Raw genomic sequence first — 57,671 nt, 5'->3', positions numbered from 1 at the left:
GATCGACAGGTAGGTCTGCTTCTCGGCGTTCCACAGCCAGGCGGTGCGGGTGGTCTCGTCCCAGTGCCGGTCGTAGCTGCCGGTGCGCTCGTCGGCCGGGTCGGTGGCCGGGGTCAGGCCGACCGCCCTGGCGTAGCGGGGTGTGACGTCGCGTTCGAGGTTCTTGGCGTGCCACATCGGGTTCACCCCGGCGCCGACCTCGTCGCCGTCGGCGTCGAGGTCGTGCCAGATGTTGTCGATGCCGACCGCGCCGTCGCCGCAGGGCCGGACCAGGCCGGTGCCGGGCTGGCAGTCCTCGCCCTCGGCGGATCCCCACATGCCGTTGTCGCCGCCGGTCACGTTGCGCCAGCCCCGGGTGTAGTACGGGATGCCGATGTTGATCCGTCCGGCCTGCATCGCGCCGCGCAGGTAGTGGAACGCCCAGTCGGTGTTGAAGTAGCCGATGTCCTGGTACTCCGGGGTGTCGTACAGCTCGGACAGTTCCGGGTCCTGGCCGTCGTCGTAGAGGGCGGCGTTCGGGCCCACCACGTCGTTCCAGGACCCGTGGTAGTCGTACGCCATCAGATTGGTGTAGTCCTGGTAGCGCAGCGCCTTGTGGTTCTCCATCCCGCGTACCAGGTAGCCGGAGGCGGACGAGGCGGAGGTGAGCAGGTAGTAGTGGTTGTCGGCCGCCGCCGCCCGGTCGAGCTTCTCCCGCAGCGTCTTCATCAGCGCGGCGTACGCGGTCGGGAGTCCCTTGCGCCGGGGCCGGGCCGTGTCCCAGTCGTCGGGGTTGCCGGTGTCGTCCAGCACGGTCGGGTACTCGAAGTCGATGTCGACGCCGTCGAAGTCGTAGTCGCGGAGGAACTCGACCACCGAATCGGCAAAGGTGTCGATCCCGGCCTGGTTGGTGCTGCCATCGGCGTTGGTGGTCATCGGGTAGAACCCGCGGCTCTCCGCCCAGCCGCCGACCGAGATCAGCGTCTTCACCCGGGGATGCAGCTTCTTGTACTTGGTCAGCAGGTTGAAATGCCCCCGGTACGACACACTCTCGTCGACCTCGGTGCCAGGGCCGGTCCAGGTCATCCCGGTGGCCGGGTTGTCCGGACCGTTCGGGCCGACCGTGATCCTGTTCTCCTCGATCCAGGCGAAGGCGTAGTTGAGGTGCGTCACCTTCGACCACGGGATGTTCTTGACCAGGTAGTACGGCTTCCCGTCGGCGCCGGTACGGCTTCCGTTGAAGTAGCCGATCACCCGCCGGTGCCGGTCCGCGCCGAGCCACTCCCGACCGTCACCCTGATACACGTCGCAGTACGGGGTGTTGCTGCCGGCGGTCGGCACCAGTCCGTCCGGGCGACACTGCGCGTGGTCGGCGGGGACCGCCGGCCGGCTGCCACCGTCATCCCCGCCCGGGTGCACCTCCATCGGATCGCCGGCACCGCCGTTGGCGTACATGGACTTGCCGGTCGGGTTCCTGTCGACGATCTCGTCGATCAGGCCGCCGCCGGGGAAGTCCATCATCACGATCCCGGTCCGGTCCATGCTGGACCGACCGCCGAAGTTGTCGCCACGATCGGGATAGAACTCCGGGCAGCGGTCGTCGGTGTCGCGCAGGCACTGGATGAGGAACTCGTTGACCCCGGTCGCCGTCGGGGTGCCGCCGGCCACGGTGTAGGGCCGGGCCGCGCCGCCCGTGCCGCTGGTGAAGTTCATGTAGATGGAGTCGGGCTCGTGGTCGTGGTGGGCCTGCTCGCCCCGGTTGGCGTCCCACACCCCGTTGGTCTTGCGCAGGTGGGCCCGGACCTTCTCCCACTTCTCGTTGATGGCGCTGATGTCCGGCACGTCGTAGTCGTTCTGGGTGTAGTTGTCCGGGGACCCGCCCACCGGGTAGAGCTGGCCGATCCCGTATCCGCTGTAGATCCCGCCGCGCGGGCCGACGAAGCCGAGCAGGACGATCTTCCCGCGTACGGCGCCGAGGGTCGGGGTCGTCGCCTGGGTGATCCCGTCGACGGAGTCCGCCCAGAACAGGTCCGCCCAGGCCCTGCCCTGGCTCGTCTCCTCCCCTTCGCCGGTGTAGTAGCGCCCGGTGAGGTACGAGTCGAAGACCTTCCGCCGCCATTCGGTGCTGTCGTACCCGTCCGCGTCGTAGCAGGTGGCGGCACCGGAACCCTCGCACTCCGCCTTAAGGTTCAGCAGAACGGTCTCGTCCGGGTTCGCGTCGAGAAATGCCTCTATCTTCGTCAGTACGTCCGCGAAGTTGGCGTGCTGGTAGTAGACGCCGTGATGGATGGTGAAGCTCAGACCGGCGTCACCCTTGTCCACCCGGACCCGGATGTCGATCGCCCGGATACCGGCCTCCAGTTGCACGGTCAGGGTTTCCGCGCTGTACCCGTGGCGCTCCTGCGTCTGGGTGATCTCGGTCGAGATGAACTCGCAGTCGTCGCCGTTTCCACTCGCCGAGTGGCCGCACAGGGCGAGGGTGTCGTGGGTGCCGGGGACGGACAGATCGGCCAGGGTGGCATCGTCGGGTACCCGGGACATCCAGTTCCGGTTGGCCTCCGAGGCGGACTCGATGTCGTTGTAGTAGTCGCTGGCGTGGGCCGGAGCGGCCGGTGTCAGCACGACCGCCGCGGTCGCGACGAGGGTCAGGACGAGGAACGGGACGGACAGTCTCCGCCGCCGGGCCCGCCGCGACGGGCCGGTTCGGGAGGATATCTGCATGGTGGACCTCCGGCGTGTCGAGCGCGCCCAGCGTTGTACCGGGCGGTCGTGCCAGAAGTGTTGGTGGTGCGGAGGCGCCGAGACATCTGTCAGATGACGATGGTGTACGAAATGATGTCGCGCGATCGAGCGCAGCACACCGGGTAGTGCCGGGACCTACGGCTTGCGTCCGACGGCGCAGTACTGGTCGATGACGTGTGGCGGAGTGGTGGGATCGGGCCTCCACTCGTTGACCGACACCACGCCGGGCTCGACCAGTTCGAGGCCATCGAAGAGGCGGGCGATCCGTTCGGGGCTGCGCAGGTGGTATCGCGGGTTCGCCGAGACGTTCCAGATCCGCACGGCCTCGGTGTTCGCCTCGCTGGTGTCGCTGCCGTCGTACATCGCGAGGTAGCTGCCGGACGGCAGGGCATCCATGATCCCGTCGATTATCGACTTGGCCTCGTCGTCACTCTCGACGTGCCCGAGGATCCCCATCAGGAACAGCGCCACCGGCTTGGTCAGGTCGAGGGTCCTGGCCGCCTCGCGCAGGATCGTCTCGCTGTCCCGCAGGTCGGCGTCGACGTAGTCGGTGGCACCCTCCGGGCTGCTGGCGAGCAGGGCTCGGGCGTGCACCAGCACGAGGGCGTCGTTGTCGACGTAGACGACCCGGGCGTCCGGCGCGATCGACTGGGCGACCTGGTGCGTGTTGTCCGCGGTGGGCAGGCCGGTCCCGATGTCGAGGAACTGGCGCACACCGGCCTCGCCGACGAGGAACCGCACCGCGCGGGCCAGATATGCCCGGGAGAGACGCGCGCTCTCGGCGAGTTGCGGAAGGGACTGGATGATCTGGTCACCGACCGCGCGGTCGGCGGCGAAGTTGTCCTTGCCGCCCAACAGGTAGTTCCAGATCCGGGCTGTCTGCGGGACGTTCGTGTCCAGCGTGGGGAGTGGCTGCTGCTCGCCGGTCCTGGCCGAAGTCTCTGTCACATCCGCATCTTTCCACTGAGAGCGACGCTGGGTCGGCATCAGGATAGCCGGGCCGACCAATGTCGCAGAACCGTCGCCCGCCCGCTCCTGCCGCTACCCGCCGCTGCCGCTCGGACCGACCGTGGCGATGTCGTACCCGTCGGGGTAGGTTTTCGCCCGCAGCCCGCCGTCGAGGTACTGCCGCCGGCGCGGTGCCGCCCCGTGCCGCAGGTACGCGGCCCGTCCCGCGAGTCCACCGGCGAGCAGGGCCCGGGCCCACCACGGCGGCGCCGCGACCGAGACCGCCTCCCGCAGCGGTGGGTCGAGCAGCGCGTCGGCGACCCGTTCACCGACCGGCACCAGCGGCTTCGGCAGATCGGCGAGGAGTCTCCTGGTCGCGGTGATGAGCTGCCGGGCGGCCGGGGTGGCGGCGAACCGTTCCGCCTCGAAGGCGTCGTACCAGTTGGCGTAGCTGTCCAGGTCGGCCGGGATGCCGGTGATGCGCATCCGCCGGCCGAGTTCGGCGTAGAAGTGGTAGATCGCGGCACGCTCGTGGCAACACAGCGGCCGCCAGCCGTACCGGTCGATCCACCGGGTGCCGACGAAGACGAAGGTGCCGAGAACATAGAGGTAGTCGTCGTTGTCGATGGCGTACCGGCGGTGCAGCTGGTTGAGCCGGCGGGTGGCCGCCCGGCCGAGCGGATGGTCGAGGCCGTGCTCGATCAGGGTGTACATCAGGATGCCGGTGTCGTCGGCCCGTCGCTCGGTCCGGGTGGTCGTCTCGCCGGTCGCGGCCAGCAGTTCGGCGATCGACGGCACGGCGAAGGTACGCCAGAAGGCCAGCAGCAGCCCCATCCGTACGTCGAACGGGAACTCCCAGAGCGCGGTCGTCCGGTAGATCCGGTGGCAGTCCCGCACGGGATCGAGTGCGCGGATCTCGCGTAGCCGGTCGAACCGGCCGGGCCGGTGCAGCATCTCGGCGGTCAGCTCCGCGCCGGTGCACCGGTGGGGACGGCGTCGGTCGTCGCCGGTGGCAGCCGACGCAGCGCCGACGAGACCTGGCCGAGGAATTCCAGGTCGGCGGCGAGGTCACCGTCGTCGTCCGGCTGTCCCGCCGACGAGGAGCGGCTGTCCCACCCCGCCGGAGCGGTCCCCGGTGCCGCCGGCCGCTCCGGGCCGGGGGTCCGCTGGTCGGGGCTGGCCGCGCGCAGCCGGGCGAGCGCGTCCCGGATCCGGATCGCCTCGCGGGTCGCGGCGGCGGTCCTGCCACCGCGACGGTCGCGGTCGTGCCCGTCGGGGCCGTGCCCGGCGTTGCTGCCACCGTGGTCGTCGGCGTCGGCGTCGGCGTCGGCGTCGGCGTCGGCATCGGCGTCGGGCCCGGCGGGGCGTCGACCGTCGGGCGGGGCGGTCTGGTCGGCCGGTGCCAGGTACGGCGCGAGCGCCAGCCGGGCGTCGCGGATCTCGATGACCCGCCGGTAGAGCGCGAAGTCGAGGTCGCGCAGCATCCGCAGGTCGGCGCGGCGGGACGCGGGCGGGTCCAGGGCGATCTCCGGCATCACCTGGTACATGGCGTGCCAGAGCGGGTAGAGCCGCAGGTAGGTGCGGGCCCGGCCCAGCCGGTCCGCGGCGGCGGAGAGGTGCGGACCCCAGGACGGGATCGTGAAGCCGATCGTGATCACGAGTGCCCCGAGGCAGGCGCAGAGCGTGCCGACGTCGCTCAGGCTCGTCAGTGTCGTGCCGAGCCAGGCAGCGACGACGTACCCGCCCTTGCCCAGGCAGTAGCCGAGCGCGATGATCGATCCGGCCGCGACCAGCCGAAGGCCCCGGCGCAGCCACGGGCGGCCGTCGGTCCGGGCCACCCGGTTGGCGAACTGGAGGCTGCGCCAGGCGGCGACGCCGAGTCCGAAGGCGAAGGCGGAGACGTAGACCAGCAGGAAGGTACCGCCGACCGGGCGGGGACCGTAGACGTCGTCGAAGTCGCTCGGCGCTTCGACGGTGGCGCCGCTGAACGCGAAGAGCACCGCCATGGTGACCAGCACCAGCCCGTAGAAGACCGCCAGCACCCGGGCCCGGGGTAGCGCCTCGGCCGCCGGCATGTGCCACAGCATGAGCATGACCAGCGCGGTGATGCTGTAGCCGACGATGCAACCGTAGACCAGCAGCGAGGCGAGGTTCGGCACCCCGAAGAAGCGGTTCACCGCCGAGTAGACGGCCGGGACGGCCATGGTGAAACCGGCCGCCGGCAGGGCGATGCAGAGGGTCAGCACCCAGAGGTTGAGGTTGCGCGGGTTGCGGGCGAGGGCCACCAGCTTGTAGCCCACCGCGATCCACGCGACTCCCGCGCAGAAGAGGAAGATGCCGCTCTTACCGTCCATCCGGCGACAGCCTAGTGCTCCAGCGACTGGCCGAGCCGCTCGACCACCGGGTCGCTCGGGGTACGCGGGGCCGGTGGCCGCCACAGCCCGGCCCGCTGCCCGAGCAGCGAGGCGAGGGTCTCGGCCTCCTGCTCCTCCTGGCTGCTGTAGTTGGTCCGGGCGAACATCGCCCGGACCACCGTCGGGTCGAGGTGCCGGAACAGCTGCCGGCTGCCCTGCGCCTCGTCGACCAGGTGCAGCCGGTGCTCCAGCAGCAGGTGCGCCAGCTCGTGCAGGGCGATGTGCACCCGCTGCACCCCGGTCGCGGCGGAGGTCACCACCAGGTAGTCGGCGACGTCGGTCGAGACGCAGAGCCCGCACGGTGCCCCGGGGGGCAGATCGAACGCGATCAGGTGGACCGGACGTCCCCGGTCGGCGCCGAAGTCGCTGATGAACGTGTCGAGGTTGAACGGGTCCGGTACCCGGATGCCGCGCGCGAGTTGCTCACAGCGCCGACGTACCTGCCGTAGCGTCATGGGCCAACCGTCCCTCTGCGCGGCGTGCTGTCGCCAGACCGCGACTCGCATTCACGCGCCATCATCCGCGTCCGGCTTGCCCTGTTCAAGGACTCGGATCACCCCCAGCAGCTCGGTGAGGGCATCGATGGCGGACTGTGCCTCCGGGATGACGGAGTTGCGCAGCGCGACCGTACGGGCGCGTACCTGCTGCAACGCGGCGGCGAGGTCGAGCTCCCGGTCGATGTCGGCCGCCAGCCGGTCGCTGGTGAAGTACTCCACCGGTACGCCGAAGAACTTCGCCAGCGCCCGGAGGTGGCTCAGGTTGGGGTCGCGCTTCTTTCCGGTGCGCAGCTGTCCGATGTAGGCGTGCGAGATCGACTCGCCCTGTGCGGTGATCGCCTCCGCCACCTCGCGCAGGCTGTACGCGCTGCCGTCGGGCTTCCGGATCCGGTCGAAGAGCCGATCCAGCCGGTCGGCCAGTGACCCCGGGCTGCGGAACCCGCCCGCCTCCTCCACCATCTGGCCTCCTCCGGGGCTGGTTCCACTGGTTTACAGCATGCCATACTGATGTGCACGCGTGTTGACGGGATCACTGGTGGTGTGCGTATCATCGCTGCGAACGTGCGGGCGGGGCATGCCGGAGGGGGACCATGCCGGCACGCGCGGGCACGGGGCGGTGTCGTCGTCCAACGGGGGAGGCGGGAGCGGTGTCCCTACACCGGCACCCGTCGTACTGACGGCATCTGCGGGACCACCCGTCCGGGGGCGGGGGCTCCGTGAGCCCGACGTTGGCGTCGGGCGCCGGGCGGGCCAGGGGCCCCGCCGGGCGCCCGACGCCAGATCCATCCCGGACGCGCCCTACGGCCGGCATTCGGCGTAGGGCGCGCGCACCGGAGGTCGGGGTACGGGCTCAGCTGGCGCTACAGGTCGGCGACATGCCGGTTCCGCTGCCGGTGCCCTGGAAGCCGAACTCGGTCGACTGTCCGGCGGCGATCCGGCCGTTGTAGCTCACGTTGCTGAAGGTGATCGCCCCGCTATTGCCGCTGCGCTGGCTGTTCCAGGAGTTCGTGACCGTGGCGCCGGACGGCAGGTTCACCCCTACCGACCAGCCGTTGGTGCCCGACGAGCCGGCGGTGACCCGTACGGTGGCCACGAAGCCGCCGTTCCAGGAGTTCAGCGACACGGTGGCGGTGCAGCCGCCCGGTCCCTGCGTCGGCGGGTTGGTCGGCGGGTTGGTCGGCGGGTTCGTGGGCGGGTTCGTGGGCGGGTTGGTCGGCGGGTTGGTCGGGTTGGTGCCGTCGGGCGCGACGGCCCGGCCGGTGGTCGGAGAGATCATCCCGGGGCAGAGGTTGCGGTTGGCAAGGTTCGCGACGATCTGCGGTACGGCGTTGATGGTGGTCTGGTAGCCGTCGTGCATCAGGATGACGCCACCGTCGGTGAGGCTGTTGGCGGCTTGGACGATCTGAGCCGTGCTGGCGCCGTTCCAGTCCTGGGAGTCCACACTCCAGAGCACCTCGGTCAGACCGAACTGGGCCTGCACCGAGCGCAGCGTGGCGTTGGTCTCGCCGTACGGCGGCCGGAACAGTCTCGGCGCGGTCCCGGTGGCCTGCTGGATCGCCTGCTGGGTCTGGCTGATCTCCGAGGTCATCTGCGCGGTGCTGAGCTGGGTCATGTGCGGGTGGGTCCAGCTGTGGTTGCCGATCCACATCCCGGCCTGTTGCTGGGCGCGGACCAGCGTCGGGTTCTGCTGGGCCCGCTGGCCGATGTTGAAGAAGGTGGCCCGGGCGCCGGCCGACCGCAACGCGTTGAGCAGCGCGTTGGTGGTGCCGGTGTTCGGGCCGTCGTCGTAGGTCAGGGCCACGTAACCGTTGCAGGCCGCGGCGGCGACCGGTGGGGCCGCGACGGTGACGGCGACGGCTCCGGCCGTGACGGCCAGGGCGGTGGCGGCGAGTGCGGCGAACAGACCGCTGCGCCGCGAGGGCGGACGGGGCATGAGGGCTCCTCGGTGAGTGACGGTGCCTGCCGGTGGTGGTGCCGATGACGGTGGACGTTGAAACATTTCGGTGTGTCGATTGAAATATATTCAACGTCAATGGTCGATGTCTAGCGGCATCGCACCGCGGGCACGGGCTGACGGCCGCGAAGCCACGTCAGCGGATGGTCCCGGGGTTACCGCTGGGAAGGCAGGTCAGCGGACGGCTCTGGCTGACGGCCGGGAAGGCAGGTCAGCGGACGGCCCGGGCCGCCAGCCGGGGCAGCGCGACCGGCGCGCCGTCGCGGAGGATCGCCTCGGCCTCCACCCCGGTGACCGGGCCGGCGAAGAGGTAGCCCTGACCGTGCTGGCAGCCGTACCGGCGCAACTGGTCGCGCTGTGCGGTGGTCTCGATCCCCTCCGCCACCAGTTCCAGACCGAGGTTGAGGCCCATCGACACGATCGACCGGACCAGCTCACGACTCTTGCCGTCGCTCGCCAGTGGTGCCACGAAGGACCGATCGATCTTGAAGGCGTCGATCGTCAGGTGGTGCAGCGCCTGCAACGACGAGTAGCCGGTGCCGAAGTCGTCGATGTGCAGCTGAACGCCCAGCTCGTGCAGGGCCGCCAGCTTCGTCCGCGCCGCCGGGACGTCGTGCACGATCACGCCCTCGGTGATCTCGATGATCAGGGCCGCCGGATCCAGCCCCGCCGCCCGCAGACTCTCCTCGATGTCCTCCAGCAGCCGGGTGTGCCAGAACTGCCGGTTGGAGACGTTGACGCTCATCCGCAGGCCGTCCGGGGCGGACCCGCTCGCCCGCCAGGTGGCGAGCTGCCGGCACGCCTCGGTCAGCGCCCAGCGACCGATCGGCGGCATCAACCCGCTCTCCTCGGCGATCGGCAGGAACTCGCCCGGCAGCACCAGCCCGCGTACCGGGTGCCGCCAGCGCACCAGTGCCTCGAAGGCGCGGGTACGACCGTCGTGCAGCCGCACGATCGGCTGGTAGCGGAGTTCGAAACCGCCGGTCTCCAGCGCCCGGCGCAGCTCCGCCTCGGTGCGCAGCCGCCCGACGACCCGCTCGTGCATGGCGATGTCGAAGACCGCGTGCGAGCCCTTGCGCTGCCACTTCGCCGAGTACATCGCGGTGTCGGCGTCCCGGATCACGTCCTCGGCGTGCTGGTAACCGGTGCTGCTGCGGGAGATGCCGATGCTGGCCGAGACGACGAACTCCTCCTCGCCGAGCCGGAACGGCACGCCCAGCGCGCCCCGGATCCGCTCCGCCACCGCGACCGGATCCTCGCCACCGGAACGGTGCCCCAGCAGTACGGCGAACTCGTCCCCGCCGAACCGGGCGGCGACGTCGGCCTCCCGGGCGCTGGCCCGGATCCGCTCGGCGACCTGGACCAGCAGCCGGTCGCCGGCCAGGTGCCCCAGGCTGTCGTTGACCAGCTTGAAGCCGTCGAGGTCGAGCAGCAGCACCGAGTAGTGCCGCTCCGGGTGCCGCGCCTGGGCGGCGACGGCCGCCTCCAGCCGGTCCAGGAAGAGGGTCCGGTTGGCCAGCCCGGTGAGCGGATCGTAGAGTGCCGCGTGCCGTAACAGGTCCTCCTGCTCACGCAGGGACTTCAGCACCGCGTCGTGGTCGAGGGCGATGGTGAGCAGGGCCGCCCACTGGTTCATCATCTCCCGGCCGCTGGCCACATCGGCCTCGATCGGACCGACGACGGCGAGCATCCCCCAGTCGCTGGCACCGATGCACAGCGGCGCCACGTAGACCATCTGATCGGCGTCCAGGTCCGCGAGGTCGACGAGTTCGGCCGGCGGGAACGACCGGGGCGACACCGGCCCGACCGGCATCGGCACCGGCCCGCGGTCCCGTTCGAACATGGTGACCAGGTCCAGCGTCGGTTCGGCGCCGGTCGGGCCGCCGGACGACCAGAGGCCGAGGCAGCCGCCGCGGGCGTTGGTGTCCTGGATCCAGGCGAGTCCACGGGGATCCTTCTCGTGGCTGCGCAGCAGGTTCTTGCTGACCGTGTAGAGCATCTTGAGGGTGGTCTGGAACTCGTTCTCCTCGATCTTGTGGGCCCGCGACCGGCTCTGCGCCAGCGCGACCACGATCTCCTCGGTGCCGGTCCGGATCCGTTCGGCGGCGGCCCGGTCGTGCTGCCCGGTACGCCGGGCCAGGCCCAGCCCGTACCCCCGGACGCAGTCCAACATCCGGACCATGCCCTCCGGATGCCGCTGGCTCAGCGTGTGCAGGCCGATCAGGGCCTGGCGCAGGTCGAGGAGATCCGGTCCCGGGGCACCGTCGGCGGCCGCGGCGAGGGCGTCGGCGACCAGGACGCCGGCCCGGGCGATGCTGGCCCGGCGGCGCGGATCCACCTGACCGGGCAGCGCCGCGACGAGCCGGGCGACCAGGTCGTCGGCGGTCGACGTGTCGGCGTCCGGTCCGGCCGTGAGCGCACCGGGTGCCAGCGGGTCGGCGCAGCCGCACGACTCGCGTGCCTGGAACGACGTGGGCACCGAGTAGGTGCGAGCCTCGATCTCCGCCCCGTTCGCGGCGCTCAGCGCGAGTTCGGCGGCGATCCGACCCAGGTCCTCGAAGCTCTGCCGGACCGTGGAGAGGCTCGGGGTGAAGTAGACGACCCCCTCCATGTCGTCGAAGCCGACCACCGCCTGCTGGCGCGGCACATCCACACCGGCGGCCAGGAACGTGCGGAGCAGTCCGATCGCGTTGAGGTCGTTTCCGGCCACCACCGCCGTGCACGGCAGCCCGGCGGCCAGCATTGCCCGGCCGGCCCGCTCGCCACCGCTCTCCCGGTTGTCACCGGTGTCGAAATGCAGCTCGGCGCGGGGTGTCAGCCCGCACTCCAGCAGCGCGTCGCGGTACGCCTCGTAACGCTCGCGCAGATCCCGCAGCTCCAGGTATCCGGCGAAGGCGATCTCCCGGTGGCCGTGCTCGACCAGGTGCAGTACCGCCTCGCGTACCCCGCCGCGGTTGTCCGGGAGTACCACCGGGCAGGAGAAACCGGCCATCTCGTCGCTGATCATGATCACCGGCTTGCCGGTCCGTTGGATCGTGGTCAGGTATCCCCGCGACGCCGAGTTCAGGATCACCACGAACGCGGAGACGTGGTCCCAGGCCACCGGGTGCGGAAAGTCCGGAGGTTCGGGCGGGTCGAAGTCGAACGTGCCGGCACCGAGCGTCTGAATGGCGATCATCCGGCCGCCGGCGGCCGCGGTCGTACGCGCAATTCCGCCGAGAATGCTGCCGAAATAGTCGCAACCGACCGACATGGTGAGTACGCCGATGGTGGGGCCATCGACCACGGCCATCACCTCCTGCACCAGCCGTCGCCGCGGGTCGCGATGGCCAGGGCCGAGTCCGGTGGAAAGGTGGCTTTCCGGTGGTTGTTTCGAGTCGACTTCCGGAACTTTTCAGATAACCGTCGAGAGCCTACCGGATCATGTTCGGGCACGTCGATACGCGCGAATTTATCGTCCCGAGATCACGGAACTGCCTCGCCCGGCCGGGCAACCCGAACGATCAGGAGTTGACGCAGCCCGGCAGCCGGGGAATGACGTTGGTCGGGACCAGATCGGTACAGATCGCATCGGTGCCGGCGGTGAGCGCCGTCCACGTCGCACTGTCCCGCTCGTACTCGAAGGCGACGAAGGCCGGATCGACCAGCTCCGGCGGCACGATCGTCGTCGCGGTCGCGTACCCCCGGTAGCAGGCCAGGTCGCGGAGGCCGCTGATCTTCGAGTCGAGGGCGGAGTAGATCTCCCGGTTGGCCTTGAGCGCGGCGAACAGGGTCGCCGCGTCGACCGGGCAGCCGTCCGTCGAGGCCGGGGTCGGGCTCGGCGTCGCCGCGGCGGTCGTCGCCGTGCCGGCCGGTGACGCGCCCGCCGTGCCGGCCGGTTCCTCGCCGGCACAACCCGCGACCGACACCACCAGCCCGAGGAGGCCGGCGAGCCCGAGACGGCGACGTGCGGCGACGGTACGGCGGGAAGCCTTGCCCGGTGCGTGGATCACGACGGCACTCATGCGAAGGCACGCTACCGAACCGTTCGCCAGGCGTGGGGACCACCGGTCCAGACGGGACGGACCGCCGAGCCCTGGTTGCCCGATGTCGCCGCGTCACCGCTACCGAAACCGCCACGCGGCGGCCGTCAATGCCCTGGTCAGCTTCGGTTGGCACAACACGGGCGTGCTGTCCACGTACTGGTCGATCCCGCCCACCAGTGGCAGCCCGGCGATCTCCGGGTCGGTGATCCGGCCGAGCAGGGCGGCCGCGAACCGGTCGGCCCCGATGACCGGGTACGGCCGATCGTGGAACCACCGCCGGGTCGGGTCCACCGTCCCCGCCAGGCCGAGCCGGTTCTGCCAGACCCCGGCCGCCTCGTAGGCGGTGCAGAGAGCCGCCTGCCGCGCCGTGGCGTCCCCGGTCAGCGCCCCGTCCAGCGCGGCGGCGACCGCCGACGCCTCGGGCAGGGCGGCGAAGGCGCTGCCCAGCCACTTGCCGTACGGCGGGTACCGGCGGGCCATCAGCAGGCAGAGCCGCATCACGTCCCGGGTCAGCCGGGCCGCCAGCACCCGGCTGCCCGCCTCGGCGCCGACCTCAACCGTCCGCCCGACGAAGGGCTCCTCCTGGCCGATCCGGGCCCACTGGCAGGCCAGCAGGTAGCGCCAGACGTCGTCCGGATACCAGTGCAGGCGGTCCCGCACTGCGGTCAGCTCGCCGAGAACGTCGGAGAAGACCGCCCCACCGGTCACCTCGGCGAGCAGTTGGGTGGGAGTGGCCAGCCAGTCGAAGGTCGTCACCCCGGGCCGGGGATCGAAGCCCAGCTGCGTCTCACACCAGGCGCCCACCTCGGTGACCTGCACGAGGTGCGCCACCGGCCCGTCGGTCCCGGCCGGTACCCGGGCCCGGCCGGGCACCGGGGGAAATGCGTCGGCCAGCCGTGGATCTGCTTCGGCAGCCGCTCCGACAGCAGCGCCGTGACCCGCTCGCCGTACCGGGCGAGGTCGGAGGGGGAGAGGAAGAGGGTGAGCCGGGGACCCCAGTCGTGGTCGACCGAGCGCTCGGTGTCGAAGCCGAGTACCTCCGACCCGGGGCCGACCCGGGCCGCCGCGTACCGCAGCCCCGGGAACGCCTCGGCGAGCAGCGGCCGCACCGCGTCGGTGTAGAAGAGCCGGCACAGTTGCAGCCCCGGCACGAACGGACCCCACATCCGGCTGACCGTAGGCCGGCGGTTCGAGACCGGCCAGCGAATTGTCGGCGTAAGGGGTTGCATCCGGTACCGGGGTACCGGCTTACCGTTGAGGTGTGGCAGACATGCGAGGTACTACGGAGATGCGAGGTTTCCCGCCCGGAGAGGTGCCCTCGGCGTGCACGCTGCCGACGGCGGAGCAGCCGGTCCGACTCGCCGAGTTCGCCCGGATCCTCGGCACGGCGGTCCGCTCGGCGCGCCGGGTCGAGCCGACGCGGCTGCGGCTGGAGTTGACCCCGACCCCGCGGACGGCGGCCCGGGTGGCCGACCTGATGATGCGGGAATCCGACTGCTGCTCCTTCTTCACCTTCCGCCTCGGTGTGACCGGCGGCCGGTTGAGCTGGGACGTCGGGGTACCGCCCGGGCAGGTCGAGGTGCTCGACGCGCTGGCTGCCCGGGTGCCGCCGGACGGTGGTCGAGGTGCCTGACCGGCTCCGCCCCGGCGGGCTACCCGGCGTCTAGTCGGCCCGACCGTGGGGTCCAGACCAACCTGACATCGGCACCTCCACCCGACCCGGCACCTCCTCGGCGGCGCACCCGCCGGGCGGGCGGGCCGGTCGGTGGCGTGGGGCTGCCGCCCAGGTCACGCCGGTCGAGCGATCTCGGTCACAGACACCGGCGGTCCTCCGCTGTGAAGCTTGGCCGCGACCCTGTGGGCCGGCCGTTCCGTGCCGCCCGACCGGTCGAGGGCCGTCCGGCCGTCGAGGGTCGCGCCGGGCGGGGTCGGGTGGACGGGGTGTCTCGTTGCTGAAGGTACTGCCTGGCTGGGCGGCGATCGGGCTGACCGTGCTCGCCGGGGTGGGGGCGGCGGCGCAGAGCCTGGCCAACGCCGAAATGGGCGAGCGGACCGGTCATCCGATCATCGGTGCGTTGGTCAACAACACCGGGGGAATGACGCTGGTCCTGCTCGGCCTGCTCGCACTGCCGTCGATGCGGTCCGGGCTCGGGGTGCTGCGCCGGACCAGGCTGCCCTGGTGGACGTACCTGGGCGGGCTGTGCGGGACGTTCTTCATCGTCGCGGCCACGTACATCGTGCCGGTGCTCGGGGTGGCGGTTTACACAATCGCCCAGGTGGCCGGCAACAGCGGCGGCGGGCTGGTCGTCGACCGGACCCGGCTGGCCCCGGCCGGCCCGATGGGACTGACCCGGTCCCGGGTGGCGGGTGCGCTGCTCGGGATCGCGGCGGTGGCGCTGGCCCAGGTCGGCCGGCCGGTCGGCGACGTGGCGGTGGGACTGGTGCTGCTCGGTGGCGTCTGCGGGGTGCTGGTGGCCGTCCAGGGCGCGCTGAACGGCCGGATCTCCACGGTCGCCAACCCGGCCGCCGCCACTGCGGTCAACTTCACGTTGAGCAGCACGGTGATGCTGCCGGTGGCGGCGGTGACCGGCGCCCTGGCCCAGCTCGGCACCACCGGCTGGCCCCGCGAGTGGTACCTGTACGTCGGCGGTCCGCTCGGCGTGACGATCACCGTCGCGCTGCTGGTCGGCATCCGGTCGGTGGGACTGCTCCGCACCGGTTTGTCCCTGGTCGCCGGGCAGTTGGGCGGGGCGCTCCTGCTCGACCTGCGGCCGGGCGGCCCCGGCGCGAGCCTGGCGGTGCTGGTCGGCGCCGTGCTGGTCCTGCTCGCGGTGGTCGTCTCCGGCCGGGCGGCCCGGGGTGCCCCGGCGGTGCCTCGACCCGCTCCCGCGCCGGCGGCGGCCGGCGACGTGGCGGCGGCCGGCCGGCGTCGGCGGGCTGGTGGTGGCTGACCTGGGCTGGGATGGCAGACTGGACGGCGTGACCGAGTCCGCCGCCGCCCGTGATCCCGGCACCGTGCGCGTGCGCCCGCGACGCATCCGGGTGGTCTGCTGGATCCTGGCTCCCGCGCTGGTGGCGGTCTTCGCCCTGCTGAGCGTCGGGCTGCACGGTGCGACCGGTTCCGGGGCGGGCACCTTCCAGCGTGGCGACCAACTCGCCATGGTCGGGCTGGGGGTGCTGGGCGGGTTCGTGGTGCTGCTCTTCACCCGGCCCCGGGTGGAGGCGGACGCCGACGGGGTCCGGGTGCGCAACGTCTTCGGCGGCTACGCCCTGCCCTGGGACGTGATCCGGGCGGTGCGCTTCGACCGGGGCTCGGCCTGGGCGGCGCTGGAGCTGCACGACGACGAGCGGATGCCGGTGCTGGCCATCCAGGCGGTGGACCGGGAGCTGGCGGTCGACGGCGTACGCGCCCTGCGCGCCCTGCACACCGCACACCAGCAGTCGCGGCCGGAACCCGGGGCCCCGCGGACCGAGGCCGCTCGGACGGCGGACTGATCGCCGGCCGGCGACGCACGGTTTCCGGCGTGCCCGTTTTGGCATCCTGCGGGCTGACCTGCTAGTCTTTACCAGTCGACCACTGTCTGGGTTTACCCACAGGCAGTCAAGAAGCGGAGCGCCTGCTCCCACCCGTGTCGCCTCACCTGGTGTCCGGGTCCGGTCACCGGAATCGGCTCGCCGACTCCGGGTGCGATCGTCGATCGCCATCGACCGGTCGAGCAGGCCCCGGCATGTGCCGGGGCCTTCTGCTTTGGGTCGAAGACATCAGGACCGGCCACCGCTGACGCGCGGCCGGTGAGGATCACCACGAGGAGGCCCCATCAGCGTCGAGCCACGCGTGAACGAGCAGATCCGGGCACGTGAGGTCCGACTGGTCGGCCCTGAGGGCGAGCAGGTGGGCATCGTCCCACTGGAGCGCGCCCTGCAGCTGGCCGCGGACGTCGACCTGGACCTGGTCGAGGTTGCGCCCATGGCGCGCCCGCCGGTGTGCAAGCTCATGGACTTCGGCAAGTACAAGTACGAGTCCGCACTCAAGGCGCGCGAAGCCAGGCGTAACCAGCAACAGACCGTCATCAAGGAGATGAAGCTCCGGCCGAAGATCGATCCGCACGACTACGAGACCAAGAAGGGTCACGTGGTGCGGTTCCTCAAGGCGGGCGACAAGGTCAAGGTGACGATCATGTTCCGCGGTCGCGAGCAGAGTCGACCGGAGCTGGGCTACCGGCTCCTGCGCCGACTCGAATCCGAGATCTCGGAACTGGGGTACGTCGAGGCCGCTCCGAAGCAGGACGGCCGTAACATGATCATGGTCCTGGCTCCGCACCGGGCCACCAAGGCGGCCGCCACGGCTGCCCGGGCTGGCTCGCCGCGAGAGCGGGAGGCCGGTGCCGCCGAGGCATCGCCGGCTGCCGGGGCCACACCCGGCCCGGCCGGACCCGCCGGAACCACCGGCGAGTAACAGGGGAGAGACGCACCAAGATGCCGAAGATGAAGAGCCACACCGGGATGGGCAAGCGGGTCAAGGTGACCGGCAGGGGCAAGATCGTTGCCCAGCAGGCCGGCCTCCGGCACAACCTGGAGAAGAAGCCCTCCACCCGGACCCGCCGGCTCACCGGCACCGTCGAGGTGGCCAAGGCCGACGTCAAGCGAATCAAGAAGTTGCTGGCCCGCTGACGCGCGCCTCTTGACCTGAAGGAGTAGTTGAGATGGCACGCGTCAAGCGGTCAGTGAACGCCCAGAAGAAGCGCCGTACGCTGCTGGAGAGCGCCAGCGGCTACCGCGGCCAGCGGTCCCGGCTCTACCGCAAGGCCAAGGAGCAGGTGCTGCACTCGATGCAGTACGCCTACCGGGACCGGCGGGACCGCAAGGGCGACTTCCGGCAGCTCTGGATCACCCGGATCAACGCGGCAGCCCGCGCCAACGGGATGACCTACAACCGGCTCATCCAGGGGCTGAAGCTGGCCGGCGTCGAGGTGGACCGCAAGATCCTGGCCGACCTCGCGGTCAACGACCCGACGGCCTTCGCGGCCATCGTCGAGGTCGCTCGCGCCGCCGTGGCGGCCGAGGGCACCGGCGGCGCGTCGGCCCAGGCCGCCTGACCACCGCGACACCCCGATCGAGGCGTCCCACATGTCGGTAGATCCGCACGTGGGGCGCCTTGACCATGTCCGGTACTCGGATCGACCACTCTTCACCTCGCGTACCCCGAGGATCGTCGCGGCCCGGCGGCTGCACCGGCGCCGGGAGCGCGACACCACCGGCCGGTTCCTGGCCGAGGGCCCGCAGGCGGTCCGGGAGGCGCTGGCCGTCCCCGGTGTGCCGGTCGAGCTCTTCGGCACCCCGGCCGGGCTCGACCGGTACGCCGACCTCGCCGACACCGCCGCCCGGGCCGGAGTACCGGTCTCCGCGGTGACCGACGACGCGCTGGCGGCGCTGACCGAGACGGTCGCCCCGCAGGGAATCGTCGCGGTCTGCTCCCGGCTCGACGTGTCGATCGGCACCGCGCTGGATCGGGGCCCCCGGCTGGTCGCCGTGCTGGCCGAGATCCGCGATCCGGGCAACGCCGGCACCGTGCTGCGGACCGCCGACGCCGCCGGGGCCGGCGCGGTGGTCTTCACCGGGGACGCGGTCGACCCGTACAACGGCAAGTGCGTGCGGTCGTCGGCCGGCAGCCTCTTCCACCTCGACCTGGTCCGGGCCGCCGACCCGGCCGACGTGGTGGTCGCGCTGCGGACGGCCGGGCTCACCGTGCTGGCCGCCTCCGGCTACGGCGAGACCGACCTGGACGAGCTGGCCGACTCCGGTGGCTTGGCCCGGCCCACCGCCTGGCTCTTCGGCTCCGAAGCGCACGGCCTGCCGGCGGAGCTGGCCGGGACCGCCGACGCCCGGGTACGCGTGCCGCTGCACGGCCGCGCCGAGAGCCTCAACCTGGCTGCCGCTGCCGCCGTCTGCCTGTACGCTTCGGCCAGAGCCCTGCGGTCCGGTGTCGCCCGCACGCCGCCGGAGAGCGCATAATGGTCGGGCGCCGGAGGGCGCAGGATGGGCGCCGGGCCAGCAGAACTGACCAGGGAGTTGTCGACCTGATGACCGAGTCCGCGAAGGGGCGCGTCCGCGAGGCGCGACGCCGCTCGTTTAGCCAGCCCGCCGGTGTCGGCGGGCGGCAGGGCTGACCTCTCCTCTCCTCCCTGCGTCCCCCTCCCACCGGCGGGCTGCGGCCCAGCCGCCCGTCCGTAGACTCTGTGAGCCGCCCGCAAGGGGCGCCCACCGAACCTTCCCACCTGAACAGCGCGCGCCGGTCGCCCCGACTCGCTCGGGCCCCGAACGGCGCGCGAGGGGAGGCCGACCGAGGTTCACCGACCTGTCCACGGCGTCGCCGGTGCTCCGGCGCACCACGACCGGGTCGCCCGGTACCCGTACCGCTGCGGAGCGGGCCGGCCGGGCCACCGGCGAGGTGCCGCCGGCAGCACGCGCGGCGCCGGGGACATTCGACGCGGAGGCAGCGGGGTCACCGCCCGCGACGCAGAGGGAGTAGCCGCACGCCATGACGTATCGCAACGACCCGTACGACCCGAAACAGGTCGCCCTGCTCGACCCGGAGGCGCTGGCGGCGGCGGTGGCCGACGCGGCGGTGGCGTTCGAGGCCGCCACCGACCCCGACGGGCTGGCCGAACTGCGCCGGGTGCACCTCGGCGACCGGGCACCGGTCTCGCTGGCCCGCCGGGAGATCGGCGCGCTGCCGCCGGCCGCCAAGTCCGACGCAGGCAAGCGGGTCAACGAGGCCCGCCGGTCGATCGAGTCCGCGTACGCGCAGCGGCTGGCGGTCGTCCAGGCGGCGCGGGCCGAGCGGATCCTCGCCGAGGAGCGGGTGGACGTCACCCTCCGCTACGACCGGCGGCCGCGCGGCGCCCGGCACCCGATCAGCACCCTCGCGGAGCGGATCGGCGACCTCTTCGTCGGGATGGGCTACGAGATCGCCGAGGGGCCCGAGGTCGAGTTGGAGTGGACCAACTTCGACGCCCTGAACATCCCGCCGGACCACCCGGCCCGGGGCACCATGGACACCTTCTACCTGGACGTACCGGGTCTGGTGCTCCGGACGCACACCTCACCGGTGCAGGCTCGGACGATGTTGGCCCGCAAGCCGCCGATCTACGTGGTCTGCCCCGGCCGGGTCTACCGGACCGACGAGCTGGACGCCACGCACAGTCCGGTCTTCCACCAGGTCGAGGGGCTGGTGGTGGACGAGGGGATCACCATGGCGCACCTGCGGGGCACCCTGGACCACCTGGCCAGGGCGATGTTCGGGGCCGAGGCGCGGACCCGGTGGCGCCCGCACTACTTCCCGTTCACCGAGCCGAGCGGCGAGTTCGACGTCTGGTTCGCCCAGCACCGGGACGGCCCGCGCTGGGTGGAGTGGGGCGGCTGCGGCATGGTCAACCCCCGGGTGCTGCGGGCCTGCGGCATCGACCCGGACGTCTACTCCGGATTCGCCTTCGGGATGGGCATCGAGCGGACCCTGATGTTCCGGCACGGCATCGGCGACATGCGGGACATGGCCGAGGGCGACGTGCGGTTCACCCGCGCGTTCGGGGTCGAGGTGTGAACGGGATGACGAACGAGGCTACGGAAGCGATGCACGTCGGAACGGATGCGGTGGTCTGAGTCATGCGAATTCCTGTTTCCTGGCTGCGCGAGCATGTCGAGCTGCCCGCCGAGCTGAGCACCGAGGAACTGGACCAGGCGCTGGTCAACCTCGGCATCGAGGTCGAGTCCATCGTGGACCTGCGCGGCACCGTCGCCGGATCGCTGGTGGTCGGCGAGGTGCTGGAGATCGAGGAGCTGACCGGGTTCAAGAAGCCGATCCGGTTCGTCCGGGTCGACGTCGGCGCCGCGAACGGCACCGGCGAGCCGCAGGAGATCGTCTGCGGGGCGACCAACTTCGCCGTCGGCGACCGGGTGGTGGTGATCCTCCCCGGCGGCGTACTGCCCGGCGGGTTCGCGATCGGCGCCCGCAAGACGTACGGGCGCAACTCCAACGGGATGATCTGCTCGGCTCGCGAACTGGGGATCGGCGACGACCACGCGGGCATCCTGGTGCTGCCCGAGGACGTGCCGGCCAAGCCCGGCGACGACGCGCGGCCGGTGGTCGGGCTCGACGACGTGGTGGTCGAGGTCGAGATCACCCCGGACCGGGGGTACGCGATGTCCGTACGCGGCCTGGCCCGGGAGCTGTCGCACGCCTTCGAGGTGCCGTTCCGGGACCCGGGGCGCTCGCCCGCCCCCGGTGCGACACCGGAACCGGCGTACCCCGTCCGGGTGATCGACACCGTCGGCTGCGACCGGTTCGCCGCGCGGGTGGTCCGGGGCATCGACCCGGCCGCCGAGTCACCGAAGTGGATGCGGCAGCGGCTCACCCACGCCGGCATCCGGACCATCTCCCTGCCGGTAGACATCACCAACTACCTCATGCTGGAGCTGGGCCAGCCGATGCACGCCTTCGACCTGGACGCGCTCCGGGGCGAGTTGGTGATCCGCCGGGCGGTGCCGGGGGAGCGGCTGACCACGCTGGACGGGGTCGACCGGGCCCTCGACCCGGAGGACCTGGTGATCTGCGACGCCGGCCTGCCCGGATCGATGGCCGGTGACGGCGGGGTGCCGATCTCGCTCGCCGCCGTGATGGGTGGCGAGACCAGCGAGGTCGCCGACAGCACCGTCAACGTGCTCTTCGAGGCGGCGCACTGGGACCCGGTGGTGGTCGGCCGGACCGCCCGCCGGCACCGGCTGTTCAGCGAGGCCGCCAAGCGCTGGGAGCGCGGCGTCGACCCGGCGCTGCCGCTGGTCGCGCTGGAGCGGGCGGTGGAGCTGCTCACCACGTACGGTGGCGGCACCGCGGGCGCCGAGGTGCTCGACGTCGACCACGTCAGCCCGCCGCGCCGGATCGTGATCGACGCGGACCTGCCGGCCCGGCGGGCCGGGGTGCCGTACGGGGCGGCCCGGACCGTGGCGCTGCTGGAGCGGGTCGGCTGCGTGGTGGCGGTCGGCGACGCGCGGAGCGTGGCCGGCAACGGGCGGGCCGCCGTCGCCGGCAACGGGCACGGCGGCCGGCACGCGAGCGGGCCGGACACCCTGGTGGTGACCCCGCCGACCTGGCGGCCGGACCTCACCGACCCGGCGGACCTGGTCGAGGAGGTGATCCGGCTGGACGGCTTCGACAAGGTGCCGTCGGTACTGCCGGTCGCCCCGCCCGGCCGGGGGTTGACCCCGGAGCAGCGGCGCCGCCGCTCGGTGAGCCGTACGCTCGCCGAGAGCGGCTTCGTCGAGGTGCTCACCCCGCCGTTCGTCGCCGCGGAGCTGTTCGACCTGCTCGGCCTGCCCGCCGACGACCCGCGCCGCACCGCCGCACGGCTGGCCAACCCGCTGGCGGACACCGAGCCGCTGATGCGGACCATGCTGCTCGGCACCCTGCTCGGCGCGGTGCGCCGCAACCTCGGCCGCGGCCACCGCGACGTGGCGCTCTACGAGATCGGCATGGTCTTCCTGCCCCGTCCCGGGGCCGGCACGCCGCCCGCGATGGGTGTCGACCACCGGCCGGGCGACGAGGAGTTCCGGGCCGCCGACGCCGCCCTGCCGGACCAGCCGTGGCGGGTCGCCGCGGTGCTGACCGGCGAGGTGGAGCCGGCCGGCTGGTGGGGTCCGGGACGCCCGGCCGGCTGGGCCGACGCCGTGGAGGCGGGCCGGACGGTACTGGCCGCCGCCGGGATTCCCGGCGAGCGGGTGGTGGTCCGGCAGGCGGAGTACGCGCCCTGGCACCCGGGGCGGTGCGCCGAGTTCCGGGTCGACGACGTGCCGGTGGGGCACGCCGGGGAACTGCATCCGGCGGTACTGGCCGAGCTGGATCTGCCGCCCCGGACCAGTGCCCTGGAGATCGACCTGGATGCCCTGCCGTCCGCCCCGGTGGTGCCGGCACCCCGGATCTCCGGCTATCCGCCCGCGCTGATCGACGTGGCGCTGGTGCTGGACGCCGCCGTCCCGGCCGAGGAGGTGGGCCGGGCGCTGGCCGAGGGCGCCGGTGAGCTGCTGGAGTCTATCCGGCTCTTCGACGTGTACGCCTCCGAGCAGTTGGGGCCGGGGCGCCGGTCGCTGGCGTACAAGCTGGTGTTCCGGGCGCCGGACCGGACGTTGACCGGCGAGGAGGCGGTGGCCGCCCGGGACGCGGCGGTGGCCGAGGCGGCCCGGCGGTTCGGTGCGGTGCTCCGGGGTGCGTGAGCCGCTGCTGGTGGCCGCCGCGCGTGGCGCGGCGGCCACCAGCGTGAGATAACTCTCTGTCACAACTTTCGGGCTCTCTGCCATGGTCGGTTTGGTCACCTTCCGCGCCCGAAATCACCTGACTTCGCCGGTGAAGGTCACGTGTTGATATCCAGATGTGATCTTGGACTGGCCGTGCAAAGTGGCTCTCGGGTATGGTCGCCGACAGCCCGATACAGGCCGCGCGCCGCCGATCATCGGCAGTTCCCGGCGGATGCCACTGACGCAAGTCGAGGCGGGTACGTCGACGGGAGACCGCCGACACTCGCACTCGCCGGAATGGAGATCGTGTCCGCGTTAGCAGTGAAATCCCTGTACAAGATTTTCGGTAGCGGGGCCGAAACGGCGGTACGACGCCTCGCTGACGGTGCTGAGCGCGACCAGGTAATGGCGGATCTACCCGTCACCGCCGCGGTGATCGACGCGACCTTCGAGGTGCAACGCGGCGAGATATTCGTGGTGATGGGCCTCTCCGGTTCGGGGAAATCCACCCTCATTCGAATGCTCAATGGTCTGGTGAAGCCGACCCATGGCAGCGTGCAGGTCGAGGGCGTCGAGCTGACCAACATGAAGCCCGCCGCACTACGCAAGTTGCGCCGCGAAAAGATCAGCATGGTATTCCAGCACTTCGCGCTTCTTCCGCATCGAACGGTGCTGGAAAATGCCGGTTACGCGCTGGAGGCGGCCGGCCGGTCGCGTACCGAGCGTCATGAGCGCGCACTCGACGCGCTCCGGATGGTCGGGTTGGAGGGCTGGCAGGACAAGCTCCCACAGGAACTGTCCGGTGGCATGCGTCAGCGGGTCGGCCTCGCTCGCGCTCTCGCCGCGGGTACCGAGGTCATGCTGATGGACGAGGCGTTCTCCGCGCTCGACCCGCTCATCCGTCGTGAGGTCCAGGACCAGCTCCTGGAACTACAGGCCGAGCTCGGCAAGACCATCATCTTCATCACCCACGACCTCAACGAGGCGATGCGGCTCGGCGACCGGATCGCCGTCATGCGTGACGGCCGGATCGTCCAGATCGGTACCGCCGAGCAGATCCTCACCGATCCGTCCAACGACTACGTCGCACAGTTCGTGGCCGACGTGGACCGGACCCGCATCCTCACCGCGTCGTCGGTGATGGAGAAGCCGCTGAGCGTGGTGGACGTGCACGCCGGCCCCCGGGTGGCGGCGCGGACGCTGCGGGAGACCCAGACCTCGGTCGTCTACGTCACCGGACGGGGCCGGCGGTTCCTCGGCACGGTCACCGAGGACCAGGTGGACCGGGCGGTCCGGGAGGACCGGCAGGACCTCGGCGGGATCGTCTCGACGGCGAACGTCCGGTCCGTGGCGGACGACACCCCGATAGCGGATCTCTTCACCACCTGCGCGGAGAGCTCGCATCCGGTGGCCGTGGTGGACGCCGACGGCCGGCTGGCCGGTGTGATCCCCCGGATCACCCTGCTCAGCGCGCTGGGCAGCATCGGCGCCAACCCCGCCGACGCCGATCCCGACGACTCCGCGCCCAGCGCAGAGAGCAACCCGGACGCGGCCGCGGTGGTCGACGGACCGGACGCCAGCGACATCCGGGACGACGCGACACGGGTCGCAACCTTGGCCGAGCCGGCACAGCCGAAGGGGGAACCGGTATGACGAGCGCCGACAACCCCCTGAACGACGTAGTGCCGTACGTCCCGATCGGTGACTGGACCGAGCGCGGCGTCGACTGGGCCACCGAGCACTTGGGGACGATCTTCGAGGGCATCGCCACCTTCGTCGACTCGCTGGTCAGCCCGCTGGTCGACCTGCTCAACGCCCCGCCGGCGATCGTCGTGGTGGTGCTCTTCGCGGCCCTCGGCTGGTGGCTGCGCGGCTGGAAGTTCGGCCTCGGTACGGCGATCGGGCTCGGTCTGGTGGCCGGGATGCCGTACTGGGACGAGACCATGCACACCCTGGCCCAGGTCCTGGTGTCCAGTGTCCTGGCGCTGCTGTTCGCGGTGCCGATCGGCATCTTCATCTCGGAGAACCGGCGCGCATCGGCGGTGGCCCGGCCGGTGCTGGACCTGATGCAGACCATGCCGGCGTTCGTCTACCTGATTCCGGCGATCTTCTTCTTCGGCATCGGCACCGTGCCCGGCGTACTGGCCACCGTGGTGTTCAGCATGCCGCCGGGGGTCCGCCTCACCGAGCTGGGCCTACGCCAGGTGGACCGGGAAGTGATCGAGGCCGGAGAGGCGTTCGGGGCGTCGCCCTGGATGGTCCTGCTGCGTACCAAGCTGCCCCTGGCGTTGCCGACCATCATGACCGGGGTCAACCAGGTCATCATGCTGGCCCTGTCGATGGTGGTCATCGCCGGCATGGTCGGTGCCGGGGGACTGGGCGACGTGATCATGCTGTCGCTCTCCAGGGTGCAGGTGGGCCAGGGATTCGAAGGGGGCATCGCCGTCGTGATCCTGGCCGTGGTGCTCGACCGGCTCACCGACTCGATCGGCGCGCGTACCGCCACCGCGAAGGCGCAACGCGCCGCACAACGGGCCTGATCAGAGCAGACCTCGGGCCAACACCATCCCGACCCGCAGGGAGGTCTGGTGCCGGCGCCCTGCCTCGCTGACCGCGAGCTCCGTCGGTGTCTTGGTAACAAAGGAAGGAAACACCATGTGGAGCAAGACCTTGCGGCGCGGCATCGCGCTGGCGGCCACCGCCGCCCTGGCGCTGGGTGCCGCCGCCTGTGGCAGTGATGCCGACGACTCCGGCTCGACCGGAGACTCCAAGAAGATCACCATCGGCTACATGGCCTGGGACGAGGCAATCGCCGCCTCGTACCTGTGGCAGAAGGTCCTGGAGGACAAGGGGTTCGAGGTCGAGCTCAAGAATCTCGAGGCCGGTCTCGTCTACGGTGGCCTGGCCACCGGCGACATCGACCTTTTCCTGGACGGCTGGCTGCCGCAGACCCACGCCTCGTACTGGGAGCAGTACGGCGACAAGCTGGAGAAGATCGGGGTCTGGTACGACAACGCCAGCCTGAGCATCGCCGTACCGAAGTACGTCGACGGGGTCGACTCGCTGGAGGACCTCGCGGCCAAGGCGGACACCTTCGGCGGTGAGATGATCGGCATCGAGCCGGGCGCCGGATTGACCGCCGCCACCCAGGACAAGGTCATTCCCGGGTACGGGCTGACCGACGTGATGAAGCTCAAGACCTCGTCCACCCCGGCGATGCTGGCCGCCCTCGACCGTGCCATCGCCGGCAAGAAGCCGATCGTGGTGACGCTCTGGCACCCGCACTGGGCGTACGCGAAGTACGAGCTGAAGGACCTGGCGGACCCGAAGGGCACGCTGGGGCAGGCCGAGGAGGTCACCACGCTGGCCCGGGCGGGCTTCGGTGAGGACTTCCCGGAGGTCACCGCGATGCTGCAGAAGTTCAAGATGGACAACCAGCAGCTTGGCTCGCTGGAGGACCTGATGTTCAACGTCCACAAGAACGACGAGGCGAAGGCCGTCGACGAGTGGCTGAAGGCGAACCCGGACTACCTCGGCACGCTCAGCTGACGACAACACCGCCGACCCCCGCCGGGCCCGGCCCCGCTCCGCTGTGGGCGCGGGCCGGGCCCGCGGTGGTCGCGGGACCCCGCAACGAAAGATAATTCGGTCCGCTGCATAGACTTGCAGTGGCCGGCGGTGTTTGCTAGCGTGCTCACTGCATAGAAATGCGGAGGTGGGCATGGGAATTCGAGTCGCGGTCGCTGGCGCGAGTGGTTACGCGGGCGGCGAACTGCTCCGGTTGATCTCCGGACACCCCGAACTCGACCTCGTCGCCGCCACCGCACACAGCCAGGCCGGTCAGCCGGTTGCCTCCGTACATCCGCAGCTCACCGGCCTGGACCTGGTGTTCGGCCGGACCGATCCGGCGGTGCTCGCCGACGCGGACCTGGTCTTCCTGGCCCTGCCGCACGGCGAGTCGGCGGCGCTGGCCGCGGCCCTGCCGGACGGGGTGCGCCTGGTGGACCTGGGCGCGGACCACCGGCTCACCGACGCGGCGGCCTGGACCCGCTACTACGGCGGCACCCATGCCGGTGCCTGGACCTACGGACTGCCCGAGCTGCCCGGCCAGCGGGCGGCGATCGCCGCTGCGACCCGGGTCGCCGCCACCGGCTGCTACGCGGTGGCAACCACTCTCGCGCTGGCTCCACTGCTCGCCGCCGGGGTGGCCGCCCCGCACGACGTGGTGGCGGTCGCCGCCTCCGGCACCTCCGGAGCCGGCCGGTCGGCCAAGCCGCACCTGCTCGGCAGCGAGGTGATGGGCGACCTCTCGCCCTACAAGGTCGGCGCGCACCAGCACGTTCCCGAGATCAAACAGGCCACTGGGGCGAGCGGACTCTCCTTCACCCCGGTACTGGCCCCGATGCCGCGCGGCATTCTGGCCACCGTGACCGCGCTGCCCGTGGGCGAGACCCCGGCCGACCCCCGCGCGGTGCTGGCGCAGGCGTACGCGGACGCGCCGTTCGTGCACCTCCTGCCCGAGGGCCGGTGGCCGCACACCGCCGCCACACTGGGCGGCAACTCCTGTCATCTGCAGGGGACCGTCGACGTCGACTCCGGTCGACTGATCGTGGTCAGCGCCGTCGACAACCTCGGCAAGGGCGCCGCCGGCCAGGCGGTGCAGTGCGCCAACCTGATGCTCGGGCTGCCGGAGACCATCGGACTGACCGCGCACGGAGTAGCACCGTGACCCGGATGGCACCTGGGAGGCATCGACCTGGCAGTCGTCCGGAGCGGCGGCGACCGGGCTGCCGGCACGCGACGAGGGAGGTTTGATATGAGCGTCACCGCGCCCCGGGGGTTCCGGGCGGCCGGCGTCGCCGCCGGGCTCAAGTCCGGTGGTGCCCCGGACGTCGCGCTGGTGGTCAACGACGGACCGGATACCGCGGCGGCCGGGGTCTTCACCGCCAACCGGGTCAAGGCGGCACCGGTGCTCTGGAGCCAGCAGGTGCTCCGGGGCGGCCTGCTCCGGGCCGTGGTGCTCAACTCCGGCGGTGCCAACGCCTGCACCGGGGCGCCCGGCTTCCAGGACACCCACGCCACCGCCGAACACGCCGCCGCCGCGCTCTCCAGCGCCGGCGACGGCGGACCGGCGGTCGGCGCCGGCGAGGTGGCCATCTGCTCCACCGGGCTGATCGGCGAGCGACTGCCGATGCAGCGGCTGCTGCCGGGCGTGGACGCGGCGGTGGCCGGACTGAGCACCGACGGCGGACCGGCGGCGGCCGAGGCGATCATGACCACCGACACCCGGTCCAAGACGACCGTGGTCACCGGCAGCGGCTGGACCGTCGGCGGGATGGCCAAGGGCGCCGGCATGCTCGCCCCCGCGCTGGCCACCATGCTCTGTGTGGTCACCACCGACGCCATCGCCGGGCCGGCGGTGCTGGACGAGGCGCTCCGGGAAGCCTGCCGGGTCAGCTTCGAGCGGGTCGACTCGGACGGCTGCCTCTCCACCAACGACACGGTGCTGCTGCTGGCCAGCGGCGCCTCCGGGATCGCACCGACCCAGGCCGAGTTGACCGCCGCGGTCACCGAGGCCTGCCGGGGCCTGGCCCGGCAACTGGTGGCCGATGCCGAGGGCGCCAGCAAGGAGGTCGCGATCGAGGTGGTCGGGGCGGCCGACGAGGACGACGCGGTCGAGGTCGGCCGTGCGGTGGCCCGGAACAACCTGGTCAAGACGGCACTCTTCGGCAACGACCCGAACTGGGGCCGGATCATCGCCGCCGTCGGCACCACCGGCGCCGCCTTCGAACCGGACGCCATCGACGTGGCGGTCAACGGGATCTGGGTCTGCCGCTCCGGGGCCGCCGCCGAGGACCGGGCCAAGGTCGACCTCTCCGGTCGGCAGGTGACCATCCGGATCGACCTGCACGCGGGCCCGTCCGAGGCGACCGTCTGGACCAACGACCTGTCGCACGCATACGTGCACGAGAACTCGGCGTACTCAACGTGAGCGCGAGGAACGCAGCGGAGCGGAGTCCCGCAGTCGTGAGCGGGAGGCGAGCCCGGTGAGCGCGAGGAACGCAGCGGAGCGGAGTCCCGCAGTCGTGAGCGGGAGGCGGGCACAACCGTGATGCTGACCCGCGACCTGACCGAGGCGCAGCGGAAGGCAGCCACCCTCATCGAGGCGCTGCCCTGGCTGGCCCGCTTCTCCGGCTCGACCGTGGTGGTGAAGTACGGCGGCAACGCAATGATCGACCCGGAGTTGCAGCGGGCGTTCGCCGCCGACATGGTATTCCTGCGCTACGCCGGGTTGAAGCCGGTGGTGGTGCACGGCGGCGGCCCGCAGATCTCCGCCATGCTGCGCCGGCTCGGCATCGACAGCGAGTTCAGGGGCGGGCTGCGGGTGACCACGCCGGAGGCGATGGACGTGGTCCGGATGGTGCTGGTCGGCCAGGTCGGCCGGAAACTCGTCGGCCTGATCAACGAGTACGGCCCGTACGCGGTCGGCCTCTCCGGCGAGGACGCCCGCCTCTTCACGGCGGTACGCAAGCCGGCGTACGTGGACGGCGAACCGGTCGACATCGGCCAGGTCGGTGACGTCGACCAGGTGAACGTCTCGGCGGTCGCCGACCTGATCGCGGCCGGCCGGATCCCGGTGATCTCCACCGTCGCGCCGGACGCCGACGGCGTGCTGCACAACCTCAACGCCGACACCGCCGCCGCCGCGTTGGCCGTCGCGCTGCGAGCCCGAAAGCTGGTGGTGCTCACCGACGTACCCGGGCTCTACGCCGACTGGCCGGACACCGGCAGCCTGGTCTCCGAGATCACCACCGGTCAGCTCGCCGACCTGCTGCCCACACTGGAGTCGGGGATGGTGCCCAAGATGGAGGCCTGCCTGCGGGCGGTCAGCGGCGGGGTGCCGGCGGCACACGTGGTGGACGGCCGGGTGGCGCACTCGACCCTGCTGGAAGTTTTCACATCGGAAGGATTCGGCACGATGGTGGTTCCCGAGCCCGGGGCGGTCTCGCCATGACGAGCCTGGTCGACCGCTGGACGCAGTCCATGATGGACAACTACGGAACACCGCAGCTCGCGCTGGTCCGCGGCAGCGGCGCGGTCGTGGTCGACGAGGCCGGCCGGGAGTACGTCGATCTGGTCGGCGGCATCGCGGTCAACGCGCTCGGGCACGCCCACCCGGCGGTGGTCGAGGCGGTTTCCCGGCAGGTCGCCACCCTCGGGCACGTCTCCAACCTCTTCGTCGCCGAGCCGCCGGTGGCGCTGGCCGAACTGCTGCTGGCGCTGGCCGGCCGGGCTGGCCGGGTCTTCTTCGCCAACTCGGGCGCGGAGGCGAACGAGGCCGCATTCAAACTGTCCCGGCTGACCGGGCGCACCCACGTGGTCGCCACCGAGGGTGGCTTCCACGGCCGGACGATGGGCGCGCTGGCGCTCACCGGCCAGCCTGCCAAGGCCGACCCGTTCCGCCCGCTGCCCGGCGAGGTGACCCACGTCCCGTACGGCGATGTCGCGGCGCTGGCCGAGGCGGTCACCGAGCAGACCGCGATGGTGATCCTGGAACCCGTGCAGGGTGAGAACGGCGTCGTCGTACCGCCGCCCGGCTATCTCGTGCAGGCCCGGCGGATCACCGCCGAGCGCGGCGCGTTGCTGGTGCTCGACGAGGTGCAGACCGGGATCGGACGTACCGGGCACTGGTTCGCGCACCAGGCCGACGGGATCGAGCCGGACGTGGTCACCCTGGCCAAGGGGCTCGGCGGCGGGCTGCCGATCGGCGCCTGCCTGGCCTTCGGTGACGCCGCCGCGCTGCTCCGGCCGGGACTGCACGGCACCACGTTCGGCGGCAACCCGGTGAGCTGCGCCGCCGCCCTCGCCGTCGTCTCCACCATCGCCAACGAGGGACTGCTCGACCACGTGAAGCGGGTCGGCGAGCGGCTCCGGCGCGGGGTGGAGGCGCTGAACCACCCGCTGGTGGCGCAGGTGCGCGGCACCGGGCTGCTGCTCGGCATCGTGCTGCGCGCACCGGCCGCCGCCGCGACCGCCGGGGTGTTGCGGGACGCCGGCTTCCTGACCAACCCGGTGCAGCCGGCGACGCTCCGGCTGGCCCCGCCGCTGATCCTCGGCCTGGACCAGGCCGACGCCTTCCTCGCCGCCCTGCCAGCGGCACTGGACGCGGCGGCTCCGGCTCCACGGGATGCGGACGCGGCGGCTCCGGCTCCACGGGATGCGGACGCGGCGGCTCCGGCTCCACGGGGCGCGGACGCGGCGGCTCCGGCTTCGCTGGAGACGGCGGGCGGGACCCTCGCCGACGGGACCGGGGGTGGCCACTGATGCCCCGGCACCTGCTGCGCGACGACGACCTCAGCCCGGCCGAGCAGGCGGCCGTGCTGGACCTCGCCGCCCGGATGAAGACCGACCGGTACGCCCTGCGTCCGCTCGCCGGCCCTCGGGCGGTGGCGGTGCTCTTCGACAAGCCGAGTCTGCGCACCCGGCTCTCCTTCGACGTCGGCGTCGCCGAGTTGGGCGGCCACCCGATCGTGGTGGACACCCAGGTCACGCACTTCGGCCGGGGGGAGTCGCTGGCCGACGCGGCCCGGGTGCTGTCCCGGTACGTCGCCGCCATCGTGCTGCGTACCTTCGGCGACGACCGGATCGCCGAGCTGGCGGATGGTGCGACGGTGCCGGTGGTGAACGGGCTGACCGACGGCTTCCACCCCTGCCAGCTCCTGGCCGACCTGCTCACCGTCCGTGAGCGCTGTGGCGGCACCGCCGGGCGGACCCTGGCGTACCTCGGCGACGCGGCGAACAACATGGCGCACTCGTACCTGCTCGGCGGGGCGACCGCCGGGATGCACGTCCGGGTCGCCGGCCCGGCCGGGCACGAACCCGACCCGGCCGTACTGGACCGGGCCGCCGGGATCGCCGCCGGCACCGGCGGCTCGGTACGCGTCCTGCGCGACCCGATCGAGGCGGTGGCCGGCGCCGACGTGGTCGCCACCGACACCTGGACCTCGATGGGGCAGGAGGACGACGGCCGGGACCGGTTCACCGCGTTCCAGCCGTACCAGGTCAACCGGGCCCTGCTGGCCGGTGCCGGCCCGGACGTCGTGGTGCTGCACTGCCTGCCGGCGCACCGGGGCGAGGAGATCACCGACGAGGTGCTCGACGGCCCCCGGAGCGCGGTCTTCGACCAGGCGGAGAACCGGCTGCACGCCCAGAAGGCACTGCTGGCCTGGCTGCTGGAGCGGCACGCCGAGGAGCGGGTGCCGGCCGGGGAAGCCGCGTCGCAGCCGGCCGGCGAGCCGTCGGCCGCCTCGGTCATCGCCTCGGTGGTCGGCGAGTCGGCATGACCGGACCACTGACCCGGGCCGCCCGGCACGCCCGGATCGTCGACCTGATCCGCGAGCGGGCGATCCGTTCCCAGACCGAGCTGGCCGACCTGCTCGCCGCCAGCGGTGTGCAGGTCACCCAGGCCACCCTCTCCCGCGACCTGGACGAGCTGGGCGCGGTCAAGGTGCGCGGCGGCGACGGGCCGGCCGTCTATCTCATCCCGGAGGACGGCAAGCGGCCGCTGCGCGACGCCGAGCAGGCGCCGGCCCGGCTGATCCGGCTGCTCCGTGAACTGCTCAACGGGGTCGACTCGAGCGGCAACATCGCCGTGCTGCGCACCCCACCCGGTGCCGCCCAGTACCTGGCCAGCGCGCTGGACCGGGCGGGGCTGCCGGAGGTCGTCGGCACCATCGCCGGCGACGACACCATTCTCGTGGTGACCCGCGAGGCCACCGGCGGCGCGGCACTGGGGGAGAAGCTCTCCGCCTGGGCCGGCCGGGAAGAGCATGCGGAAGGGAGCGCCACGCCATGAGCGAGCGCGTCGTACTGGCGTACTCCGGGGGCCTGGACACCTCGGTCGCCATCCCGTACCTGGCCGAGCAGACCGGCGCCGAGGTGATCGCGGTGGCGATCGACGTCGGGCAGGGCGGCGAGGACCTGGCCGCGATCCGCCAGCGGGCCCTGGACTGCGGCGCCGCCGAGTCGGCGGTGGTCGACGCCCGCGAGGAGTTCGCGGCCGACTACTGCATCCCGGCGATGCGGGCCAACGCGCTCTACATGGACCGGTACCCGCTGGTCTCGGCGTTGTCCCGGCCGCTGATCGTCAAGCACCTGGCGGAGGCGGCGAGGTACCACGGCGGCACGATCGTGTCGCACGGCTGCACCGGCAAGGGCAACGACCAGGTCCGGTTCGAGGCCGGACTCGGCACCCTCGCCCCCGACCTCAAGGTGATCGCGCCGGCCCGGGACTTCGCCTGGACCCGGGACAAGGCGATCGCGTACGCCGAGGAGAAGGGGCTGCCGATCGACGTCACGCACCAGTCGCCGTACTCGATCGACCAGAACCTGTGGGGCCGGGCGGTGGAGGCCGGGTTCCTGGAGGACATCTGGAACGCCCCGACCGAGGATCTCTATTCCTACACCGCCGATCCGGCCGAGCCGCGCGACCCGGATCAGGTCGTGATCACCTTCGACGCCGGTGTACCGGTGGCGATCGACGGGGAGACGGTCACCCCGTACCAGGCGATCGTGGAGCTGAACCGGCGGGCCGGGGCCCAGGGGGTGGGCCGGCTGGACATGGTCGAGGACCGGCTGGTCGGCATCAAGAGCCGCGAGGTGTACGAGGCGCCGGGCGCGATCGCGCTGATCACCGCCCACCAGGAGCTGGAGAACGTCACCGTGGAGCGGGACGTGGCCCGGTTCAAGAAGGGTGTCGACCAGCGCTGGGGCGAGCTGGTCTACGACGGCCTCTGGTTCTCGCCGCTGAAGGACGCGCTGGACGCGTTCATCGACGACACCCAGCGGCAGGTCTCCGGCGAGGTCCGGCTGACCCTGCACGGCGGCCGTGCCGTGGTGACCGGCCGGCGCTCCGAGGCCAGCCTCTACGACTTCGGCCTGGCCACCTACGACACCGGCGACACCTTCGACCAGTCCCTGGCCAAGGGTTTCGTGCAGCTCTGGGGCCTGCCGAGCAAACTGGCGTCGGCCCGGGACGCCCGGCTGGGCGGTGTCGAGAGGTGACGTTCAGAATGGTCGGCGTGGACGACAAGAGCCTGACCGAGAACAGCGCCGGAACCAACCGTACGAGTCTCTGGGGTGGCCGGTTCGCCGGTGGTCCCGCCGAGGCGTTGGCCCGGCTGTCGGTCAGCGTCCAGTTCGACTGGCGGCTCGCCCCGTACGACCTGGCCGGCTCCCGGGCACACGCCCGGGTGCTGGCCGCCGCCGGGCTGCTCGACCCGGACGAGCTGGGCCGGATGCTGGCCGCGCTGGACGACCTGGAGGCGGCGGTGCGCACCGGCACCTTCCGGCCCACGGTCGAGGACGAGGACGTGCACACCGCCCTCGAACGCGGCCTGTTGGAACGCCTCGGCACGCTCGGCGGCAAGCTGCGGGCCGGCCGGTCCCGCAACGACCAGGTCGCCACCGACCTGCGGCTCTATCTGCGCGATCACGCACGCGGGCTGGCCGCCCGGGTCGTCGGGCTGGCCGACGCGCTGGTCGAACAGGCCGCCCGTAACCTGGAGACCCCGGCGCCGGGGATGACCCATGTGCAGCACGCCCAGCCGGTCACCTTCGGGCACTGGCTGCTGGCGCACGTCCAGCCGCTGCTTCGGGACCTGGAGCGGCTGCGCGACTGGGACCACCGGGCGGCGGTCAGCCCGCTGGGCGCGGGCGCGCTGGCCGGCTCCGGGCTGCCGCTCGATCCGGTGGCGGTCTCCAAGGAGCTGGGCTTCCGGACCTCGTTCGCCAACTCGATGGACGCGGTCGCCGACCGGGACTTCGTGGCCGAGTTCCTCTTCGTCACCGCGCTGATCGGGGTGCACCTGTCCCGGCTCGGCGAGGAGGTGGTGATGTGGACCTCCCAGGAGTTCGGCTGGGTGGAGCTGGACGACTCGTTCGCCACCGGCTCGTCGATCATGCCGCAGAAGAAGAACGCCGACGTCGCCGAGCTGGCCCGGGGCAAGTCCGGCCGGCTGATCGGCGGGCTGGTCGCCGTACTGACCATGCTCAAGGGCCTGCCGATGGCGTACGACCGGGACATGCAGGAGGACAAGGAGCCGGCGTTCGACGCGATCGACACGCTCGACCTGGTGCTGCCGGCCCTGGCCGGCATGGTCTCCACGATGACCGTCCGGGTGGACCGGCTCGCCGCCGCCGCCCCGGTCGGTTTCTCGCTGGCCACCGAGGTCGCCGACTGGCTGGTCCGTAAGGGCGTGCCGTTCCGGGAGGCGCACGAGGTGACCGGGCGGCTGGTGGCGCTCTGCGTGGCCCGCGAGTGCGAGCTGGACGAGGTCTCCGACTCCGACCTGGGGCTGGTTAGCGAGCATCTCGACCCGGGCGTGCGGGACGTGCTCTCGGTCCGCTCCGCGCTGGCGGCCCGGACCACTCCCGGCTCGACCGGTCCGGTACCGGTCGCCGACCAGCTCGCCGCCGTCACCGACCAGCTCGACGGCTGGCGGGAGTGGTCCACCGAGCAGGTGCTTCCGCGCACCTGACGAAGACCGTCGCCTGCCGCGCACCGCGTCCGGACCGGCCCGGGACCACGGTCCCGGGCCGCCGTCCCTCCGGGCCATGGCGCAGTACGCGGGACGTCGATAATCTTCGTTCGGCACTTTCCGAGGGCACGGCAACGGATGGGTGGTGAGCTGCGTTGAGGCCGCTGCCGGCGACCTACCGCATGCCGAGAGACATGGTCGGCTACCTCGTCGTGCTGGCCATCGCCGTCCTGCTGCCGGTCGGCTACGTCGCGCTCGGCACCGGTCTGCCCGGCTGGCTGTCGGTGGTGATCCTGCTGGGGACCGTCGGGCTGCTGCTCGGGGTGAGCCTGCGGGTGTGCCGGATGGGTACGGTGGTCAGCGTCGACGGGATCCTCCGACGCGGCTTCCTCGGCGACCGGATGTACGCCTGGTCGGAGATCCGCGACTTCCACCTGCACGACAACCGGGGAGTCACCCGGGTCGGCCCCTTCGACGTCACCTCCCGCTACGTCCTGACGGTCTACGACCACCAGCACCAGCGGCGGCGCCGGACGCTGTTCTTCCTCGACGAGCGGGCCTTCGCCGGTGGTACGGGCAGATTCCTGGAGGAGGTCCAGGAGCTGGTCGACTTCTGGCAGCGGCGGCGCGGGTAGACCGGCGCACCGGGGTGAGCCGTGATCACCGGCCGCCTCCGTCGGGGTGGCGCTTGCCCTCGACGTCGTCCCGCGCTGACCCACTCCCCGGATCGTGCTCGACGCCGTCCGGTCGCCGGCCGCGGTGTTGTCTGGTCCGTTGCCGGGGCGCGATCCGGGCAGCCGAACCGTTTCGGCTGGCGGTCCGGCCGCTCGGCCCCGACGCTGCCGGTCCGGCCCCGGTCGGATCGCCGCCGTCACGCTCGGGGCAGGGCAGGGCGGAGACCCGGACCAGGGCGTCGAGGTGGCCGAGCGGGCTGCCGTCCCGGGCGAGCCGTTGGCCGCTGATCCAGACCCACTGGTTGTCGTAGTACGTCGACAGGTCGAGGCGGACGAACTCGACCATGAGGCGGAGCGGGTGGCTGCCGTACCGCCAGTCCTCCTTGGCCAGTTCGAGCACGGTGCCGGGCGCCACCTGCGGTGGCCCGGCCGGGGTGGCGCTCATCGGAACCGCCGGGCGGGGGTGTTGCGGCGTACGCCCAGGCTGGCGCAGGCCGGGCAGCTCAGCCCGCCGCCGCAGACCGCGCACCAGCGGCGGGAGGTGCGATAGGTGCAAAAGCCGGCGATGAAACCCAACGCCATCCCGGCGAGCCCTGCCGCGGTGACATACATGATGGGTCCTCCATTTCGGCGACTGAAAGTTACCTTTGCGTCGCCTATCGCAACCTGCAAGGCCGGGGGCCGAGATCCCGAGCGAGTGAGCAATTGAGCACCATGAATCATTGGTGCGGGCGCCCGCTCTCCGCGGAGGGCTCGTCAGATGCTTCCGCCGGCACCTGGTCACCGGCCTGTCGGAGCACCCGACGGCCCCGCCCGGTGTCGGCGCTCCGGCCGTGATGTCCTTGCGGTATGACACCTGTCGACGACTTCGCGGCCCTGCTGGCCGGTCCGGTGGTGCCGGCGGCGCGCGGGCTGCTCGGGGCCACCCTCTCGGCGGGCGGCGTCACCGTCCGGCTCACCGAGGTGGAGGCGTACGCCGGCAGTGGCGGGGACCCGGCGTCGCACGCGCACCGGGGGCGCACCCCGCGCAACGCGGTGATGTTCGGGCCGGCCGGGCACGCCTACGCGTACTTCACCTACGGCATGCACTGGTGCGTGAACGTGGTCACCGGGCCGGACGGGGAGGCGTCGGCGGTACTGCTCCGGGCCGGCGAGGTGGTCGACGGGCTGGAGATCGCGCGGAGCCGGCGCACCGCCGTACGCCGGGATGTCGACCTGGCCCGCGGGCCCGCCCGGCTCTGCGCGGCGCTCGGCCTGGACCGGGCCGTCTACGGCCGCTACCTGCTCGGCGACGGCCCGGTACGCCTCCGTCCGCCGGCCACCCCGGTCCCGCCGGAGGCGATCGCGACCGGTCCACGGGTCGGCGTCACCGGGGCGCACGACGTCCCGTGGCGGTTCTGGATCGCCGGGGACCCGACGGTCAGCGACTACCGCCGGCACGTGCCGCGCCGGCCTGGCCCGGACCGCGCGGCCGGCCGTCGACCCTAGCCGTCCGGTCACGCGGAGCCGCCGCGGTACCGGCCGGCGGCTGGCTCCGCCGGATGCGTCGTCCGCCGGAGCCAGCCGCCGTGCCGGGCGGTGCCGGCCTACGGGAAGTTGTTCAGGTACTGCACCTGGTTGGCGGTGTTGGCGGTGCCGCCGGAGTTGTTGATGATCCGGTTGATCGTGCCGACCCCGCCGAGCGAGACCGTCACCATGTTGTGGAACCGGACGCCCGAGGTGACCGGCACCTCGAAGGAGCGTTCGTTGACCACCGACGGGTTCACGTTGAAGTAGCAGTAGCTGCCCAGACCCCACGCCTCGTGACTGGTCACCGAGTCGGCCACCTTGTACGCGGCGTAGCCCCGGGTCGACCCGTTCATGAAGGCCGCCTGGTTCGGCGGGTCGTACGGCTTCTCGTTCTGGAAGAAGTACGTCCGTCCGCCGTTGCCGTTCCAGATCACCTCGTACCTCTGGTAGTGCTCGACGAAGAGGCCGTACATCGTGACGTTGTTGCCGTTCACCACCAGCCCGGTGTCGGCGGTGTTGACGTTCCAGCCGTAGGTGCCGGGATCACCGTGGTCGGCCCGCCACAGCCACATGTGGTCGCCGATCACGTTGTGGCTGTTGATCCGCAGGCTGGTGGTGGCCCTGCCGGGTACCGCCCCGCCGATCCGGAAGAAGACGTCGTGCAGCGAGGTCGGGTTGCCGGCGTGGCTGACCGAGGAGCCGGTCGGGCCGACCTCCATCAGCACCGACGAGTTCGTCGCGCCGGCCTCGAACATGATGCCGGCGACCTTGACGCCGTCCACGTCGGCCACGGTCATCGCGGTGACGCCGTTCTGCGGCTCGATGGTGGCCAGGCCGAGACCCAGCACCACGGTGTCCGGCCGGGTGACCCGGATCGTCTCGGTGGTCCGGTAGAGGCCCGGGGTGAAGAGCAGGTTCCTGCCCTGGGCGAGTGCCGCGTTGATGGTCGCCGCGCCGGTGCCGGGCCGGACCACGAAGAACTGGCTCAGCGAGATCGACGAGCCGGCCGGGGTCTTGTTGTACCAGCTGGTGCCCTGGCTGTTGCTGCGCAGCGCCGGCACGAAGACCCGGTACTCGCCGGTGCCGTCGACGTAGAGGAACGGCTTCTCCCGGACCACCGGGGTCTGCGCGACCACCGTGTGCGACGGGTTCGGGAAGTGCGGTGCGGGCGCCCCGGTCACCCCGGTGAAGACCATGTTCCAGACCGAGCCGTTCCAGCTGCCGAACTCGCTGTTGCGGGAGTACCACTGCTGCTGCGAGCCGGAGACGACCGTGCCGTCGATCCTGGTGTCGGCCATCAGGCCGCCGCTGGACCAGCCGTCGCCGCCGTTCCACAACTGGATCTGGTTGCCGGCGCCGCGCAGGTGCATCCGCCGGTACGGCGCCGCCTGGGAGACCGCCCAGCGCTCGACGATGGTGCCGGCCGGCAGGGTGACCGAGAGGTTCTCCGCCGACCGCCAGAAGTTCTGGGTGGCGTTGCCGCCCATCCAGAACGCCTCCACCCGGACGTGCCCGTTCAGGTTGACGTCGTCCGGGGACATGCCGAGGCCGGCGACCTGGGTGAAGAAGCCGAGGTTGACGTCGGCGGTGTAGCTGCCGGGCTTGAAGAGCACCGCGTACCGCCGGGACGCGAACTGCGCGGTCTCCTGCTCGGTGAAGAGCGAGTTCAGCCGGCTCTGGATGGTGGAGGTCGGTGTCGACGGGTCGAAGACGAAGGTGTTCGGCCCGAGGTTCGGGTTGCGCGGGTCGGTGGGCTCGACCGGGGGCTCGCCGGGGTCACCGCCGCCGAACTCGCCGATGACCTGGAACTCCCAGAGCGAGTACCCGTATCCGGTGCCCCGGGCGGTGCCGTACATCCGGACGTACCGGCCGGTGCCGGAGACGTTCAGCGTCTGGCTGCCGCCGGTGCCGGTACCGGTGGTGTAGACGTCGCTCCAGCCGCTGCCGTTGTCGGAGACCTGGATCTGGAACGCCCGGCCGTAGGCCGCTTCCCAGCGCAGCACGACCTGGCTGATCGTGGCGGTCGCGCCGAGGTCGATCTGGATCCACTGTGGATCGCTGAACGCGCTGGACCAGCGGGTGCCGGTGTTCCCGTCCACCGCGGCGGACGCGGCGAAGGCGGCGCCCTCGGTGGAGGAGGCCGTGGCCGGCCTGCCCTGCGAGATCAGCGCCGGTGCGGCGCTCGCCGGGGGTGCCGGCCCGGCGAAGGGGGTCAGCGCGAGCAGGAGTGTCGCGGCGAGTACGTCGCCGAGCCGGCGGGGTCGGGGGTCGCCGGGATGCCTTCGGGATGGAAAACCATGAAAAATCATGACGGTGCCTCTCCGTGCGGAGGTGACCGGCGCCAACTGTTCCCCGGGGGTCGGGGGCGGACGGACGGTAGAGAGCGCTCTCGGAGGATCACGAGTGTTGCTTCCGGGTTCCACCGCCGTCAAGACATCAATTTATTACGACGTAATTTATCCCGATTGTCAGAAGGTGCTAACTCGTCGCGCCGGCGGTGCCGGTCACCCCGGGATCAGCCGACGAGGCCGCCGACCGCGAGTAGCCGGGCCACCGGCAGGGTGGCGGCGCCGAGCGCCACCGCGTCGATCCCGAGTTGCCCCAGCTCGATCGTGGCCTGCTGGTACGGCTGGTGCAGCGCCTGCCCGGCCGCCGCCTCGCGGATCGCCGGCAGCAGGTGGGCGCCGAGCGCCACCCCCGCCCAGCCGCCCAGCACCACCCGCTCCGGGTTGAACAGGTTGATCAGGTTCGCCACTCCGGCGCCGAGGTAGCCGGCCGTCTCGGCCAGCACCCGGCGGGCGGTCGCGGAGCGCTCCGCCGCCTCGATCAGCGCGCCCAGCTGCGACTCCTCGTCCACACCCGGCACGGCGTGCCCGCGCCGGGCCTCCCGGTAACGGTCGATGATCCCCTCGGCGCCGACGTACGCCTCCAGGCAGCCCCGGGCGCCGCACCGGCAGGCGCGGCCGTCGTAGACCAGGGTGGTGTGCCCCCACTCGCCGGCGCTGCTGGAGCTGCCCCGGTACATCACCCCGTTGGTCACCACGGCCGCGCCGACACCGGAGCCGACCAGCGCGAAGACCGCGTGCCGGCTACCCCGGCCGGCCCCGAACCACATCTCGGCCTGGCCCAGCGTCTTCGCGCCGTTGTCGACGTGCACCGGCAGGTCCACCTCGGCCCGGATCAGCCGCTCCAGCGGTACCCCGTGCCAGCCGAGGGTCTGGGCGTGCACGATCGCCTCGCCGCCCTGCACCACCACGCCGGAGACCCCGATGCCGACGCCGAGGATCTCCGACCGGGCCGCCCCGGCCCGCGCGGTGACCGCGTCCAGCCCGGCCAGGATGTGCCGGACCACGGCGGCCGGCTCCGGGCCGGCCGCGTCGAGCGGGTACTCCGCGCTGGCCAGCATCGTCATCGCCAGGTCGAAGAGCTCGACCCGGATCCGGGTCTCCCCGACGTCGACCCCGGCGACCAGGGCGTACCGGGGAGCGACCCGGAGCATCATGCTGGGGCGCCCGCCGTCGGACTCCACGGCGCCGGCCTCGACCACCAGCCCGGCCCCGATCAGGTCACCCACCACGTTGCTGACGGCGGGCTGGCTCAGCCCGGTGGAGCGGGCCAGGTCCTGCCGGGTCAACGGACCCTCGAGAAACAACTTCGACAGCAGGGCGGACCGGTTGCGCTGCCGCACGATCCGGTTCGTCGTCCGTTCCAGGTCCACCCACCACCTCGATAAACCCGGGTTCGCCGGGAGTCACTGTACGGCTCGTCCTTGACGGAGCAGCCACCACACACTTTAATGACGGCGTAAATTAAGCCGTGATGGAACCCCCTCCTCGGTGGCCCCCGATCCATCCCGCCGACGGTGATCGTGCCCCGTACCGCCCCACCACCCGGCCGCCCGCGGCCCGCTCCGGCGCCACCGCCGACGGGCCGGTGAGGCCGCCGACCGACGCAGAAGGGCAAGTCGTGTCCAGACGACACCTCGCTATGGCTGTCGCGGCCCTGTTGACGACCGCCTCCCTCGCCGCGTGCGGCGACTCCGGCGGCTCCTCGGAGGGCGCGGCGAAGACGCTCAGCTACTGGGCCAGCAACCAGGGCGCCAGCATCGAGTTCGACAAGCAGACCCTCCAGCCGGAGCTGGACAAGTTCGAGCAGCAGACCGGTATCAAGGTCAACCTCGAGGTGGTGCCCTGGTCGGACCTGCTCAACCGGCTGCTCGCCGCGGCCACCTCGGGCAAGGGCCCGGACGTGGTGAACATCGGCAACACCTGGTCCGCCTCGTTGCAGGCGACCAACGCGCTGATCCCGTTCGACGACGCGACCCTGGCCCGGATCGGCGGCAAGGACCGGTTCGTGCCGGCCGCGCTGGCCGCCGCAGGCGCCCCCGGCAAGCCGCCGGCCGCGGTGCCGCTGTACAGCCTGGCGTACGCGCTCTACTACAACAAGAGGATGTTCGCCGACGCCGGCATCGCCGCCCCGCCCGCCACCTGGGAGGAGCTGGTCGAGACCGGGAGGAAGCTGACCAGGGCCGGCCAGTGGGGCCTGGCGGTGGAGGGTGCGAACCCGGCGGAGAACTCCCACCACGCCTTCACCTTCGGGCAGCAGTGGGGCGGGGAGTGGTTCGACTCCGCCGGCAAGCCGACCTTCGACACCCCGCAGAACGTCGCCGCGGTCAAGCGGTACATCGACCTGATGGCGGTGGACAAGATCGTCAACCCGAGCAACGCCGAGTACGCCCAGAACCAGTCCGTCGCCGACTTCGCCAACCGCAAGGCGGCGATGCTGCTCTGGCAGGCCGCCGGATCGAACTTCAAGGCCCAGGGAATGAGCCCGGAGGAGTGGGGGGTCGCCCCGGTGCCCTTCCCGGCCACCCCGCCGCCCGGCGGCAAGAAGGTCAACAGCATGGTCGCCGGGATCAACATCGCCATCTTCGCGCACACCGAGAACCGCGACGGTGCGCTCCAGTTCGTCAAGTTCATGACCAGCGACGCGGAACAGGTGATCCTCAACAAGACCTACGGCTCGCTGCCGTCGGTCAAGACGGTCAGCGCCGACCCGGCGTTCCAGGCGCCGGAGCAGAAGGTGCTGGGCGAGGTGCTGGCCGCCACGGCGGCCCCGCTGCCGCAGGTGCCCGAGGAGAGCCAGTTCGAGACCCTGGTCGGCACCGCCATGAAGGAACTCTTCGCCGACGCGGCGAGCGGCAAGGTCGTCACCGAGGCGCTGGTCAAGGAGAAGCTCGGCGTGGCGCAACAGAAGATGGGCAGCTGAGCCGGCACGCCGACGGTCGACCGTGGAGGGGGACCGCCGCCCCCTCCACGGTCCACCCTGAGAGGATCCGATGGCCACCACCACCGCGCCCGGCCCGGTACGGCCCGCCGGGCGACCAGCCGAGGACGGCCCGCCGAGCCGGCGGAGGCGCCGCGGCGTACGGCGGTCGTACCTGCCGTACCTGCTGCTCGTCCCGGCCGCCCTGCTCGAACTCGGCATCCACGTGGTCCCGATGCTGGTCGGGGTCTGGATGAGCCTGCTCGAACTCACCCAGTTCCACATCCGGGACTGGTCCACCGCGCCCTTCGCCGGCCTCGACAACTACCGGGTCACCTTCGACCTCGACTCCGCCACCGGCCGGGACCTGCTGCACTCGTTCTGGGTCACCACCGCCTACACGACACTCTCGGTCGGGCTCTCCTGGATGCTCGGCCTGGCCGCCGCGGTCTTCCTGCAACGACCGTTCAAGGGGCGGGCCCTGCTGCGCACCCTCTTCCTCACCCCGTACGCGCTGCCGGTCTACACCGCCGTGATCACCTGGACCTTCATGTTCCAGCGGGACACCGGCCTGGTGAACCACGCCCTCGACCAACTCGGCCTGGTCGACGGGGCCAACCCGCCGTTCTGGCTGATCGGCGAGAACAGCTTCGTCGCCCTGCTGGTCGTCTCGGTCTGGCGGTCCTGGCCCTTCGCCTTCCTCTGCCTGATGGCCGGGCTGCAGAACGTACCGGCGGAACTCTACGAGGCGTCGGCGATCGACGGAGCGAACTTCTGGCGGCGGCTGCGCGACGTCACCCTGCCGATGCTCCGGCCGGTCAACCAGGTGCTGCTGCTGGTCCTCTTCCTCTGGACCTTCAACGACTTCAACACCCCGTACGTGCTCTTCGGCGGATCGGCGCCGAGGCAGGCCGACCTGATTTCGATCCACATCTACCAGAGTTCCTTCGTCACCTGGAACTTCGGTCTCGGCTCGGCGATGTCGGTGGCGCTGCTGCTCTTCCTGCTCGTGGTCACCGCCGGGTACCTGCTCGTCACCAACCGCAGGAGAGAACATGCGTGAGTCAACCGGCGAACGCTGGGCCCGCCGCGTCGTGCTCGGCCTGCTCACCCTCTTCGTCCTCGCCCCGCTGTACGTGATGGTCAGCTCCGGGCTCAAACCGCTGCGGGACGTGCAGGGCGCCTTCACCTGGCTGCCCAGCCGGGTCACGTTCGAGCCGTTCGTGGAGATGTGGCAGACGGTGCCGCTCGGCCGGTACCTGGTGAACAGCCTGCTGGTGGCCAGCTCGGCCGCGCTGGTCTCGGTGGCGATCGCCATCTTCGCCGCCTTCGCGATCAGCCGCTACCGGTTCCGGGGCCGGCAGCTCTTCTCGGTCACCGTGCTCTCGACGCAGATGTTCCCCGGCATCCTCTTCCTGCTGCCGCTCTTCCTCATCTACGTCAACCTGGGCAACGCCACCGGGATCGAGCTGTACGCCAGCCGGCTCGGCCTGACCATCACCTACCTCACCTTCTCGCTGCCGTTCTCCATCTGGATGCTGGTCGGCTACTTCGACTCGATCCCGCGCGGGCTCGACGAGGCGGCCCAGGTCGACGGCGCCGGGCCGCTGCGCACCCTGTTCCAGGTGATCCTGCCGACTGCGGTGCCGGGCATCGTCGCGGTCACCGTCTACGCCTTCATGACCGCCTGGGGGGAGGTGCTCTTCGCCTCGGTGATGACCGACGAGCACAGCCGTACCCTCGCCGTCGGGCTCCAGGGGTACGCGACCCAGTACAACGTCTACTGGAACCAGGCGATGGCCGCCTCGGTGGTGGTGAGCGTCCCGGTGGTGGTCGGCTTCCTCGCCCTGCAGCGCTACTTCGTCGCCGGACTGACCGCCGGAGCGGTCAAGTGAGACCGCCGGAGCGGTCAAGTGAACCCTTTTCCAACAGGAGAGTCGACCGATGCCGGATCTGTCCAAACTGCCACCGAACTTCACCTGGGGCGTCGCCACGGCGGCGTACCAGATCGAGGGGGCTGCCGGTGTGGACGGCCGCACTCCGTCCATCTGGGACACCTGGAGCCGCGTGCCCGGCAACGTCGACAACGGCGACACCGGCGACGAGGCGTGCGACCATTACCACCGGTGGCCGGAGGACGTGGCCCTGATGCGCCGGCTCGGCGTCGACGCGTACCGCTTCTCGGTGGCCTGGCCCCGGATCGTGCCGGACGGCACCGGCCGGGTCAACCCGGCCGGGCTGGCCTTCTACGACCGGCTGGTCGACGCGCTGTTGGCGGCCGGGATCCGGCCGCTGGTCACGCTCTACCACTGGGACCTGCCGCAGGCGCTGCAGGACCGGGGCGGCTGGCCCGCGCGGGCCACCGCCGAGGCGTTCGCCGACTACGCCGCGGTGGTCGCCGGAGCGCTCGGCGACCGGGTCACCGAGTGGGTGACCGTGAACGAGCCGCTCTGCGTCTCCTGGATCGGCCACCTGGAGGGCCGGATGGCTCCCGGCGAGCGGGACCTGACCCGGGCGGTCGCCGCCGCCCACCACACGCTGCTCGGGCACGGCCTCGGCGCGGCGGCGGTCCGGGCGGCGGCGAGCCGGCCGGCGTCGGTCGGCATCGTGCTCAACCCGAGCCCCTGCGAGCCGGGCAGCGACCGGCCCGAGGACGTGGCGGCGGCGGTCCGGGCCGACGGGCACGTCAACCGGTGGTGGCTGGACCCGCTGTACGGGCGGGGCTATCCGGCCGACATGATCGAGGTATACGGCGTCGAGCCGCCGGTCCGCCCCGGCGATCTGGAGTGCGTCGCCACCCCGACCGAGTTCCTCGGGCTGAACTACTACTTCCGGCAGGTCGTGGTCGACGACCCGGACGGACCGGTGCCGCACGCCCGGCAGATCCCGGTGCCCGGCTCGGTGCAGACCGCGATGGGCTGGGAGGCGTACCCGGCCGGGCTGGAGGAGCTGCTGGTCTCGGTGACCGAGCGGTACGCCCCGGCCCGGATCCTGGTCACCGAGAGCGGTTCGGCCTGGCCGGACGCGGTCACCGCCGAGGGTGGGATCGAGGACAAGGAGCGGACGGCGTACCTGGAGGAGCACGTGCTGGCCTGCGCGGCGGCCGCCGCCCGTGGGGTACCGGTCGAGGGCTACTTCCACTGGTCACTGCTGGACAACTTCGAGTGGGCGTACGGCTACGACAAGCGGTTCGGCCTGGTGCACGTGGACTACGCCACCCAGCGGCGGACGGTGAAGGCGAGCGGGCTGCGCTACGCCGAGATCATCCGGGACCACCAGCGGCGCGGTGGACGGCAGGTGGCAGAGAACCCCTCCCCGGTGCGCTGACCGCCGACCGAGTCGACCTCGGCAGCATCGACGCGGGTACGGTGTGCGAAGCCGTTCGACGGGCCGACGGCGTCCCGCCCGACTCCACTTTCCCCCGAGGAGTGCAAGATCAGATGAGTGATCCGGTCCAGAGCCCCGAGCAGCCGGGGCCGACGAGCCAGCGGCGTCCGACCAAGCAGGAGCGCCGGGCCGCCGCGGAAGCGGCCGCGGCCAGGGCCGCCGCGAAGCGGGCCCGTGGGCAGCGGTTGGCCGGCGCTACGGTCGGAATCGTCCTGGCCGGGCTGGGCGTCGCCGCCGTCGTCGTGCTGCCGCGGGTGATGGAGGAGACGTCGGCCTCCTCGGCCGCTCCGCCGGCGAGCGCGACGACACCGCCGGCCGCCGAGCCGACCGCCCCGCCGGCACCGACGGGTGCCCCGGAGAGTCCCGCTGCGCCGTCCCGGCCGCCGGCCGACCTGGATCCCCGGCTGGGCCAGCGGCCGGCCGTGCGGGCCGGTGACGGTGAGCTGACCAAGCTCACCGTCGCGCCGCTGGTCGAGGGCACCGGGCCGGCGGTGCGGGCCGGCCAGACGATCACGGTCAACTACGTCGGTGCCTCCTACCGCACGGGTGAGGAGTTCGACGCCTCGTGGAACCGGGGTGAGCCGTTCCAGACCCAGATCGGCGTCGGTGCCGTGATCCCCGGCTGGGACCAGGGTCTGGTGGGCGTCAAGGTCGGTAGCCGGGTGCAGCTCGACATCCCGGCGGATCTCGCCTACGGCGACAACCCGACCGGGGGCCAGCCGGCCGGCCCGCTCCGGTTCGTCGTGGACATCGTGTCGGCGCAGTAGCCCGAGCCGGCTACGAGTCGGAACGACGGCGGCCGCGACCAGGAAGGTCGCGGCCGCCGTGTGCCCGTCGGGTACGCCCGGTCGGCCTCGCCCGATCCGGCTCTCAGACCGAGGTGGGCGCGGAGCTCTGCTCCCGGGGCTCGGCCTCGGCGGTCGGTGCCACGGCCTCGATCGCCTCGACGGTCTCCTCGTCCCGGTGCGCCCGGTACTGCCGGATCGAGTACGCCAGCGCGAGCGCCCAGACCAGGTAGAGCACCGCGTAGACGGAGTACCGCACGCCGCCCGGTGCGTCGATCCAGTCGCTGCGCAGCAGGGTTCGGGTGTTGGTTACGATGATCATGCCGCCCACCGCCGAGCCGAGGATCCGGGGCGGGATGTGCCGGACCAGCCAGGCGGCGATCGGTGCGGCGACCACGCCGCCGAGCAGCAGTGCGAGGACCCAGCCGAAGTCGACGTTCTCGCTGCCGAGCCCGACCAGGAAACCGAGGCTCGCGGCCACCGCGACCAGGAACTCGCTGGTGTCGATCGACCCGATCACCTTGCGGGGGGCCATCCGGCCGCTGGCCAGGATCGCCGGTGTGCCGACCGGCCCCCAGCCGCCGCCTCCGGTCGAGTCGACGAAGCCGGCGAGCAGCCCGAGCGGGGCCAGGAACCGCTTGCGCAGTGGCTGGCCGAGGCGGTCCCGGGGAATGCCGGCGACGGTGAACCGGACCAGGATGTAGACCCCCAGGGTGAGCAGCAGGAGCGCCATGATCGGCGCGGCGACCTCGGTGGAGAGGCTGGACAGGAAGGTGGCGCCGGCGAACGCACCGATCGCACCCGGTATGCCGATTTTGGCGACGACCCTCCAGTCGACGTTGCCGAACCGCAAGTGCGCGGCACCGGAGGCGAGGGTGGTGCCGATCTCGGCCAGGTGCACGGTGGCGGAGGCCGCCGCCGGGTTCGTGCCGATCGCCAGCAGCAGGGTGGTGGAGGTCACTCCGTAAGCCATCCCGAGACTGCCGTCGACGAGCTGCGCGCCGAGCCCGACCAGGGCGAGGAGCAGGAGTTTTCGCACGGGCGTTCCTTCCCGGAAGTGATCGGGGATGGCGCGCCGCTGCGCCGATTTCCCACCTAACCAATAGGGATTGTCGACCTGGATCCCCGGGCAGTCAACCCCGCGACCAGATCAATTCGCCCCGATCACTTCACCGAGATCTCTCCACCCAGATCTCCCCTCGGATCACTTCACCTGGATCACCTCGCCCAGGTCACTCCACCCGCGGCCCGGCGCCGCCCGGACCGGCCCGCAGAAGCAGCCGGGCCGGCAGCACGCTGGCGGCGAGGGCCAGCACCACGCAGCCGGCCAGCACCGGCCCGATGGTCGAACCGGGGATGACCAGCTCGACCGGTACCCCGAACTGTTCGCTCAGCGCCGAGCGGATCGCCAGCAGCGCGACCAGCGGCACCAGCAGACCGAGTGCGGTACCGATCGTCAGCACCAGCCCCGTCTCGGCGGCGACCGTACCCAGCACCTGCCGGCGGGTGGCGCCGGAGCGGAGCAGCACCAGCAGTTCCCCGGCCCGGTGCGCGGTCGCCATCAGGAGCGTGTTCGCCAGCGCGATCGAGGTGTAGCCGGCCGAGACTCCGATCAGGATCAGCGTGGCGAGCCAGACCAGCCGGTCCTCGGCCGCGTCCCGCTCCGCCGCGTACTCCGCGACACCGACCAGCCGAGCCCCGAGTACGGCCCGCCGGTCGGCCCCGCCGTCCTGCCCGGTCGTCGGCGCCGGGCTGAACACCGCCTCGGTGAGCGCCGACGGATCGTGCGCCCGGACCACCTCCCGGGTCAACAGCAACTGCGCCGGGACGGAGTCGTCGGCGACCACCGCCACCACCCGGATCCGCCCGTCGGTGCCGTCCGGATAGCCGAGCGTCGCGTCGCCCCCCACCGACCAGCCCAGCCGCTCGGCGAGCCCGGCGGTCACCACCGCGGTATCCGGCCCCCGCAAGGCCGAGAAGTCCCCGGAGAGCACGCGGAGTCGCTCGTTCACCCGGGCGAATCCAACCGGGTCCACCCCGGCGGCGGCGATCGGTTCTCCGCCGGTGCCGGGGGCGGCGGCTCCCTCCGCGGTCTGGTCGGCATCGGGCGCCGTGCCGGCGGGCGGATCGACGTACACGGTGCTGGGCAGCAGCGCGGTGCCCGCAACGGTCGCCACCGCCGCGTCCGACAGCCCCGGCGTACCGGCCGGGACGAGCACCGAACCGGCCCGGATCCTTTCCGCGTCCCGGCTCGCGTACGCGCCGGTCGAGGTCGCCACCGACCCGGCGACCAGGACCGCGAATCCGACCGTGAGCAGCATCGGCGCCGACGTCGACGCGGTACGTCGCACCGCCGTCAGCGCGTTGCGCCGGACCAGCATCCCGGTCGCACCCGGCAGCCGCTCCAGCGGCCAGGTGAGCGCGTAGGTCAGCGGCGGCACCAGCACCGGGGCGAGCAGGGTCAGCCCACCGGTCAGCGCCATCGACGCGTACAGGGCGTAGTTCACGATGTCGTCCGGTCCCGCCCCGGCCAACAGCACGGTCAACAGCACGCCGACGGCGGTGCTGAGGATCCCGCCGATCCACCGGGACCGGGTCATCGGCCGCCGGTCCGCCACCGCCTCCCGCAGCGCCTCCAGCGGGCGTACCCGACCCGCCCGGCGGGACGCCGCCCAGACGCCGAGCAGGGCGACGACCAGACCCACCAGGTACGCGGCGGCCGGTGGCCAGGGCTCGATCCGGACCCGGAACCCGACCGGCTGGAAACCGGCGTCGACCAGCAGGGCCCCGAAGGCCGGCGCGCAGGCGGTACCCACCACCGCCCCCACGGCCCCGCCGACGGCACCGACCGCGAGCGCCTCGGTGTACAGCAGCCGGCGCAGCTGACCCGGGGTGGCGCCTACGGTGCGCAGCAGCCCGAACTCCCGGCGCCGCTGGGCGACCCCGAACGCGAAGGTGGAGGCGACGACGAAGATCGACACGAACCCGGCCAGCGCCGTCGTCGCGGTCAACACCTGCATCCCGATCCACCGGGTCCGTACGTCCCGGGGCGGCTCGACCTCCGCCCGGTCGGCGCCGGTCAACACCGTGCCGTCCGGGCCGACGACCGCCTCGGCCGCCGCCCGGACCGCCGCCGGGTCGGCGTCGTCCGCCACCACCAGACCGATCAGCCGGACGCCCCGGGCCAGCGGCGCCGCGACCGGATCGGCGAGGTAGAAGCCGGGCCCGTCCACGGTGCCGGCAACGGTGTACCCGGCCGGCCCGGTCGCGGTCAGCAGGGTGACCCGGCTGCCCGGGGCGAGCCCGAGCGCCCGGTCCAGCACCACCTCGTCCGGCCGCTTCGGCGGCTTCCCCGTCACCAGCCGGTACGGCGCCAGTGCCGCGCTCGACCAGCCGTGGCCCTGCGGGTCACCGAGCGCGGGCTCGCCGACCGGTCGGCCGTCGACGATCGCCTGGGCGTAGAACGAGCGGTCCGGTACCGCCGCCGTCACCCCGTCGATCGCGGCGAGTTGCCCGGCCAGTTCGGCGGTCCGTTGCGGCGACCACGGCCGGCGCTCCGGGAAGGTGCCCGGTATCCCGTCCACCGGACGCCCGGCGACCAGTACCGCCGCCCCGGCGTACCGGTCCGGCACCCGGGGCTGCGCGGAGACCAGGATCAGCGCGGTCACCGACATCAGCGCCACGCCGAGGCAGAGCGCGACGAACGGGCCGAACAGGCCGGTCCACCGGGCGCGCAGCGCGGCGAGGTTCAGCATGCCGGCTCCAACCCGGTCATCCGGGCCGCGATCGTCGCCGCCGTCAGGTCGCCGCCGAGGTCGTCCACCACCCGGCCGTCGGCCAGCAGCACGACCCGGTCGGCGTGGGCGGCGGCGACCGGGTCGTGCGTCACCATCACCACCGTCTGCCGGTGCCGGTCCACCAGGTCGCGCAGCAACCGCAGGACGTCCCGGGAGGTCCGGGTGTCCAGGGCGCCGGTCGGCTCGTCGGCGAAGAGCACCGCCGGCCGGCTGATCAGGGCCCGGGCGATCGCCACCCGCTGCTGCTCGCCGCCGGAGAGTTCGTCCGGGCGGTGCCGGCCGCGCCCGGCCAGACCCACCTCGGCCAGCGCCGCGTCCAGTTCGGCCGGGTCGGGCCGCCGGCCGCCCAGCCGCAACGGCAGCGCCACGTTCTGCGCCGCGGTCAGCGCCGGCACCAGGTTGTACGACTGGAAGACGAACCCGACCCGGGCCCGACGCAGCAGGGTCAGCGCCGTCTCGCCGAGGGTGCCGAGGTCGGTGCCGTCGATGGTGACCGTGCCGCCGGTCGGCCGGTCGAGCCCGGCGGCGCAGTGCAGCAGGGTCGACTTGCCGGAGCCGGACGGCCCCATCACGGCGGTGAAGGTACCCCGGTCGAAGTCGACCGTCACCCCGTCCAGCGCGGCCACCCGGCGCACCCCGGTGCCGTACGCCCGGACGACGTCGCGCAGCCGCACGGCCGTGGTCAGCTCCGGCGTTCCGCCGGTGAGGTCCGCTGTTCTCTCTGGTCGCGTCATGCCGTCCTGTCGGGTCATGCCGTCGAAGATCCGGCATCGGCGGCCCGGGCACATCGGAGCCGGGCCGTCACTTCCGGCCCGGCCCTGCGGGCTACCCCGACCGTCCCGACGCCCGGTGGGTCAGACCGGGGGATGACCCGCTCCGGGTGGACGCGGCCCGGGCGGGCCGCCGGTTACCGTCGACGGATGACCGCCGTGCACCCGCGTCCGCTGCTCACCCGCCGGTTGCGCCGCGTCGACCTGATCGTCCTCGACGTGCTGGCGGCGCTCGGCCTGGCGGTGATCTGCGGGTACGCCGCCGCCGATCCACCCGCCGCGACCGGCTACCCCGATCCGCTGGTCCGGGAACCGATCTGGATCTCCCTGCTCTTCATGGCCGTCGTCTCCGCCCCGATCGCGGTACGCCGACGCTGGCCCCTACCGGTGCTGGCGGTGGTCACGGTCGGTGCGTTCTGCGCCGTACTGGTGGAGGTGGTACCGGTCTACGCCTCGGTGTCCGTGTTCATCGCGGTCGCCTTCGCGCTCTACCAGGTGGCGCTGACCGCCGAGCTGCGCCGGTCGGTACCGGCCCTGCTCCTGGTGCTCGCCGGTGCCGTGGTCGCGGTGTTCCCGAAGACCTCGGACTGGGACGAGGCGGTCACCGGGGTCGCCTTCCTGCTGCTGCTCCTGACCGCGACCTGGATACTCGGCCGGGCGGTACGCGAGCGGCGCGCGTACGCGTCCCGCTCCGCGGCCGAGCTGGCCCGGCAGGCGACGGTGGACGAGCGGCTGCGGATCAGCCGCGAACTGCACGACATCGTGGCGCACAGCATGAGCGTGATCACGGTGAAGGCGGCGGTCGCCAACCACGTGGCGGAGTCTCGGCCGCAGGAGGTCCGGGACGCGCTGCGGGACATCGAGGCGACCAGCCGCAGCGCGCTGGCGGAGCTGCGCCGTACCCTCGGCGTGCTGCGGGCCGGCACGCCGGGAACCCCGGTCGAGTTCGGCCCCGCGCCGGGCCTGGCGGAACTGCCGGACCTGCTGAAGCGGGCCACGGCGGCCGGGACTGTCGCGGAGCTGGCGCTGGAGCTGCCCGCCGGAGCGGAGCCGCCGGAGGACGTCGGCCGCTCGGTGTACCGGATCGTCCAGGAGGCGCTGACCAACGTGGTCAAGCACGCCGGGCCGGTCCGGTGCCGGGTCGCGGTGACCGGTGTCGATGGTGAGCTGCGGGTCGAGGTGACCAACGAGCCCGGCCGACCCGTCCCGCCGGCCGACCCGAAGGGACAGGGCCTGATCGGCATGCGCGAGCGGGCCCACCTGTACGGCGGCACCGTCGAGGCCGGTCCGGCCGCCGACGGCGGGTTCCGCCTCTCGGCCCGACTGCCGTACCGGCCCGCCGGGCGCCCACCGGTCGACCCGGCTCTGCCCGTCGACCCGGTTCCAGCGGCTGACCCGGTTTCGTCGGTCGACCCGGTTTCGTCCGTCGACCCGGTTTCGTCCGTCGACCCGGTTCTCTCCGTCGACCCGGTTCCGGGGGGCGGAGGGGACCGGTGACGGACGAGCCCGTCCGGGTGCTCATCGCCGACGACCAGGCGCTGCTCCGGGGCAGCTTCCGGGTGCTGATCGAGACGACGCCGGGGCTGACCGTGGTCGGCGAGGCCGGCACCGGCGCGACAGCCGTCGAACTTGCCGAACGGGAGCGCCCGGACGTGGTGCTGATGGACGTCCGGATGCCGGAGCTGGACGGCATCGAGGCGACCCGACGGATCACCGCGTCACCCGCCGCCGGTCAGGTCCGGGTGCTCATCCTCACCACCTTCGACCTCGACGAGTACGTCTACGCCGCGATCCGGGCCGGCGCCAGCGGCTTCCTGCTCAAGGACGCCCCACCGGAGGACCTGCTGGCGGCGATCCGGGTGGTCGCCGCCGGGGAGGGGCTGCTCGCGCCGAGCGTGACCCGGCGACTGATCGCCGAGTTCGCCCGGCTGCCCGAACCCGACCGCCCGGTGGCCCGGGAGCTGACCGGGGTGACCGACCGGGAGCGGGAGGTGCTGACCCTGATCGGTCGGGGCCTGTCCAATCCCGAGATCGCCGGCCACCTGCGGCTCAGCCCGGCCACCGTGAAGACGCACGTCGGCCGGCTGCTCGCCAAGCTGCACGCCCGGGACCGCGCGCAGCTCGTCATCGTCGCCTACCGGACCGGGCTGGTGACGGTGCCGGGGCGCTGACCGTTGGCGTACCCCGCACCCGGTCCTGCGCGGTGCCGGATCAGCCGGCGGCCAGGTGGACCAGCAGGAGCTGCTCCGGGGGTAGCGGCGGGGCCTGTAGGCCGGCCTGCCCGAGGGCGCGCCCGGAGAGGCGTACCCCGGACCCGGTGGTCCAGGCCGGCGGTGCCGGCAGGTCCTGTGCGGCGTTGCGTGGCGCCACCACCCGGACCAGGTACGCGCGGTCGGGGTCGAGGCCGGGCAGGCGTACCGGTCCGGGGTTGGTGGTCGCCCCGGTCGCGGTCGCGACGATCGCCATCATCGCCTCGGACCGGTCCGGTGCGACCACCCCGTGCACCCAGAGCGCCGGATCCGGATGGTCGGCCCGGACCACCGTCCCGCCCTGCACCAGCGCGCGGTGCCGCTTGTACAGCGCCACCCACCAGGCCAGTTCGCGGCGCTCCTCCGGGGTGGCCGCGGTCAGGTCCCACTCGATGCCGAAGCTGCCGAAGAACGCCGTGCCGGCCCGGAAGTCGAGGTCGTGGGTACGACCCGTGGTGTGCGCCCGCGCCGAGCCGACATGCGCGCCGATCAGTTCGGGCGGCAGCAGGAGCTGGGTCCAGCGCTGGATCGACTGCCGTTCCAGGGCGTCGATGCAGTCACTGCCCCAGACCCGGTCGGTCCGTTCCAGGATGCCCAGGTCGACCCGGCCACCGCCGGAGGAGCAGGATTCGATCTCCAGCTCCGGATGGCGTTCCCGCAGCGCGTCGAGGAGCCGGTAGGTCGCCAGGATCTGCCCGTGCACGCCGGGCCGCCCCGACGGCTGGTGGCCGGCGTCGATCAGGTCCCGGTTGTGGTCCCACTTCAGGTACCCGATCCGGTAATCCCGGACCAGTGCGTCGAGCCGTCCGAGCACGTACCCGTACGCCTCCGGGTGGGTCAGGTCGAGCACCTGCTGCCAGCGGGCCGACCGGGGCATTCGGCCCCCGGTGGCGAGGATCCACTCCGGATGCGCCCGGGCCAGGTCCGAGTCGGGGTTGACCATCTCCGGCTCGACCCAGAGCCCGAACTCCAGCCCCAGCCGGCGGACGTGCGCGACCAGCGGATGCAGCCCGTCGGGCCAGACGGCCGGGTCGACGTACCAGTCGCCGAGTCCGGCCCGGTCGTCGCGGCGGCCCTTGAACCAGCCGTCGTCCAGGACGAACCGCTCCGCGCCGACCTCGGCGGCGGCGTCGGCCAGTGCGGTGAGCCGGTCGAGGTCGTGGTCGAAGTAGACCGCCTCCCAGGTGTTCACCACGACCGGGCGGGCCCGCCGGGTCCGCGCCGACCGGCGCAGGTGGGCGTGGTACCGGGCCGACATCTCGTCCAGTCCCCGTCCGTACGACGCGTAGAGCCAGGGCGACCGGTAGCGCTCGCCCGGTGCCAGCCGGATCTCGCCGGGGAGCAGCAGCTCACCAGCGGCGAGCAGCGCCTCGCCGTCCGGGGTCCGCTCGGCGTGCAGCCGGTGGTTGCCGCTCCAGCCGAGGTGCACCGCCCAGACCTCCCCGGACCGGAACCCGAAGCCGGCCGTACCGGCCACCATCAGCAGCGAGGCGTCCAGGCCGGGCTTGCCCCGACGGCTCTCCCGGGACCGGCTGCCGACGGTGAACGGACTCCGCTGCGGTGCGCGTTCCCGGCACCACCGACCGGTCAGGTCGAGCAGCTCGCCCGCCTGCGGTGGCACCGGCAGTCCGAGCAGCAATCCCTCCAACTGGTAGGGGTCGGCGTCCGGCGGATTGGCCAGCTCGGCGCGGAGCCGGAGCAGCCCGGCCTGGTCCAGTTCGACCTCGATGACCAGGTCGAGCCGGGCGGCCTCGTCGGTGGCGGTAACCGTGATCGTCGCCGGTGAGTCGAGGTCGTCGTCCCGTACCCGCAGGCCGGTCCGGTGGAACCGCGGCGACCAGTCGCGGCCGGCGCGGTGTCCGGCGAGCCCGGGCGGGCCGAACCAGGCGTACGCGTGCTCGGGCAGGATGCCGACCGGCCGGCCCTCCGGAGTCCCGGGCCGGGCGGGGTGGCGGAGCGCGGTCGCCAGGTCGGCGAGTTCCGCTCCGGTGAGCGGTCCGAGGTCGGCGCCCCAGTGCAGTACCGCCGGCAACCCGGGATCGGTACCGTCCAACAGCAGGCTGACTCCGGCCCGGCGCAGGTGGACCAGACCACCGCCACCGCTGACGTCGTCCTCAGGGTCGTCGGCGGAGCCCGGGGTCGGTTGGCTGGTCCGGCTCGACACGGTCACGGGTACGCCTCCACGGGTCGGGGGGATGTGCCACGCCCTGGCCCGGGTAGCGTGCCCCGGCCGTCCTGTCCCGTCAACGGCCGGCTGTCGGGTCGGTCCGGCCGGGGGCGTCGGTCGGACAGGTCGGCCAGGTCGGCCAAACCGGGTACGGGCGGGGCGCCGGCATGGTGGACAATCTGCACCGTGACCGATAGCAGCCTTCCTTCCGCCGCGTCCGCCGGCTGGGAGTCTCCGCTCGAGGACCTGCGGTGGCGGGGTCTCCTCTTCGACTCCACCGACCCCGCCGAGCTGGAACAGCGCCTCAGCTCGGGTCCGGTGACGTTCTACGTCGGGTTCGACCCCACCGCGCCGAGCCTGCACATCGGCAACCTGTTGCAGGTGCTGACCGCCCGCCGGCTGCAACTCGCCGGGCATCGCCCGCTGCTGCTGGTCGGCGGGGCGACCGGTCTGATCGGCGACCCCAACGAGCGGGGCGAGCGGACGCTGAACAGCCCGGAGGTGGTGGCGAACTGGGTGGAGCGGATCCGCGAGCAGCTGGCGCCCTTCGTGTCGTACGAGGGTGACAACGCGGCCCGTCCGGTCAACAACCTGGACTGGACCGGCGAGATGTCGATCGCGGAGTTCCTCCGGGACGTCGGCAAGCACTTTCCGATCAACCGGATGCTGGCCCGTGAGGTGGTGAAGGCCCGGCTGGAGAGCGGGATCAGCTACACCGAGTTCAGCTACCAACTCCTCCAGGCCAACGACTTCTTCGAGCTGCACCGCCGGTACGGCTGCACGCTCCAGTTCGGCGGCTCGGACCAGTGGGGGAACATCACCGCCGGCGTCGACTACGTACGGCGCCGCGGCGCCGGGCCGGTGCACGCCTTCGTCACCCCGCTGGTCACCAAGGCCGACGGTACGAAGTTCGGCAAGACCGAGGGCGGCGCGATCTGGCTCGACCCGACCATGACCAGCCCGTACGCCTTCTACCAGTTCTGGGTGAACAGCGACGACCGGGACGTGGCACAGTACCTGCGCTACTTCAGCTTCCGTTCGCACTCGGAGATCGAGGAACTGGAGAAGATGACGGCGGAGCGGCCGGCGGCCCGGGTCGCCCAGCGGGCGCTGGCCGAGGAGCTGACCGCGCTGGTGCACGGGCCCGAGGAGGCCCGGCAGGCGGTTGCCGCCAGCCAGGCGCTGTTCGGTCGGGGTGCGCTGGACGAACTCTCGGCCGAGACCCTGCGGGCGGCGCTGTCCGAGGCCGGCCTGGTGCAGGTGCGGAGCCTGCCGTCGGTGGCCGGGTTGCTCCGCGACACGGGTCTGGTGGGCAGCCTCAACGAGGCCCGCCGGGCGATCGGCGAGGGCGGTGCGTACGTCAACAACGAGCGGGTGACCGACGTGGAGGCGACGGTGCCGGCAGAGGCGCTGCTGCACGGCCGGTTCCTGGTGTTGCGCCGGGGGAAGCGGACCTTCGCCGGGGTGGAACTGGTGCCGGGCCGGTGATGTGACCGGGAATGCACCGCACGGATTTGACGTTCCATCCTCCAGACGCGTAATTTTCTCCCTGCCCACGGGGGAACGGACGAACGGCGCGAAACGCGCCGAGAGGCCGGACCTGCGGGCAGATCAGCAGGTCGGAGGGTGGCTGGCCACCGTGCCGGCCTGTCGGGCGGGGCGGTTCGGATGGCCCGGAGGGGCGAT

Annotated in this window: 49 protein-coding genes (1 of these 49 only partly in view); 30 read left to right on the top strand and 19 right to left on the bottom strand. The window is 72.2% G+C overall.

The features are described 5' to 3' along the window. The 11 genes from EV371_RS00245 to EV371_RS34010 form a co-directional block, all read right to left on the bottom strand. Positions 1-2,700: the 5' portion of a phosphatidylinositol-specific phospholipase C domain-containing protein gene (locus tag EV371_RS00245; protein WP_130460250.1), read on the bottom strand. It extends 873 nt beyond the left edge of the window; only the first 2,700 of its 3,573 coding nucleotides appear in the window; the start codon lies at positions 2,698-2,700; the stop codon falls past the left edge of the window. A gap of 156 nt (positions 2,701-2,856) precedes the next feature. Beyond that, a complete protein-coding gene (locus EV371_RS00240; protein WP_486484417.1) occupies positions 2,857-3,669 on the bottom strand; it encodes an SAM-dependent methyltransferase in 813 nt (270 codons plus the stop codon). 93 nt (positions 3,670-3,762) lie between these two features. Continuing rightward, the gene (locus EV371_RS00235; RefSeq protein ID WP_130460248.1) at positions 3,763-4,623 is read right to left on the bottom strand and encodes an oxygenase MpaB family protein; all 861 of its coding nucleotides are present in this window, start codon (positions 4,621-4,623) and stop codon (positions 3,763-3,765) included. Between the two features lie 8 nt (positions 4,624-4,631). Then, complete coding sequence (locus tag EV371_RS00230; RefSeq protein ID WP_130460247.1) at positions 4,632-6,023, bottom strand: MAB_1171c family putative transporter; 1,392 nt, start codon at positions 6,021-6,023, stop codon at positions 4,632-4,634. An 11-nt stretch (positions 6,024-6,034) separates the two neighbouring features. Further along, entirely contained in the window at positions 6,035-6,538 is a 504-nt protein-coding gene (locus tag EV371_RS00225; RefSeq protein ID WP_130460246.1) for a hypothetical protein, read from the bottom strand. 51 nt (positions 6,539-6,589) lie between these two features. Continuing rightward, positions 6,590-7,039, bottom strand: coding sequence for a helix-turn-helix domain-containing protein (locus tag EV371_RS00220; protein ID WP_130460245.1), 450 nt, complete (start codon positions 7,037-7,039; stop codon positions 6,590-6,592). Between the two features lie 391 nt (positions 7,040-7,430). Continuing rightward, entirely contained in the window at positions 7,431-8,513 is a 1,083-nt protein-coding gene (locus tag EV371_RS00215) for a polysaccharide deacetylase family protein (RefSeq protein WP_130460244.1), read from the bottom strand. A gap of 232 nt (positions 8,514-8,745) precedes the next feature. Further along, positions 8,746-11,820, bottom strand: coding sequence for an EAL domain-containing protein (locus EV371_RS00210; RefSeq protein ID WP_165436567.1), 3,075 nt, complete (start codon positions 11,818-11,820; stop codon positions 8,746-8,748). 217 nt (positions 11,821-12,037) lie between these two features. Beyond that, complete coding sequence (locus tag EV371_RS33210; protein WP_165436566.1) at positions 12,038-12,538, bottom strand: hypothetical protein; 501 nt, start codon at positions 12,536-12,538, stop codon at positions 12,038-12,040. Positions 12,539-12,637: 99 nt separating this feature from the next. Then, the gene (locus tag EV371_RS00200) at positions 12,638-13,390 is read right to left on the bottom strand and encodes a DUF4037 domain-containing protein (RefSeq protein ID WP_486484416.1); all 753 of its coding nucleotides are present in this window, start codon (positions 13,388-13,390) and stop codon (positions 12,638-12,640) included. Then, complete coding sequence (locus EV371_RS34010) at positions 13,312-13,725, bottom strand: hypothetical protein (RefSeq protein ID WP_486484415.1); 414 nt, start codon at positions 13,723-13,725, stop codon at positions 13,312-13,314. Before EV371_RS34010 ends, EV371_RS00200 begins: the two co-directional genes overlap by 79 nt. A 104-nt stretch (positions 13,726-13,829) precedes the next feature. Here EV371_RS34010 and EV371_RS00195 point away from each other — a divergent pair, with 104 nt between their 5' ends. The 21 genes from EV371_RS00195 to EV371_RS00095 all read left to right on the top strand — a co-directional run bounded on the left by EV371_RS00195 (position 13,830) and on the right by EV371_RS00095 (position 36,017). Beyond that, positions 13,830-14,192 (top strand): hypothetical protein, encoded by a 363-nt coding sequence (locus tag EV371_RS00195; RefSeq protein WP_486484414.1) that lies wholly within the window; start codon positions 13,830-13,832, stop codon positions 14,190-14,192. Between the two features lie 316 nt (positions 14,193-14,508). Then, a complete protein-coding gene (locus EV371_RS00190) occupies positions 14,509-15,510 on the top strand; it encodes a DMT family transporter (protein ID WP_486484413.1) in 1,002 nt (333 codons plus the stop codon). A 28-nt stretch (positions 15,511-15,538) separates the two neighbouring features. Continuing rightward, on the top strand, positions 15,539-16,054 hold the full coding sequence (locus tag EV371_RS00185; RefSeq protein ID WP_349338548.1) for a PH domain-containing protein: 516 nt from the start codon (positions 15,539-15,541) through the stop codon (positions 16,052-16,054). Positions 16,055-16,394: 340 nt separating this feature from the next. Continuing rightward, positions 16,395-17,015 (top strand): translation initiation factor IF-3, encoded by a 621-nt coding sequence (infC, locus tag EV371_RS00180; RefSeq protein WP_130460242.1) that lies wholly within the window; start codon positions 16,395-16,397, stop codon positions 17,013-17,015. A 20-nt stretch (positions 17,016-17,035) separates the two neighbouring features. Then, positions 17,036-17,230, top strand: coding sequence for a 50S ribosomal protein L35 (gene rpmI / locus EV371_RS00175; RefSeq protein WP_130460241.1), 195 nt, complete (start codon positions 17,036-17,038; stop codon positions 17,228-17,230). 32 nt (positions 17,231-17,262) lie between these two features. Continuing rightward, positions 17,263-17,655, top strand: a complete 393-nt coding sequence (rplT, locus tag EV371_RS00170; protein WP_130460240.1) for a 50S ribosomal protein L20 — start codon at positions 17,263-17,265, stop codon at positions 17,653-17,655. A 31-nt stretch (positions 17,656-17,686) separates the two neighbouring features. After that, on the top strand, positions 17,687-18,571 hold the full coding sequence (locus EV371_RS00165; RefSeq protein WP_130460239.1) for a TrmH family RNA methyltransferase: 885 nt from the start codon (positions 17,687-17,689) through the stop codon (positions 18,569-18,571). A 526-nt stretch (positions 18,572-19,097) separates the two neighbouring features. Next, complete coding sequence (pheS, locus tag EV371_RS00160) at positions 19,098-20,159, top strand: phenylalanine--tRNA ligase subunit alpha (RefSeq protein WP_130460238.1); 1,062 nt, start codon at positions 19,098-19,100, stop codon at positions 20,157-20,159. A gap of 62 nt (positions 20,160-20,221) precedes the next feature. After that, positions 20,222-22,822, top strand: coding sequence for a phenylalanine--tRNA ligase subunit beta (locus tag EV371_RS00155; RefSeq protein ID WP_130460237.1), 2,601 nt, complete (start codon positions 20,222-20,224; stop codon positions 22,820-22,822). Positions 22,823-23,140: 318 nt separating this feature from the next. Beyond that, on the top strand, positions 23,141-24,496 hold the full coding sequence (locus EV371_RS00150) for a quaternary amine ABC transporter ATP-binding protein (protein WP_130460236.1): 1,356 nt from the start codon (positions 23,141-23,143) through the stop codon (positions 24,494-24,496). Further along, positions 24,493-25,383 carry an ABC transporter permease subunit gene (locus EV371_RS00145; protein WP_130460235.1) on the top strand — a complete coding sequence of 297 codons (891 nt, stop codon included), beginning with the start codon at positions 24,493-24,495 and terminating at the stop codon, positions 25,381-25,383. Before EV371_RS00150 ends, EV371_RS00145 begins: the two co-directional genes overlap by 4 nt. A 115-nt stretch (positions 25,384-25,498) precedes the next feature. Next, positions 25,499-26,392, top strand: coding sequence for a glycine betaine ABC transporter substrate-binding protein (locus EV371_RS00140; RefSeq protein ID WP_130460234.1), 894 nt, complete (start codon positions 25,499-25,501; stop codon positions 26,390-26,392). A gap of 172 nt (positions 26,393-26,564) precedes the next feature. After that, positions 26,565-27,572 (top strand): N-acetyl-gamma-glutamyl-phosphate reductase, encoded by a 1,008-nt coding sequence (gene argC / locus EV371_RS00135; protein ID WP_130460233.1) that lies wholly within the window; start codon positions 26,565-26,567, stop codon positions 27,570-27,572. Between the two features lie 87 nt (positions 27,573-27,659). After that, positions 27,660-28,835, top strand: a complete 1,176-nt coding sequence (argJ, locus tag EV371_RS00130; RefSeq protein WP_130460232.1) for a bifunctional glutamate N-acetyltransferase/amino-acid acetyltransferase ArgJ — start codon at positions 27,660-27,662, stop codon at positions 28,833-28,835. Between the two features lie 117 nt (positions 28,836-28,952). Then, a complete protein-coding gene (gene argB / locus EV371_RS00125) occupies positions 28,953-29,858 on the top strand; it encodes an acetylglutamate kinase (RefSeq protein ID WP_130460231.1) in 906 nt (301 codons plus the stop codon). Next, entirely contained in the window at positions 29,855-31,168 is a 1,314-nt protein-coding gene (locus EV371_RS00120; RefSeq protein ID WP_130460230.1) for an acetylornithine transaminase, read from the top strand. The genes argB and EV371_RS00120 overlap by 4 nt, the downstream gene beginning before the upstream one ends. After that, a complete protein-coding gene (gene argF, locus EV371_RS00115; protein ID WP_130460229.1) occupies positions 31,168-32,187 on the top strand; it encodes an ornithine carbamoyltransferase in 1,020 nt (339 codons plus the stop codon). Before EV371_RS00120 ends, argF begins: the two co-directional genes overlap by 1 nt. Beyond that, positions 32,184-32,699, top strand: a complete 516-nt coding sequence (locus EV371_RS00110) for an arginine repressor (protein ID WP_130460228.1) — start codon at positions 32,184-32,186, stop codon at positions 32,697-32,699. Before argF ends, EV371_RS00110 begins: the two co-directional genes overlap by 4 nt. Next, positions 32,696-33,907: an argininosuccinate synthase gene (locus EV371_RS00105; protein ID WP_130460227.1), complete on the top strand. Its 1,212-nt coding sequence runs from the start codon at positions 32,696-32,698 to the stop codon at positions 33,905-33,907. The genes EV371_RS00110 and EV371_RS00105 overlap by 4 nt, the downstream gene beginning before the upstream one ends. Before the next feature lie 8 nt (positions 33,908-33,915). Then, a complete protein-coding gene (argH, locus tag EV371_RS00100) occupies positions 33,916-35,382 on the top strand; it encodes an argininosuccinate lyase (protein ID WP_130465537.1) in 1,467 nt (488 codons plus the stop codon). A gap of 182 nt (positions 35,383-35,564) precedes the next feature. Then, positions 35,565-36,017: a hypothetical protein gene (locus EV371_RS00095; RefSeq protein WP_130460226.1), complete on the top strand. Its 453-nt coding sequence runs from the start codon at positions 35,565-35,567 to the stop codon at positions 36,015-36,017. A 25-nt stretch (positions 36,018-36,042) separates the two neighbouring features. Here the strand turns inward: EV371_RS00095 and EV371_RS00090 are convergent, their stop codons facing one another. Together EV371_RS00090 and EV371_RS33205 are read right to left on the bottom strand one after the other, a co-directional pair. Continuing rightward, a complete protein-coding gene (locus tag EV371_RS00090) occupies positions 36,043-36,501 on the bottom strand; it encodes a hypothetical protein (RefSeq protein WP_130460225.1) in 459 nt (152 codons plus the stop codon). Continuing rightward, positions 36,498-36,668, bottom strand: coding sequence for a hypothetical protein (locus EV371_RS33205; RefSeq protein WP_165436565.1), 171 nt, complete (start codon positions 36,666-36,668; stop codon positions 36,498-36,500). The genes EV371_RS00090 and EV371_RS33205 overlap by 4 nt, the downstream gene beginning before the upstream one ends. Positions 36,669-36,905: 237 nt before the next feature. Here EV371_RS33205 and EV371_RS00085 point away from each other — a divergent pair, with 237 nt between their 5' ends. Further along, a complete protein-coding gene (locus EV371_RS00085; protein WP_130460224.1) occupies positions 36,906-37,544 on the top strand; it encodes a DNA-3-methyladenine glycosylase in 639 nt (212 codons plus the stop codon). 98 nt (positions 37,545-37,642) lie between these two features. Here the strand turns inward: EV371_RS00085 and EV371_RS00080 are convergent, their stop codons facing one another. Continuing rightward, a complete protein-coding gene (locus EV371_RS00080) occupies positions 37,643-39,874 on the bottom strand; it encodes a discoidin domain-containing protein (protein WP_130460223.1) in 2,232 nt (743 codons plus the stop codon). 206 nt (positions 39,875-40,080) lie between these two features. Next, complete coding sequence (locus EV371_RS00075) at positions 40,081-41,283, bottom strand: ROK family protein (protein WP_130460222.1); 1,203 nt, start codon at positions 41,281-41,283, stop codon at positions 40,081-40,083. 269 nt (positions 41,284-41,552) lie between these two features. Here EV371_RS00075 and EV371_RS00070 point away from each other — a divergent pair, with 269 nt between their 5' ends. The 5 genes from EV371_RS00070 to EV371_RS00050 all read left to right on the top strand — a co-directional run bounded on the left by EV371_RS00070 (position 41,553) and on the right by EV371_RS00050 (position 46,984). Beyond that, positions 41,553-42,833: an ABC transporter substrate-binding protein gene (locus EV371_RS00070; RefSeq protein ID WP_130460221.1), complete on the top strand. Its 1,281-nt coding sequence runs from the start codon at positions 41,553-41,555 to the stop codon at positions 42,831-42,833. 70 nt (positions 42,834-42,903) lie between these two features. Continuing rightward, entirely contained in the window at positions 42,904-43,893 is a 990-nt protein-coding gene (locus tag EV371_RS00065; protein WP_130460220.1) for an ABC transporter permease subunit, read from the top strand. Continuing rightward, positions 43,886-44,725: an ABC transporter permease subunit gene (locus EV371_RS00060; RefSeq protein WP_130460219.1), complete on the top strand. Its 840-nt coding sequence runs from the start codon at positions 43,886-43,888 to the stop codon at positions 44,723-44,725. Before EV371_RS00065 ends, EV371_RS00060 begins: the two co-directional genes overlap by 8 nt. A 49-nt stretch (positions 44,726-44,774) precedes the next feature. Then, positions 44,775-46,157 carry a GH1 family beta-glucosidase gene (locus tag EV371_RS00055; RefSeq protein ID WP_130460218.1) on the top strand — a complete coding sequence of 461 codons (1,383 nt, stop codon included), beginning with the start codon at positions 44,775-44,777 and terminating at the stop codon, positions 46,155-46,157. Positions 46,158-46,270: 113 nt separating this feature from the next. Continuing rightward, positions 46,271-46,984, top strand: a complete 714-nt coding sequence (locus EV371_RS00050) for an FKBP-type peptidyl-prolyl cis-trans isomerase (RefSeq protein WP_130460217.1) — start codon at positions 46,271-46,273, stop codon at positions 46,982-46,984. A gap of 103 nt (positions 46,985-47,087) precedes the next feature. On the opposite strand, the gene EV371_RS00045 is transcribed toward EV371_RS00050, so the two are convergent. From EV371_RS00045 to EV371_RS00035, 3 genes are all read right to left on the bottom strand, one after another. Continuing rightward, complete coding sequence (locus EV371_RS00045; RefSeq protein WP_130460216.1) at positions 47,088-48,041, bottom strand: sulfite exporter TauE/SafE family protein; 954 nt, start codon at positions 48,039-48,041, stop codon at positions 47,088-47,090. Positions 48,042-48,234: 193 nt separating this feature from the next. After that, positions 48,235-50,757 (bottom strand): ABC transporter permease, encoded by a 2,523-nt coding sequence (locus EV371_RS00040; RefSeq protein WP_130460215.1) that lies wholly within the window; start codon positions 50,755-50,757, stop codon positions 48,235-48,237. Beyond that, positions 50,751-51,533 carry an ATP-binding cassette domain-containing protein gene (locus EV371_RS00035; RefSeq protein ID WP_130460214.1) on the bottom strand — a complete coding sequence of 261 codons (783 nt, stop codon included), beginning with the start codon at positions 51,531-51,533 and terminating at the stop codon, positions 50,751-50,753. Before EV371_RS00035 ends, EV371_RS00040 begins: the two co-directional genes overlap by 7 nt. A gap of 186 nt (positions 51,534-51,719) precedes the next feature. Between EV371_RS00035 and EV371_RS00030 the strand changes: the two genes are divergently transcribed. Continuing rightward, positions 51,720-53,066, top strand: a complete 1,347-nt coding sequence (locus EV371_RS00030) for a sensor histidine kinase (RefSeq protein ID WP_130460213.1) — start codon at positions 51,720-51,722, stop codon at positions 53,064-53,066. Continuing rightward, the gene (locus tag EV371_RS00025) at positions 53,063-53,740 is read left to right on the top strand and encodes a response regulator transcription factor (RefSeq protein WP_130460212.1); all 678 of its coding nucleotides are present in this window, start codon (positions 53,063-53,065) and stop codon (positions 53,738-53,740) included. Before EV371_RS00030 ends, EV371_RS00025 begins: the two co-directional genes overlap by 4 nt. Positions 53,741-53,780: 40 nt before the next feature. Here EV371_RS00025 and EV371_RS00020 read toward each other — a convergent pair whose 3' ends face one another. Then, on the bottom strand, positions 53,781-55,988 hold the full coding sequence (locus tag EV371_RS00020) for an alpha-galactosidase (protein WP_486484412.1): 2,208 nt from the start codon (positions 55,986-55,988) through the stop codon (positions 53,781-53,783). Between the two features lie 183 nt (positions 55,989-56,171). Between EV371_RS00020 and tyrS the strand changes: the two genes are divergently transcribed. Next, positions 56,172-57,473 carry a tyrosine--tRNA ligase gene (tyrS, locus tag EV371_RS00015; RefSeq protein WP_130460211.1) on the top strand — a complete coding sequence of 434 codons (1,302 nt, stop codon included), beginning with the start codon at positions 56,172-56,174 and terminating at the stop codon, positions 57,471-57,473. The last annotated feature ends 198 nt before the right edge of the window (positions 57,474-57,671 follow it).

It is taken from the genome of Plantactinospora sp. CNZ321 (assembly GCF_004217235.1).
This window is presented reverse-complemented; position numbering and strand designations above follow the sequence as displayed.

Excerpts from the sequence above, each read along its gene's own strand:
- EV371_RS00235 (WP_130460248.1), bottom strand. The coding sequence starts at position 4,623 with ATGCTGCACCGGCCCGGCCGGTTCGACCGGCTACGCGAGATCCGCGCA.
- EV371_RS00230 (WP_130460247.1), bottom strand. The coding sequence starts at position 6,023 with ATGGACGGTAAGAGCGGCATCTTCCTCTTCTGCGCGGGAGTCGCGTGG.
- EV371_RS00225 (WP_130460246.1), bottom strand. The coding sequence starts at position 6,538 with ATGACGCTACGGCAGGTACGTCGGCGCTGTGAGCAACTCGCGCGCGGC.
- EV371_RS00220 (WP_130460245.1), bottom strand. The coding sequence starts at position 7,039 with ATGGTGGAGGAGGCGGGCGGGTTCCGCAGCCCGGGGTCACTGGCCGAC.
- EV371_RS00215 (WP_130460244.1), bottom strand. The coding sequence starts at position 8,513 with ATGCCCCGTCCGCCCTCGCGGCGCAGCGGTCTGTTCGCCGCACTCGCC.
- EV371_RS33210 (WP_165436566.1), bottom strand. The coding sequence starts at position 12,538 with ATGAGTGCCGTCGTGATCCACGCACCGGGCAAGGCTTCCCGCCGTACC.
- EV371_RS34010 (WP_486484415.1), bottom strand. The coding sequence starts at position 13,725 with ATGTGGGGTCCGTTCGTGCCGGGGCTGCAACTGTGCCGGCTCTTCTAC.
- EV371_RS00195 (WP_486484414.1), top strand. The coding sequence starts at position 13,830 with ATGCGAGGTACTACGGAGATGCGAGGTTTCCCGCCCGGAGAGGTGCCC.
- rpmI (WP_130460241.1), top strand. The coding sequence starts at position 17,036 with ATGCCGAAGATGAAGAGCCACACCGGGATGGGCAAGCGGGTCAAGGTG.
- rplT (WP_130460240.1), top strand. The coding sequence starts at position 17,263 with ATGGCACGCGTCAAGCGGTCAGTGAACGCCCAGAAGAAGCGCCGTACG.
- EV371_RS00165 (WP_130460239.1), top strand. The coding sequence starts at position 17,687 with ATGTCGGTAGATCCGCACGTGGGGCGCCTTGACCATGTCCGGTACTCG.
- pheS (WP_130460238.1), top strand. The coding sequence starts at position 19,098 with ATGACGTATCGCAACGACCCGTACGACCCGAAACAGGTCGCCCTGCTC.
- EV371_RS00155 (WP_130460237.1), top strand. The coding sequence starts at position 20,222 with ATGCGAATTCCTGTTTCCTGGCTGCGCGAGCATGTCGAGCTGCCCGCC.
- EV371_RS00150 (WP_130460236.1), top strand. The coding sequence starts at position 23,141 with ATGGAGATCGTGTCCGCGTTAGCAGTGAAATCCCTGTACAAGATTTTC.
- EV371_RS00145 (WP_130460235.1), top strand. The coding sequence starts at position 24,493 with ATGACGAGCGCCGACAACCCCCTGAACGACGTAGTGCCGTACGTCCCG.
- EV371_RS00140 (WP_130460234.1), top strand. The coding sequence starts at position 25,499 with ATGTGGAGCAAGACCTTGCGGCGCGGCATCGCGCTGGCGGCCACCGCC.
- argC (WP_130460233.1), top strand. The coding sequence starts at position 26,565 with ATGGGAATTCGAGTCGCGGTCGCTGGCGCGAGTGGTTACGCGGGCGGC.
- argJ (WP_130460232.1), top strand. The coding sequence starts at position 27,660 with ATGAGCGTCACCGCGCCCCGGGGGTTCCGGGCGGCCGGCGTCGCCGCC.
- EV371_RS00120 (WP_130460230.1), top strand. The coding sequence starts at position 29,855 with ATGACGAGCCTGGTCGACCGCTGGACGCAGTCCATGATGGACAACTAC.
- argF (WP_130460229.1), top strand. The coding sequence starts at position 31,168 with ATGCCCCGGCACCTGCTGCGCGACGACGACCTCAGCCCGGCCGAGCAG.
- EV371_RS00110 (WP_130460228.1), top strand. The coding sequence starts at position 32,184 with ATGACCGGACCACTGACCCGGGCCGCCCGGCACGCCCGGATCGTCGAC.
- EV371_RS00105 (WP_130460227.1), top strand. The coding sequence starts at position 32,696 with ATGAGCGAGCGCGTCGTACTGGCGTACTCCGGGGGCCTGGACACCTCG.
- argH (WP_130465537.1), top strand. The coding sequence starts at position 33,916 with ATGGTCGGCGTGGACGACAAGAGCCTGACCGAGAACAGCGCCGGAACC.
- EV371_RS00095 (WP_130460226.1), top strand. The coding sequence starts at position 35,565 with ATGCCGAGAGACATGGTCGGCTACCTCGTCGTGCTGGCCATCGCCGTC.
- EV371_RS00090 (WP_130460225.1), bottom strand. The coding sequence starts at position 36,501 with ATGAGCGCCACCCCGGCCGGGCCACCGCAGGTGGCGCCCGGCACCGTG.
- EV371_RS33205 (WP_165436565.1), bottom strand. The coding sequence starts at position 36,668 with ATGTATGTCACCGCGGCAGGGCTCGCCGGGATGGCGTTGGGTTTCATC.
- EV371_RS00085 (WP_130460224.1), top strand. The coding sequence starts at position 36,906 with ATGACACCTGTCGACGACTTCGCGGCCCTGCTGGCCGGTCCGGTGGTG.
- EV371_RS00080 (WP_130460223.1), bottom strand. The coding sequence starts at position 39,874 with ATGATTTTTCATGGTTTTCCATCCCGAAGGCATCCCGGCGACCCCCGA.
- EV371_RS00070 (WP_130460221.1), top strand. The coding sequence starts at position 41,553 with ATGGCTGTCGCGGCCCTGTTGACGACCGCCTCCCTCGCCGCGTGCGGC.
- EV371_RS00065 (WP_130460220.1), top strand. The coding sequence starts at position 42,904 with ATGGCCACCACCACCGCGCCCGGCCCGGTACGGCCCGCCGGGCGACCA.
- EV371_RS00060 (WP_130460219.1), top strand. The coding sequence starts at position 43,886 with ATGCGTGAGTCAACCGGCGAACGCTGGGCCCGCCGCGTCGTGCTCGGC.
- EV371_RS00055 (WP_130460218.1), top strand. The coding sequence starts at position 44,775 with ATGCCGGATCTGTCCAAACTGCCACCGAACTTCACCTGGGGCGTCGCC.
- EV371_RS00050 (WP_130460217.1), top strand. The coding sequence starts at position 46,271 with ATGAGTGATCCGGTCCAGAGCCCCGAGCAGCCGGGGCCGACGAGCCAG.
- EV371_RS00040 (WP_130460215.1), bottom strand. The coding sequence starts at position 50,757 with ATGCTGAACCTCGCCGCGCTGCGCGCCCGGTGGACCGGCCTGTTCGGC.
- EV371_RS00035 (WP_130460214.1), bottom strand. The coding sequence starts at position 51,533 with ATGACGCGACCAGAGAGAACAGCGGACCTCACCGGCGGAACGCCGGAG.
- EV371_RS00030 (WP_130460213.1), top strand. The coding sequence starts at position 51,720 with ATGACCGCCGTGCACCCGCGTCCGCTGCTCACCCGCCGGTTGCGCCGC.